Annotated in this window: 57 protein-coding genes and 1 pseudogene (2 of these 58 running past the window's edge); 31 read left to right on the top strand and 27 right to left on the bottom strand. The window is 63.8% G+C overall.

The window, feature by feature from the left end; translation table 11 throughout:
- Positions 1-288, top strand: partial view of an MATE family efflux transporter gene (locus tag ACODS1_RS15700; RefSeq protein ID WP_489086391.1) — the end only. It extends 1,086 nt beyond the left edge of the window; 288 of the gene's 1,374 nt are visible here — the last part of the coding sequence; the start codon falls outside the window, past its left edge; its stop codon occupies positions 286-288.
- 42 nt (positions 289-330) lie between these two features.
- Positions 331-1,389 (top strand): DUF3080 domain-containing protein, encoded by a 1,059-nt coding sequence (locus ACODS1_RS15695; RefSeq protein WP_489086390.1) that lies wholly within the window; start codon positions 331-333, stop codon positions 1,387-1,389.
- A 109-nt stretch (positions 1,390-1,498) separates the two neighbouring features.
- On the opposite strand, the gene tusA is transcribed toward ACODS1_RS15695, so the two are convergent.
- Positions 1,499-1,750: a sulfurtransferase TusA gene (gene tusA / locus ACODS1_RS15690; RefSeq protein WP_003460892.1), complete on the bottom strand. Its 252-nt coding sequence runs from the start codon at positions 1,748-1,750 to the stop codon at positions 1,499-1,501.
- A gap of 211 nt (positions 1,751-1,961) precedes the next feature.
- Positions 1,962-3,017, bottom strand: a complete 1,056-nt coding sequence (rlmM, locus tag ACODS1_RS15685) for a 23S rRNA (cytidine(2498)-2'-O)-methyltransferase RlmM (protein WP_489086389.1) — start codon at positions 3,015-3,017, stop codon at positions 1,962-1,964.
- A gap of 350 nt (positions 3,018-3,367) precedes the next feature.
- Here rlmM and acnA point away from each other — a divergent pair, with 350 nt between their 5' ends.
- The 5 genes from acnA (at position 3,368) to ACODS1_RS15660 (ending at position 9,940) form a co-directional block, all read left to right on the top strand.
- Positions 3,368-6,109: an aconitate hydratase AcnA gene (acnA, locus tag ACODS1_RS15680; protein WP_489086388.1), complete on the top strand. Its 2,742-nt coding sequence runs from the start codon at positions 3,368-3,370 to the stop codon at positions 6,107-6,109.
- Positions 6,110-6,287: 178 nt separating this feature from the next.
- Entirely contained in the window at positions 6,288-7,853 is a 1,566-nt protein-coding gene (locus tag ACODS1_RS15675) for a methyl-accepting chemotaxis protein (RefSeq protein ID WP_489086387.1), read from the top strand.
- Positions 7,854-8,154: 301 nt separating this feature from the next.
- Complete coding sequence (locus tag ACODS1_RS15670) at positions 8,155-8,838, top strand: DUF4145 domain-containing protein (RefSeq protein ID WP_489086386.1); 684 nt, start codon at positions 8,155-8,157, stop codon at positions 8,836-8,838.
- A 127-nt stretch (positions 8,839-8,965) separates the two neighbouring features.
- Complete coding sequence (locus ACODS1_RS15665) at positions 8,966-9,328, top strand: VOC family protein (protein ID WP_489086385.1); 363 nt, start codon at positions 8,966-8,968, stop codon at positions 9,326-9,328.
- Positions 9,329-9,403: 75 nt separating this feature from the next.
- A complete protein-coding gene (locus ACODS1_RS15660) occupies positions 9,404-9,940 on the top strand; it encodes a DinB family protein (protein WP_489086384.1) in 537 nt (178 codons plus the stop codon).
- 4 nt (positions 9,941-9,944) lie between these two features.
- Here the strand turns inward: ACODS1_RS15660 and ACODS1_RS15655 are convergent, their stop codons facing one another.
- The 6 genes from ACODS1_RS15655 to ACODS1_RS15630 form a co-directional block, all read right to left on the bottom strand.
- Positions 9,945-11,141 carry an N-acetylmuramoyl-L-alanine amidase gene (locus ACODS1_RS15655; protein WP_489086383.1) on the bottom strand — a complete coding sequence of 399 codons (1,197 nt, stop codon included), beginning with the start codon at positions 11,139-11,141 and terminating at the stop codon, positions 9,945-9,947.
- A gap of 209 nt (positions 11,142-11,350) precedes the next feature.
- Complete coding sequence (locus tag ACODS1_RS15650; RefSeq protein WP_489086382.1) at positions 11,351-12,058, bottom strand: type 1 glutamine amidotransferase; 708 nt, start codon at positions 12,056-12,058, stop codon at positions 11,351-11,353.
- A gap of 79 nt (positions 12,059-12,137) precedes the next feature.
- On the bottom strand, positions 12,138-12,500 hold the full coding sequence (locus tag ACODS1_RS15645; protein ID WP_322979028.1) for a ribonuclease E inhibitor RraB: 363 nt from the start codon (positions 12,498-12,500) through the stop codon (positions 12,138-12,140).
- 233 nt (positions 12,501-12,733) lie between these two features.
- Positions 12,734-13,495, bottom strand: coding sequence for an SDR family oxidoreductase (locus tag ACODS1_RS15640; protein WP_489086381.1), 762 nt, complete (start codon positions 13,493-13,495; stop codon positions 12,734-12,736).
- Positions 13,492-14,424, bottom strand: coding sequence for an alpha/beta hydrolase (locus ACODS1_RS15635; RefSeq protein ID WP_489086380.1), 933 nt, complete (start codon positions 14,422-14,424; stop codon positions 13,492-13,494). Before ACODS1_RS15635 ends, ACODS1_RS15640 begins: the two co-directional genes overlap by 4 nt.
- Positions 14,408-15,883, bottom strand: coding sequence for a flavin-containing monooxygenase (locus ACODS1_RS15630; RefSeq protein ID WP_489086379.1), 1,476 nt, complete (start codon positions 15,881-15,883; stop codon positions 14,408-14,410). Before ACODS1_RS15630 ends, ACODS1_RS15635 begins: the two co-directional genes overlap by 17 nt.
- Positions 15,884-15,987: 104 nt before the next feature.
- Between ACODS1_RS15630 and ACODS1_RS15625 the strand changes: the two genes are divergently transcribed.
- From ACODS1_RS15625 to ACODS1_RS15615, 3 genes are all read left to right on the top strand, one after another.
- Positions 15,988-17,007: an AraC family transcriptional regulator gene (locus tag ACODS1_RS15625; protein WP_489086378.1), complete on the top strand. Its 1,020-nt coding sequence runs from the start codon at positions 15,988-15,990 to the stop codon at positions 17,005-17,007.
- Between the two features lie 235 nt (positions 17,008-17,242).
- On the top strand, positions 17,243-18,121 hold the full coding sequence (locus ACODS1_RS15620) for a DNA-3-methyladenine glycosylase family protein (RefSeq protein WP_489086377.1): 879 nt from the start codon (positions 17,243-17,245) through the stop codon (positions 18,119-18,121).
- Positions 18,122-18,124: 3 nt separating this feature from the next.
- Positions 18,125-18,622: a methylated-DNA--[protein]-cysteine S-methyltransferase gene (locus ACODS1_RS15615; protein WP_489086376.1), complete on the top strand. Its 498-nt coding sequence runs from the start codon at positions 18,125-18,127 to the stop codon at positions 18,620-18,622.
- A 5-nt stretch (positions 18,623-18,627) separates the two neighbouring features.
- Here the strand turns inward: ACODS1_RS15615 and ACODS1_RS15610 are convergent, their stop codons facing one another.
- From ACODS1_RS15610 to aroC, 5 genes are all read right to left on the bottom strand, one after another.
- Positions 18,628-19,185, bottom strand: coding sequence for a histidine phosphatase family protein (locus ACODS1_RS15610; RefSeq protein ID WP_489086375.1), 558 nt, complete (start codon positions 19,183-19,185; stop codon positions 18,628-18,630).
- Entirely contained in the window at positions 19,182-19,373 is a 192-nt protein-coding gene (locus ACODS1_RS15605; RefSeq protein WP_099523075.1) for a PLDc N-terminal domain-containing protein, read from the bottom strand. Before ACODS1_RS15605 ends, ACODS1_RS15610 begins: the two co-directional genes overlap by 4 nt.
- Positions 19,374-19,434: 61 nt before the next feature.
- Complete coding sequence (locus ACODS1_RS15600) at positions 19,435-19,974, bottom strand: acireductone dioxygenase (RefSeq protein ID WP_489086374.1); 540 nt, start codon at positions 19,972-19,974, stop codon at positions 19,435-19,437.
- Positions 19,975-19,990: 16 nt separating this feature from the next.
- Positions 19,991-21,151: an MFS transporter gene (locus ACODS1_RS15595; RefSeq protein WP_489086373.1), complete on the bottom strand. Its 1,161-nt coding sequence runs from the start codon at positions 21,149-21,151 to the stop codon at positions 19,991-19,993.
- Positions 21,148-22,239 (bottom strand): chorismate synthase, encoded by a 1,092-nt coding sequence (gene aroC / locus ACODS1_RS15590; RefSeq protein WP_489086372.1) that lies wholly within the window; start codon positions 22,237-22,239, stop codon positions 21,148-21,150. The genes ACODS1_RS15595 and aroC overlap by 4 nt, the downstream gene beginning before the upstream one ends.
- A gap of 124 nt (positions 22,240-22,363) precedes the next feature.
- Here aroC and ACODS1_RS15585 point away from each other — a divergent pair, with 124 nt between their 5' ends.
- Both ACODS1_RS15585 and ACODS1_RS15580 read left to right on the top strand, forming a co-directional pair.
- The gene (locus ACODS1_RS15585) at positions 22,364-23,356 is read left to right on the top strand and encodes an alpha/beta hydrolase (protein WP_489086371.1); all 993 of its coding nucleotides are present in this window, start codon (positions 22,364-22,366) and stop codon (positions 23,354-23,356) included.
- A gap of 36 nt (positions 23,357-23,392) precedes the next feature.
- Entirely contained in the window at positions 23,393-24,187 is a 795-nt protein-coding gene (locus tag ACODS1_RS15580) for a hypothetical protein (protein ID WP_489086370.1), read from the top strand.
- Between the two features lie 98 nt (positions 24,188-24,285).
- Here the strand turns inward: ACODS1_RS15580 and prmB are convergent, their stop codons facing one another.
- Positions 24,286-25,206 carry a 50S ribosomal protein L3 N(5)-glutamine methyltransferase gene (gene prmB, locus ACODS1_RS15575; protein WP_322979040.1) on the bottom strand — a complete coding sequence of 307 codons (921 nt, stop codon included), beginning with the start codon at positions 25,204-25,206 and terminating at the stop codon, positions 24,286-24,288.
- Positions 25,207-25,557: 351 nt separating this feature from the next.
- On the opposite strand from prmB, the gene ACODS1_RS15570 reads away from it, so the two are divergent.
- From ACODS1_RS15570 to ACODS1_RS15550, 5 genes are all read left to right on the top strand, one after another.
- Positions 25,558-26,154, top strand: coding sequence for a cysteine hydrolase family protein (locus tag ACODS1_RS15570; RefSeq protein WP_489086369.1), 597 nt, complete (start codon positions 25,558-25,560; stop codon positions 26,152-26,154).
- Positions 26,155-26,238: 84 nt separating this feature from the next.
- Complete coding sequence (locus ACODS1_RS15565) at positions 26,239-26,559, top strand: hypothetical protein (protein WP_489086368.1); 321 nt, start codon at positions 26,239-26,241, stop codon at positions 26,557-26,559.
- 81 nt (positions 26,560-26,640) lie between these two features.
- Positions 26,641-27,201 carry a Smr/MutS family protein gene (locus ACODS1_RS15560; RefSeq protein ID WP_322979043.1) on the top strand — a complete coding sequence of 187 codons (561 nt, stop codon included), beginning with the start codon at positions 26,641-26,643 and terminating at the stop codon, positions 27,199-27,201.
- Positions 27,202-27,264: 63 nt separating this feature from the next.
- Entirely contained in the window at positions 27,265-27,810 is a 546-nt protein-coding gene (folE, locus tag ACODS1_RS15555; protein ID WP_115297457.1) for a GTP cyclohydrolase I FolE, read from the top strand.
- 61 nt (positions 27,811-27,871) lie between these two features.
- On the top strand, positions 27,872-28,240 hold the full coding sequence (locus tag ACODS1_RS15550) for a glutathione S-transferase N-terminal domain-containing protein (protein ID WP_322979044.1): 369 nt from the start codon (positions 27,872-27,874) through the stop codon (positions 28,238-28,240).
- A gap of 6 nt (positions 28,241-28,246) precedes the next feature.
- On the opposite strand, the gene ACODS1_RS15545 is transcribed toward ACODS1_RS15550, so the two are convergent.
- The 4 genes and pseudogenes from ACODS1_RS15545 to ACODS1_RS15530 all read right to left on the bottom strand — a co-directional run bounded on the left by ACODS1_RS15545 (position 28,247) and on the right by ACODS1_RS15530 (position 31,512).
- Positions 28,247-28,837, bottom strand: coding sequence for a tRNA-uridine aminocarboxypropyltransferase (locus tag ACODS1_RS15545; RefSeq protein ID WP_489086367.1), 591 nt, complete (start codon positions 28,835-28,837; stop codon positions 28,247-28,249).
- A gap of 75 nt (positions 28,838-28,912) precedes the next feature.
- Positions 28,913-29,932 (bottom strand): methyl-accepting chemotaxis protein, encoded by a 1,020-nt coding sequence (locus ACODS1_RS15540; RefSeq protein ID WP_489086400.1) that lies wholly within the window; start codon positions 29,930-29,932, stop codon positions 28,913-28,915.
- Between the two features lie 267 nt (positions 29,933-30,199).
- Positions 30,200-30,403, bottom strand: a pseudogene (locus tag ACODS1_RS15535) (PAS domain-containing protein); the annotation flags it as partial.
- A gap of 215 nt (positions 30,404-30,618) precedes the next feature.
- Complete coding sequence (locus ACODS1_RS15530; RefSeq protein WP_322979047.1) at positions 30,619-31,512, bottom strand: LysR family transcriptional regulator; 894 nt, start codon at positions 31,510-31,512, stop codon at positions 30,619-30,621.
- Positions 31,513-31,828: 316 nt separating this feature from the next.
- Here ACODS1_RS15530 and ACODS1_RS15525 point away from each other — a divergent pair, with 316 nt between their 5' ends.
- The 10 genes from ACODS1_RS15525 (at position 31,829) to ACODS1_RS15480 (ending at position 43,584) form a co-directional block, all read left to right on the top strand.
- The gene (locus ACODS1_RS15525; RefSeq protein ID WP_489086366.1) at positions 31,829-32,671 is read left to right on the top strand and encodes a sugar phosphate isomerase/epimerase family protein; all 843 of its coding nucleotides are present in this window, start codon (positions 31,829-31,831) and stop codon (positions 32,669-32,671) included.
- Between the two features lie 9 nt (positions 32,672-32,680).
- Entirely contained in the window at positions 32,681-33,721 is a 1,041-nt protein-coding gene (locus ACODS1_RS15520; protein WP_489086365.1) for an isopenicillin N synthase family dioxygenase, read from the top strand.
- 44 nt (positions 33,722-33,765) lie between these two features.
- Positions 33,766-34,572: an ABC transporter substrate-binding protein gene (locus ACODS1_RS15515; protein WP_489086364.1), complete on the top strand. Its 807-nt coding sequence runs from the start codon at positions 33,766-33,768 to the stop codon at positions 34,570-34,572.
- A gap of 125 nt (positions 34,573-34,697) precedes the next feature.
- Positions 34,698-36,212: an amino acid ABC transporter permease/ATP-binding protein gene (locus ACODS1_RS15510; RefSeq protein ID WP_489086363.1), complete on the top strand. Its 1,515-nt coding sequence runs from the start codon at positions 34,698-34,700 to the stop codon at positions 36,210-36,212.
- Entirely contained in the window at positions 36,209-36,931 is a 723-nt protein-coding gene (locus ACODS1_RS15505) for a class II aldolase/adducin family protein (protein ID WP_489086362.1), read from the top strand. Before ACODS1_RS15510 ends, ACODS1_RS15505 begins: the two co-directional genes overlap by 4 nt.
- Positions 36,932-37,107: 176 nt before the next feature.
- The gene (gene speB / locus ACODS1_RS15500; protein ID WP_489086361.1) at positions 37,108-38,067 is read left to right on the top strand and encodes an agmatinase; all 960 of its coding nucleotides are present in this window, start codon (positions 37,108-37,110) and stop codon (positions 38,065-38,067) included.
- Positions 38,068-38,158: 91 nt separating this feature from the next.
- Positions 38,159-39,541 carry a sodium:solute symporter family protein gene (locus ACODS1_RS15495; protein WP_489086360.1) on the top strand — a complete coding sequence of 461 codons (1,383 nt, stop codon included), beginning with the start codon at positions 38,159-38,161 and terminating at the stop codon, positions 39,539-39,541.
- Positions 39,542-39,637: 96 nt separating this feature from the next.
- Positions 39,638-41,239, top strand: coding sequence for a 5-guanidino-2-oxopentanoate decarboxylase (locus ACODS1_RS15490; protein WP_489086359.1), 1,602 nt, complete (start codon positions 39,638-39,640; stop codon positions 41,237-41,239).
- Between the two features lie 180 nt (positions 41,240-41,419).
- Positions 41,420-42,760 (top strand): purine-cytosine permease family protein, encoded by a 1,341-nt coding sequence (locus tag ACODS1_RS15485; RefSeq protein WP_489086358.1) that lies wholly within the window; start codon positions 41,420-41,422, stop codon positions 42,758-42,760.
- A gap of 92 nt (positions 42,761-42,852) precedes the next feature.
- A complete protein-coding gene (locus ACODS1_RS15480) occupies positions 42,853-43,584 on the top strand; it encodes an MBL fold metallo-hydrolase (RefSeq protein ID WP_489086357.1) in 732 nt (243 codons plus the stop codon).
- Between the two features lie 6 nt (positions 43,585-43,590).
- Here the strand turns inward: ACODS1_RS15480 and ACODS1_RS15475 are convergent, their stop codons facing one another.
- Together ACODS1_RS15475 and aceK are read right to left on the bottom strand one after the other, a co-directional pair.
- Positions 43,591-43,722 carry a PA1414 family protein gene (locus tag ACODS1_RS15475; RefSeq protein ID WP_017362870.1) on the bottom strand — a complete coding sequence of 44 codons (132 nt, stop codon included), beginning with the start codon at positions 43,720-43,722 and terminating at the stop codon, positions 43,591-43,593.
- A 232-nt stretch (positions 43,723-43,954) separates the two neighbouring features.
- Positions 43,955-45,673, bottom strand: coding sequence for a bifunctional isocitrate dehydrogenase kinase/phosphatase (gene aceK, locus ACODS1_RS15470; RefSeq protein ID WP_489086356.1), 1,719 nt, complete (start codon positions 45,671-45,673; stop codon positions 43,955-43,957).
- A gap of 204 nt (positions 45,674-45,877) precedes the next feature.
- On the opposite strand from aceK, the gene ACODS1_RS15465 reads away from it, so the two are divergent.
- Complete coding sequence (locus tag ACODS1_RS15465; protein ID WP_489086355.1) at positions 45,878-46,777, top strand: DMT family transporter; 900 nt, start codon at positions 45,878-45,880, stop codon at positions 46,775-46,777.
- Positions 46,778-46,997: 220 nt separating this feature from the next.
- Here the strand turns inward: ACODS1_RS15465 and cysK are convergent, their stop codons facing one another.
- The gene (gene cysK, locus ACODS1_RS15460; RefSeq protein WP_489086354.1) at positions 46,998-47,969 is read right to left on the bottom strand and encodes a cysteine synthase A; all 972 of its coding nucleotides are present in this window, start codon (positions 47,967-47,969) and stop codon (positions 46,998-47,000) included.
- 207 nt (positions 47,970-48,176) lie between these two features.
- On the opposite strand from cysK, the gene ACODS1_RS15455 reads away from it, so the two are divergent.
- Together ACODS1_RS15455 and ACODS1_RS15450 are read left to right on the top strand one after the other, a co-directional pair.
- Entirely contained in the window at positions 48,177-49,022 is an 846-nt protein-coding gene (locus ACODS1_RS15455; RefSeq protein ID WP_277700451.1) for an AAA family ATPase, read from the top strand.
- Between the two features lie 149 nt (positions 49,023-49,171).
- A complete protein-coding gene (locus ACODS1_RS15450; protein WP_489086353.1) occupies positions 49,172-50,350 on the top strand; it encodes a vWA domain-containing protein in 1,179 nt (392 codons plus the stop codon).
- Between the two features lie 54 nt (positions 50,351-50,404).
- Here the strand turns inward: ACODS1_RS15450 and ACODS1_RS15445 are convergent, their stop codons facing one another.
- From ACODS1_RS15445 to ACODS1_RS15420, 6 genes are all read right to left on the bottom strand, one after another.
- On the bottom strand, positions 50,405-50,788 hold the full coding sequence (locus tag ACODS1_RS15445; protein ID WP_489086352.1) for a hypothetical protein: 384 nt from the start codon (positions 50,786-50,788) through the stop codon (positions 50,405-50,407).
- A gap of 9 nt (positions 50,789-50,797) precedes the next feature.
- Positions 50,798-51,859, bottom strand: coding sequence for a DUF2167 domain-containing protein (locus ACODS1_RS15440; protein WP_489086351.1), 1,062 nt, complete (start codon positions 51,857-51,859; stop codon positions 50,798-50,800).
- Positions 51,860-51,988: 129 nt separating this feature from the next.
- Complete coding sequence (locus tag ACODS1_RS15435; protein ID WP_489086350.1) at positions 51,989-52,513, bottom strand: DUF2937 family protein; 525 nt, start codon at positions 52,511-52,513, stop codon at positions 51,989-51,991.
- Between the two features lie 34 nt (positions 52,514-52,547).
- Positions 52,548-53,321, bottom strand: coding sequence for a class II glutamine amidotransferase (locus ACODS1_RS15430; protein WP_322979064.1), 774 nt, complete (start codon positions 53,319-53,321; stop codon positions 52,548-52,550).
- Positions 53,322-53,324: 3 nt separating this feature from the next.
- Positions 53,325-53,771: an HIT family protein gene (locus tag ACODS1_RS15425; RefSeq protein WP_322979065.1), complete on the bottom strand. Its 447-nt coding sequence runs from the start codon at positions 53,769-53,771 to the stop codon at positions 53,325-53,327.
- 66 nt (positions 53,772-53,837) lie between these two features.
- Positions 53,838-54,314 carry an MFS transporter gene (locus ACODS1_RS15420; RefSeq protein WP_489086349.1) on the bottom strand — a complete coding sequence of 159 codons (477 nt, stop codon included), beginning with the start codon at positions 54,312-54,314 and terminating at the stop codon, positions 53,838-53,840.
- 89 nt (positions 54,315-54,403) lie between these two features.
- Between ACODS1_RS15420 and ACODS1_RS15415 the strand changes: the two genes are divergently transcribed.
- Positions 54,404-55,491: the 5' portion of a S9 family peptidase gene (locus ACODS1_RS15415; RefSeq protein WP_489086348.1), read on the top strand. 943 nt of this gene lie beyond the right edge of the window; 1,088 of the gene's 2,031 nt are visible here — the first part of the coding sequence; its start codon is at positions 54,404-54,406; the stop codon falls past the right edge of the window.

Here is a 55,491-nt window from a genome sequence, read left to right as displayed (position 1 = left end):
ATCGTCTATTCGGCGCTGTTCCAGTTCTCCGACGCCATCCAGGTCACCGCCGCCGGCGCCCTGCGCGGCTATCAGGACACCCGCATCACCATGCTGCTGACCCTGTTCGCCTACTGGGGCATTGGTCTGCCGGTGGGCTATGCGCTGGGGCTGTCCGAGCTGTTCGGCGAGCCCAGTGGTCCGAGCGGTCTGTGGCAAGGCCTGGTGGTCGGCCTGACCTGCGCCGCCGCGATGCTCACCGTGCGCCTGGCGCGCAGCGCGCGCAAACGTATTCGCCGCGCCACCTGAGCGCCACTTGGAGCCGGCAATGACGGCGTCTAGACTGGCGACATGACTCGCCTCTTATTCCTGATCAGCCTTTGCCTGCTGGCTGCCTGCCGCCCTGGTGACGACGGCCTGGCGCTGCAGGACGACTACCTGCAGCGGCTCGACAACGCGTTGGAAACCGATGGTTTCGCCGCGTTCGAGCCAAGCAGCCTGAGCCAGTACCGCCTGCCACCACGCCGCGAACGCCTGATCGACGTCCCCGAGCTGCGCATCAGCCTGCTCGACCTGGTCATCGACGCCCATAGCTGCCCTCGCCTGCAGCAACTGATCAGCCAACGCAACAGCAGCCTTGGCAAGCAACTGGTGCCCAGCCAGCGCCTGGGCTACGAGGGCGATCTGCTGCGTGCCATCGACGACTGCCTGCCCTCGCTGCCGCCCGACACGGCGCTCCGCAACACCTTGCAGCAACTGGCAGGCGACAAGCGTCAGCAATTGCCGGCCGTGTTCTGGAATGCGCTCAACGGCAGCCAGGAGTTCGAGCGCTACCTGCGCTTCGCCGACCAGGCCCTGGCCGTCACGCCAAGCGAAGACAGCGCCGCACTCGACGCCCTGGAGCAACTAGCGCGCATCGGCGACGCGCTGCCCGAGCGCCTGCCACCCTCGGCCAGCGAGCTGGAGCCCTTGTTCTTCGCCCTCTATGCCAGCGAACAGGGCGGCCAACTGATCACCAGCCTGGCCAGCCTGCGCCACAGCCTCGACAGCGGCAGCGACCTGCTGGAGCAACGCCAGGCTCGCCGACCGGTCTGCCCGCAAGGACGGCCAACCCCGCGCGGCCGCATTCTGCAGAACATTTTCGTCAAGTTTTACGCCGGCAGTCTGCAGCCCTACCTGGCGCAGGTCGATCAGCGCGGCCAGCGCTGGCAGGCTGCGTTGCAGCACCTGCAGGCCGTGGACGGCATCCCGCCGACCACGCGCGATTACCTGGAGCGCCTGACGGGCGAGCAGGATTCGTTATGGCAGGATTTCCGTGCCGCCACGGCGCGGCACGTCAAGGCTTGGCAGACGCTGCTCAACAGCTGCGGCCTGGCGCCGGGACAGGCGGGATGGAATAGCGAGAGCTAACAAACCGTAGGGCGGGTACAACCCGCCATCACGACCAACGACATCCGCTATTTGGCGGGTTGCACCCGCCCTACGAAAGCCGACGAAGCGAACAGCCCGCCAAAGCCGCCTAATCTGCCTTCTTGCGAATCCAGTACAGGTAGGTGCCGTCTTCCTCGGCCTGGCCGAGCAACTCGTGACCGAGAAACACGCAGAACTTGGGAATATCGCGACGGGTCGAGGGATCGGTGGCGATCACCTTGAGCAGCCCGCCAGGGGACAGGTCACGCACCTTGTTGTGCAGCATCATCACCGGCTCGGGGCAATTCAGGCCGCTGGCGTCGAGCAGGTCATCGTGATTGAGGGTCAGGGCTTCGGACATAAAGGGCTCCACAGGCAGGCGCGCATTGTCGCGCAAAGGAGCCCTGGCGGTCACCTGATGCGCACAACCTTGGATGGGCAGCGCCACCCAGGCATCTGAGGCAAGCTGCCTGCGCTCCAGCCTGCCAGGACGGCGCGCACGCCAGTACCGGGAGGAACCCGGTGCGAAGCGGGAGCCCGGGCCGGACAACGTCCGCGCCCGGCCAGTTACCTCACTTGCCGAGCCGGCGCAGGTGACAGGTGACTTCCTCGCGGTCGTGATAGAGCTGCTTGCAGCCGATGCTGACCTTCATGCCGCGCTCTGCCAGCCCCGCCTCGACGCGGTCGAGCAGGCGCCGCACCTCGGCGTAGCGCTGCTTCATCGGCAGCTTGAGGTTGACCACCGCCTCACGACACAGCCCTTCACCCAACCAGGCCTCCATCATCGCCGCCGTGCGCGCCGGCTTCTCGACGATGTCGCAGACCATCCAGTGCACCGGATGGCGCGGGCGGAAGGTGAAGCCATCGGCACGCTGGTGCACCACGAAACCCGAATACATCAGGCTTTCTGCCATCGGCCCGTTGTCCACGGCGGTGACGCGGATTTCCCGGTTGACCAACTGCCAGGTCCAGCCGCCGGGCGCGGCGCCCAGGTCGACAGCGGTCATGCCGGCGGCCAGGCGCTGATCCCACTGATCACGCGGGATAAAGTGGTGCCAGGCCTCCTCCAGCTTGAGCGTGGAGCGGCTCGGTGCCTCACGCGGGAACTTCAGGCGCGGAATGCCCATCGGCCACATCGCCAGGTTGTCTGCCTCGGCGATGCCGGCGAACACCTCACGGCCGCTCTTGAAGGTCAGCAGCAGGCGCGGCTTCTTGGCATCGTCCACCAGCTTGCCGGCCTTTAGCAGCGCCTTGCGCAGCGGCGCCTCGAACTTCTTGCAGAAGGTCGACAGCTCCTTGCCGTCGTTGGTGTCGAGCACCTCCAGCCACAGGCTGCCGCACACTGGGTAATCGGCCAGGGCTTCGAGCAAAACGCTGATGCGGTCGCTTTCCGGCAGGCTGACGAAAGCACCACGTGCCCACTGACGGGGGAAGATCAGGCGGTTGAAACGGGTCTGACGCATCAGACGCTCGGCACCATCGTCCTCGCTGCAGACGAACTCGGCACAGGCGCTACCGGGTTTGCTCTTCGGGTAGCCAGGCACCTCCAGTTGCGCAGCGAGGTCGGCGATCTCAGCGCACACCTCGCCCTCGAAACCGGGCCGGCAATGCAGAAACAGGGTATTCATCGAACGGACTCCTTGGGCCGGCCATGATACCCGAGGCGGGAACCTAGAGCCTGCTAACCTGTCCAGTGACTATGTGCCAGCAACCTTTGCCACGACGCTGGAACACCGTGAAATGATAAGGCTGCCTGGCGTTCTTGAGCCAAACAGCCACCGACCACGGCCCGAACCGTGTGGGCCTAACAGGCCGTTGAAAAACGTAGGCTAGGCAGGCAAGACAAGGCAAAAATGGCCGAAAAACGCTCGGAGTCGCGTTCGACTTTACTTGCTGTAAATGAGCATTTTGAGGCCATTTTTAACGCAATATTGCCAACGCAGGTAGTTTTTCAACGGCATGCTAAAGGAGACGTGCAATGCCCTCCCGCAATAGCCTGAACTGCCGCCGCGAGCTGAAGATCGGCGACGCCACCTACCACTATTTCAGCCTGCCGGAAGCCGCGCAGCGCCTCGGCAACATCGACCGCCTGCCCAAATCGCTCAAGGTGCTGCTGGAAAACCTGCTGCGCAACGAAGACGGCCAGACCGTAATGCCGCAAGACCTGCAGGCCATGGTCGACTGGCTGGACAAGCGCGCCTCCGACCGCGAGATCCAGTACCGCCCGGCGCGCGTACTGATGCAGGACTTCACCGGCGTGCCGGCGGTGGTCGACCTGGCCGCCATGCGCGACGCCATGGCCAAGGCCGGTGGTGACCCACAACGCATCAACCCACTGTCGCCGGTGGACCTGGTCATCGACCACTCGGTGATGGTCGACCGCTACGCCTCCTCCAGCGCCTTTGCCGACAACGTCGAGCTGGAAATGCAGCGCAACGGCGAGCGCTACGCCTTCCTCCGTTGGGGCCAACATGCCTTCGACAACTTCAGCGTGGTGCCTCCGGGCACCGGCATCTGCCACCAGGTCAACCTGGAATACCTGGCCCGCACCGTATGGACGAAGGAAGAGGACGGTATCACCCTCGCCTATCCGGACACATTGGTCGGCACCGACTCGCACACCACCATGATCAACGGCCTCGGCGTACTCGGCTGGGGCGTCGGCGGCATCGAGGCGGAAGCGGCGATGCTCGGCCAGCCAGTGTCGATGCTGATTCCCGAGGTGATCGGCTTCAAGCTCAGCGGCAAGCTGAAAGAAGGCATCACCGCCACCGACCTGGTGCTCACCGTCACCCAGATGCTGCGCAAGAAGGGCGTGGTGGGCAAATTCGTCGAATTCTACGGCGACGGTCTCGCCGACCTGCCGCTGGCCGACCGCGCCACCATCGCCAACATGGCCCCGGAATACGGCGCCACCTGCGGCTTCTTCCCGGTCGACGACATCACCCTCGGTTACCTGCGCCTGTCCGGCCGCCCGGACGCCACCGTGCAACTGGTCGAGGCCTACAGCAAGGCCCAGGGCCTGTGGCGCGAACCCGGCGACGAGCCATTGTTCACCGATAGCCTGAGCCTGGACATGGGCAGCGTCGAAGCCAGCCTGGCCGGGCCCAAGCGCCCGCAAGATCGCGTCGCCCTCGGCCAGGTTCATCAGGCCTTCGACGACTTCGTCGGCCTGCAACTCAAGCCTGCGGCCAAGGAAGAAGGCCGCATGCTCAGCGAGGGCGGCGGCGGTACTGCCGTCGGTGGCGACCAGCAGAGCGGCGGTATCGACTACGAAGACGACGGCCACACTCATCGTCTGCAGGACGGCGCCGTGGTAATCGCCGCCATCACTTCCTGCACCAACACCTCCAACCCCAGCGTGATGATGGCTGCCGGCCTGCTGGCCAAGAAGGCGGTGGAAAAAGGCTTGCAACGCCAGCCCTGGGTGAAAAGTTCGCTGGCGCCCGGCTCCAAGGTGGTCACCGAATACTTCGACGCAGCTGGCCTGACGCCCTATCTGGAGAAACTCGGTTTCGACCTGGTGGGCTACGGCTGCACCACCTGCATCGGCAATTCCGGGCCGCTGCGCGCCCCCATCGAAAAGGCCATCGCCAAGGCCGACCTCACCGTCGCCTCGGTGCTCTCCGGCAACCGCAACTTCGAGGGGCGCGTGCATCCGCTGGTGAAAACCAACTGGCTGGCCTCGCCGCCCCTGGTGGTGGCCTATGCCCTGGCCGGCAGCGTGCGTATCGACCTTACCCGCGATGCCCTCGGCACCGGCAAGGACGACCAGCCGGTGTATCTCAAGGACATCTGGCCGACTCAGGCCGAGATCGCCGACGCCATCGCCAAAGTCGACACCGCCATGTTCCGCAAGGAATACGCCGAAGTCTTCGCTGGCGACGAGAAATGGCAGGCCATCGCCGTGCCCAAGGCCGATACCTATGCCTGGCAAGGCGATTCCACCTACATCCAGCATCCGCCGTTCTTCGAGAACATCGCCGGCGATCCGCCGCGCATCACCGATATCCGCGATGCGCGCATCCTCGCCCTGCTCGGCGACTCGGTGACCACCGACCACATCTCGCCAGCCGGCAACATCAAGGCCGACAGCCCCGCCGGGCGTTACCTGAGCGAACACGGCGTGGACAAGGCCGACTTCAACTCCTACGGCTCGCGCCGCGGTAACCATGAAGTGATGATGCGCGGCACCTTCGCCAACATCCGCATCCGCAACGAGATGCTCGGCGGCGAGGAAGGCGGCAACACCCTGCACGTACCCAGCGGCGAGAAGCTGGCGATCTACGACGCAGCCATGCGCTACCAGGCCGAAGGCACGCCGCTGCTGATCATTGCCGGCAAGGAATACGGCACAGGCTCCAGCCGCGACTGGGCGGCCAAGGGCACCAACCTGCTGGGGGTCAAGGCGGTGATCGCCGAGAGCTTCGAGCGCATCCACCGCTCCAACCTGGTGGGCATGGGCGTGCTGCCGCTGCAGTTCAAGCCGGGCACCGACCGCAACAGCCTGAAACTCACCGGCCAGGAAGTGCTGGCCATCGAGGGTTTGGAAGGCGTGGAACTGCGCCCGCATATGCCGCTGACGCTGATCATCACCCGCGAAGACGGCCAGCATGAGGAAGTCGAAGTGCTGTGCCGCATCGACACCCTGAACGAGGTCGAGTACTTCAAGGCCGGCGGCATCCTGCACTACGTGCTACGCCAGATGATCGCCAGTTGATGCTCTACCCTGCCGCCACGCGGCAGGGTCACGCACCGTCGGGCCAGGGAAGGCCGATGTCGTGACAAAAATGTGACGTCATTCAAAAAGCGATTACACTCGCGAAAACGGACTCTGCCCCTCAACTTTACCGTCAGACGGTCGATTTAAAGGGGCATAACAACGACGGACACTTGCCATGCGTAACAACCAACCGGTCACCCAGCGCGAGAAGGCCTTTCCATCGCAACAGCGGCTGATCTCCACCACCGACCTCAAAGGGCAGATCACCTACTGCAACGAGGCCTTCGTCGAGATCAGCGGCTTCTCTCGTGAGGAACTGATTCGCGCGCCACACAATCTGGTTCGTCACCCCGACGTACCGCCGGCCGTGTTCGACCATATGTGGACGACCCTGAAGAAGGGCCGGCCGTGGATGGGCATCGTCAAGAACCGTTGCAAGAACGGTGATCACTACTGGGTCAACGCCTACGTCACGCCCATCACCGAAGGCGACAAGGTGGTCGGCTACGAGTCCGTGCGGGTCAAACCGACCGCCGAGCAAGTGCGCCGCGCCGAAACGCTGTACGCCCGCATCAATGCCGGCAAGTCCGCCATTCCGGCCAGCAACCAGTGGTTGCCCATCGTCCAGGCCTGGATGCCCTTCATCCTAGTCAGCCAGATCGGCTTTCTCATCGGCCACTGGATGGGCAGCAACTGGGGCTTCATCCTCGCCGCCTGCCTCTCCGTGCCGCTCGGCCTGGCCGGCATCGCCTGGCAGACCCGAGGCATCAAACGCCTGTTGCGCATCGCCGAACAGACCACCTCCGACCCGCTGATCGCACAGATGTACACCGACAGCCGCGGCGCCGAAGCGCGCCTGGAAATGGCCATGCTCAGCCAGGATGCGCGGCTGAAAACCTGCCTGACCCGCCTGCAGGACACCGCCGAGCAACTGACCCAGCAAGCCCGCGAAGCCGACAAGCTGGCGCACAACAGCTCCGCCGGCCTCGAACGCCAGCGTAGTGAGACCGAACAGGTCGCCACCGCCGTCAATGAAATGGCCGCCACCACCCTGGAAGTGGCCAGCAACGTCGCCCGTACCGCCATCGCCACCCAGGAGGCCAACCGCCTGACCGGCGAAGGCCGCTCCATTGCCGCCGAGACCCGCGAAGCCATCCAGCGCCTGTCGCAGTCGGTGGGTGACACTGGCGAAACCGTGACCCGCCTGGCCCAGGACAGCAACGAAATCGGCGGCGTGGTCGACGTGATCAAGGGCATCGCCGACCAGACCAACCTGCTCGCCCTCAACGCCGCCATCGAAGCCGCGCGCGCTGGCGAGATGGGCCGCGGCTTCGCCGTGGTGGCCGACGAGGTTCGCTCGCTGGCCCAGCGCACCGCCGAGTCCACCGAACAGATCCACGGCCTGATCGCCAAACTGCAACGCACCGCCGAAGAAGCGGTGATGACCATGGAAATCGGCCGCAAGCAGGCCGACGAAGGCGTCGAACGGGTGCTGCAAGCCGACCAGGCCCTGGCCGGCATCAGCGACGCCGTGGCCAATATCACCGACATGGCCAACCAGATCGCCGCCGCCGCCGAGGAACAGAGCGCCGTGGCCGACGAGATCAACCAGAACATCACCACCATCGCCCAACTGGCCGACCAGACGGCAGGCGAAGCGCAGAACACCGCCAAACTCAGCCAGGCCCTGACCGGCACGGCGCAAGGGCAGTATGCGTTGGTGGAGCGGTTCAACCGCTGAAACGAAAGGCGCAGCGGTTTAACCGATGCGCCTTCCTCTCCCCGCCCTGCTTTTGGAGAAGCGAGCTTGCTCGCGATCTTCTCTACACCCCTTCGAGCCATAACAGTCTACGCGTAATTGCCACTTACCAGCACTTGTCCGAGATGGTGTATAACCTTCCAAACACCTGAGCGCCTCGCTAATTCCCGCGAGCTAGAGAAGTATCTTGAAAAAGGCTAGGAAGGTTATCCATCAAAGCCACACGCAGGGCATGCATCATTTGGTGTCTATTTATAGTTAGGCATTACTGCTAGGACTCCCCATGGGAAACATAGAAAGAACATTCCTACTAGAAAACAACGTTCCTGGAAAATACAAATTTGTCTGCCGAGAATGCAGCAGAGAAACAACGCACATTATCGTTGCCGCTTACAATGAAAGCGGCAGTCAAGACTGTGGCCACGGAAATAGCTACGACTGGAACAAGGCCAACCAAATTATTCAATGCCAAGGTTGCGAGGCAGTATCTTTCAGGGTCGAATCAACAAACTCTGAAGACTATGATTATGACTGCGAAAGCAACACCAAATATGACATTGAGACAATAAAATTCTATCCAGGCCGGTCAGCAGGATTAAAAGCCATTGACAGCTACCTGTTACCACTGAACGTTCAAGACATCTATAAAGAAACAATTCTTGCAATTGAGAATGAACAGAACATCCTTGCCGGCATAGGGATTAGAGCTCTAATTGAAACAATATGTAAAGACCTTGAGGCCACAGGAAAAGATCTTTACAACAAAATAAATTCCCTACAAGAACAAGGCATCGTCACTAAAGAGGGAGTTGAAACACTGCATAAACTTAGAGTACTCGGCAACGACGCAGCTCACGAAGTAAAAAAACACAATCAACAACAATTATCGCTAGCCATCCAAATAATCGAGCACATGCTAGACGGCACATACATAATCCCTCACAAGGTTGCGCACGTTCTCAAATAACGGCTAACAAATGTAGAAAAATGGGGAAGGTGCAGATTTATTTACAGCACAGCGCCACTAGCGAGTAGCCTGGGTAGAACACCACGAACCCCAGGAGTAACTTTCTTTCACTGCCAAGGAACCCGGCATGCCCGCTCACGAAAAGATCAACTACGTCGAATACCCCACCCGCGACCTGCCCGCCACCAAGGCCTTCTTCCAGGCTGTTTTCGGTTGGCGCTTCACGGACTACGGCCCCGATTATGCGGCCTTTGCCGACGAGGGCCTGGATGGTGGGTTCTTCAGTGCCGAGATGTCCGCGCGCAGCGACAACGGCAGCGCGCTGATCGTGTTCTACAGCGCGCAGTTGGAAGACACCCTGGCCAAGGTCGAGGCTGCGGGTGGGGCGATCATCAAACCGATCTTCGCCTTCCCCGGCGGTCGGCGCTTTCACTTCGTCGAGCCGGGCGGCAATGAGTTTGCCGTGTGGTCGGAGCCAGCCGCGAATTAAGCGCGCAGCTGTATCTGTCGATGCATCCGCCGCCGATGCATGCTGTTGCCTTTCATGGCTGAAAAGGAGCAGATCATGCAGCGCAGCGAACATGTGCAGCAGATGGCGGCTTATAACACTTGGATGAACGAGCGGCTGTACGAAGCTGCGCGCAGTCTTCCCGACGCGGAGCTGGCGGCTCAGCGCGGCGCCTTCTTTGGTTCGATCTTGGGTACGCTCAACCATCTGGTCGTCGCCGACCGTATCTGGCTCGGGCGTTATGCCCGGCATCCCGCCTGCACAGAGGTGCTGGCGCCAATCGAACGGATCACGCCCGCTGCGCGTCTGGATCAGCCCATGGCCGACGACATTCGCGCGCTGGGCACGTTGCGCGCGGAGCTGGACGAACTGATCACATGGCTGGCGCAACACCTGACCGAGGCCGATCTGGACAGCACCCTCGCCTACCACAACACCAAGGGCATCGCCGCGCAGAAGAACTTCTTCGCCCTGCTGATGCACCTGTTCAACCACCAGACGCACCATCGCGGGCAAGCCACGACCCTGTTGCAACAGGCGGGTGTGGATGTAGGCGTGACCGATCTGCTGGCGCTGATAGCGGACGCGCCCTGAGTCTTCAGGCCTGCTGCTTGGCCGCCATTGTGGCGATCAGGCTGCCGGGTGGCGGGCGCTTGCGGAAGTAACCGTCTACCCCGGCGAAGATAGCGTCGGCCAGGTTGCGCTGGTGGCGGGCGTCATGCAGGCGCTGGCAGTCGCCGGTATTGGAGATGAAGCCGGTTTCCACCAGGATCGACGGCACCGCAGCGGACTTGAGCACGGCAAAGCCAGCCTGCTCGACCCGCGACTGGTGCACGCCCGCCACCGAGCCCAGCCGCTGCAACACCTGATGGCCCAGATCCAGGCTGGTGGAAATGGTGGCGGTCATGGACATGTCCAGCAGCACGCCGGCCAGCATCGGGTCGCTCTGTTGCATCGCCGCCGGCAAGCCACCGCCGATGAAATCGGCTTCGTTCTCGCGCTGGGCGATCCAGCGCGCCATCGACGAGGTCGCGCCGCGCTCGGACAGGGCGAACACCGAAGCACCGGAGGCGGTACGCCGTGGCGCGGCATCGGCGTGTACCGAGACGAACAAGTCGGCGTTGAGGCGCTGTGCCAGTTCGGCCCGCTTGCGCAGCGGGATGAATACGTCGCTGCTGCGCGTCAGGCGCGCCTTGTAGCCCTTCTGTGCGTTGATTTTCCGAGCCAGCAGGGTGGCGATCTGCAGGGCGACGATCTTCTCCTGCTCACCCTTGGCGCCGAGCGCTCCGGGGTCTTTGCCGCCATGGCCAGGGTCGATCACGATCAACAGGTCGCGATCAGTCGGCCGCCCCGCCGGCTGCGCCTGGCTGGCAACGGCCGGGCGCTGGCTCACCACTGGGGTCGAGGCAGGCAATTGCAGTTGCAGAGTCGAACCGAGATTCTGCAGCGGCGGGATTGCCGCAAGGGCCTTGGCATCGATCAGATCCAGCACGATGCGCAGATCACCGCTCGGTGTCAGCCCGCTGCGCAGCGCAGTGATCGGCGTGCCGGCAAGGGGCAGACCGTCGAGCGCTGCTGCCAGCGTGGCGTTGTGCAGGTCGATCACCAGCCGCGGTGGCGCGTCGAGGCTGAAGCTGTTGGCCTTGACCGGCCCGGAGAGTTCGAGTTGCAGAAGGGTTTTGCCGCCCGCCTGGTGGATGCCGACACGGCGCACGGCCTGGGCGGCCTGAGCGCGGAGCGAGACCGGCAAGGCCAGGCCGGCGAGTAGCAGTTGCAGCAGTTTTCGTCTGTCCATGCAGGTTTCACAGCCTGAATGTGCGGGTGATCAGGGCTGCCCTACTCGGGCCGGGACGGTGACCGAGGAAGCGCCTTCGCAAAAACGCAACTTTATAACATCGTTATCAAAAACGATACGTTCAAGCTGAACGTCTGCTAAACGAGCTTAAGCCTTTGAAAAGAAACACTATTCACCAGAACGCTAGATACCAACGCAAGCAGTCGGCCTCAGAGCCCGGCCAAACTCAACCAATGCGCATAGAAGCCTTCGGCCACCTTATTCAGCGCCCTCACCTTCTGCGCCAGCTGCGCGCGCATTTGTTCGAGGCTCTGCTGGCTGGGCTGACTCGGGTCGAGCAGGTGCGACCAGTCCGTCAGCCATTGTTCGATCAGGGCTTCGGTCATCTCCGGATGGCCCTGCAAGGCCAGTACCCTGTCACCCCAGGCAAAGGCCTGGTTGGCGCACCAGCGGCTGGAGAGCAACGGTTGCGCGCCCTCGGGTATGGCGAAGGTATCGCCGTGCCACTGAAAGATTTCTACCTGCTCCGGCAGATGCGCGAGCCATGGGCTGGCCGCTGCAGCAGGCAGACGCTGCAGGGGCTGCCAGCCGGATTCGGTGTAAGGCATGCGCGAGACCGACGCACCCAAGGCGCGGGCCAACAACTGACCGCCCAGGCAATGACCGATGACAGGCACATCGCGGGCGATCAACTGACGCAGCGCCTCGATTTCATCGGCAATCCACGGCAGCGGGTCGTTGACGCTCATCGGCCCGCCCATCACCGCGACAGCCTTGGGCCGTTGAAGGTCATAGCCCTGCAACTCGCCGAGGTCGACGCGCAGCACGTCATGCGCGATGCCACGGCGACGCAGCACCTCGGCCAAGTGCGCCGGCGGGCAGTAATCGATATGAGTGAGGATGAGAACGTCAGACATGCCGCGCAGTGTGCGCGACGCTAGAGGGTAAGTCGAGCGCGCGAATCGGCCTGGCAAAGGCCGATCCGCACAACTATCGCTATCTTGCTGGTTGCTGTAGATCCGACTTGCTGGGCCGAATCTCCTGAGTGACACCCCAACCGTCGAGCATGCCCCCCAGCGGGGCGACGATGGACTCCAGGTTCTGCTCGAACGCGCCGATACCGGCCTGGGTGGCATACATCACTTTGCTGATCTGCAGGTGCCAGATCCCGTCCTCACGGGGCGTGACCTGAGCGTTGAGCGATTCGCCGCGAAACTGTCCGGCTACCATCCGTGCCCGCTCCTCATCGGGGAAGATGGCGTAGAACTCGATGGGGTGAAACTGGGCGAAATCGAAACCGCCCTCCTTCATCCGGCGCAGCACCGAGGTGCTGGCATCTTCATGCAAGGCTGTGCTCATGAAACGACTCCTCTCAGGCGATGGATGGATGTTCCCATTGCAACCGCTCATACCGAGCGGTGGCGCGGCTGCCAGAGGCGCCGCCCCGAGGATCAAGCTGAACTTGAAGTGTGTTCCGAAGCGCAACGACGACCGCCCGGCGAAAAATCCGGACGGTCACTTACAGGCTAGACGCTATCTGCGAAGTTCGTCCACTCACCGTGCAAGAAGTCGGCGAGCCAAGACAGACGGCATCAGGGTCGGCTCAGCCAAGCCATCAGTGCACGGGTAATAACCGCAGGTGTGATCTGCCCGAGGGCATGAAGCAGGCCGAACTGCACACCGACGGTACGGTGTACGCGATGGTTCTGTACCTGCTGCCAGGCAGCCTCGGCAATGTGCTCGGCCTGCAGGCGCACGCCCATGCGCCGAATGATTGGTGGACGCACGGCCTGGCTGGCGACCATCGGCGTATCGACGAACGGCGGCATGAGATCGCCGACGCGAATGCCGTGAGCGCGCCACTCCAGCTCCAGCGCCTCGGTAAGCCCGCGCACGGCGAACTTGCTGGCCGAGTAGCTGGCCATCAACGGTACGCCGTACAGCCCCGAGGCCGAACCCATGTTGATGACCTGTGCGCCCTGCGCGGCCTTCAGGTAGGGAAAAGCCGCATAAGTCAGATTGAGCAGGCCCAGCACGTTGATCTGCAGCAGGCGCTGGTGTTCTGCCAGGTCGATGCTCTCGAACGCGCCGGTACGCAGGATGCCGGCACCGTTGAACAGTACGCGCAGCCGCCCGTCATGCAACTGGCAGAACGAGGCTAGCGCCTGGCCGACCGCCTGGGCATCAGTGACGTCCAGCACCCGACACCAGACGCCACCCAGCTCGTCGGCCAGGCGGCCCAGCGCGGCGCCATCCACGTCCAGCAGACCGACCTGCCAGCCACGGGCATGGAACAACCGAGCCGTCGCCGCACCGATACCGGAGGCCGCTCCGGTGATGAGAATGTTGTTCATGGCCAACCCCGCTCGTGGAGAAAGTCGACAGCCCGGCCAATGGCCTGATCAGCCGCCTGCAGCAGCCCGACATGGGCCTGGAAGACGTGCCATAACTGCGGATAGCGCTCCAGACGCACCTCGACGCCGGCAGCATGAGCGCTGGCGGCGAGGCGCAGGCTGTCGTTGCGCAGCACCTCGTCCTCGCCCACCTGCAGCAGGGTCGGCGGCAAATCACGCAGATCGGCATAGAGCGGCGATAGCGCCGGATCGCCAGGCCTGATGCCCTTTGGTACGTAGAGATCGACGGCCTGCTCGAGCCAACGCGGATGGATCAGCGGATCACCCGCGTCCGGCTGGTGCAGTTGCTCGCAGGCAAGATCGGTAAAGGGCGAGAAGCACAGCAGTGCGGCCGGTGCCGGCAGGCCAAGTTCGCGGGCTCGCAGACACGCGATCAGGCACAGGTTGCCACCGGCCGAGTCTCCGGCGAAGGCGATCTGCTGCGCGGCGTAACCGGCCTCGAGCAGCGCGCGATAGGCTGCCACGGCATCATCGCGCGCTGCCGGGAAGGGATGCTCCGGCGCCAGGCGGTAGTCCAGCGCGCAGACCGCGAAACCGCCGCGGCTGGCCAGATGCGCGCAAATGGCGCGATGAGTGTTCGCCCCGCCGACCATGAAGGCACCGCCATGCAGGTACAGCAGCACCCGGCCGCTGTCGACCGGCGGGCGATGCCACTCGCAGGGCCGTCCAGCCAAGGCTTCGGCCGTGCGCTGCACCTTGGCCGGCAGCAGCGTGGCGAACGTGAGCAGGCGCAAGACCAGGCGCTGCCCGGCCACCGGCATGGGCGGCCGTACCAGGCCACGAAACAGCAGACGCAGCAGACCGCGCAGCACCAGGCGCAGCACCTTCTGGCCCGGGATGGGCGCGACGAACTCAGCGAACGCAGTCATAGTCGGTCAACTCCGGCATGCGCGTCTGCTGACGGTAGGTGAAGGTGTATCCCGGCCAGTTGTTGGTGTGCTTTCCGGCTGCCGTCTGGTACCAGCTGTGGCAGCCCTGTGCCCAGATGGTGCGCTGCGTTTCGGCCTGCAGATGCTGGTTGTAGCGCCGCTGCGCTGCCGGCTTGAGGTCGAGGTAGCGCAGCCCCTGCCCGCGTAGCGCCCGCAGGCAGCCCAGCACATAGGCGAACTGGCTCTCCAGCATGTACAGAATCGAGTTGTGACCGAGGTTGGTGTTCGGCCCGTAAAGCAGGAACAGATTGGGGAAACCGCTGACGCTAATGCCCTTGTAGGCCTCTGCGCCGTCCTGCCAGGCCTGGTTCAGTTCCAGGCCATCGAGGCCACGAATACGCATCGGCGCGAGGAAATCGCTGGCGGTGAAGCCGGTGCCGTAGATCAGCACATCACACGGATGCTCACGACCGTCGGCGGTCACCAGGGCGTTCTCGCGCACCTCGCGAATCGCCGTATCGACGATCTCGACGTTGCCCTGTGCCAGCGCCGGAAAATAATCATTGCTGATCAGGATGCGCTTGCAGCCCATGGGGTAATCCGGCTGCAAGCGGGCACGCTTGGCGGCATCGGGCATCTGCCGCTGCAGGTGGTCGGTAAAGCGCCCACGCATCAGGCGCAACAGCCAGGGCCACTGTACGAAGGCCACCGCACGCGCTTCATGATGCAGATACTGCAGCAGGCGCACGCCGCGCTGCAGCCAGGGCAGACGGCGCATCAGGGCGATTTCCCAGGCGTGATAGGCGCGATCCGGCTTGGCCAGCACATAGGCCGCCGAACGCTGGAACAGGCTCAGGCTGGCCACCTTGGGCTGGATCTGCGGCACGAACTGGATCGCCGAAGCGCCGGTGCCAATCACCGCCACGCGTTTGCCGGTCAGGTCGAGGTCATGGCGCCAGCGTGCCGAGTGAAAGGCCTCGCCACGGAAATGCTCCAGGCCGGGCAGTTTCGGGTAGGCCGGCCGATTGAGCTGGCCGCAGGCACTGACCAGCGCCTGCGCCTCGATCACCTCGCCGTCCGCCAGCTCGACACGCCATAGGGCGCGCTCAGCATCGAACTCGGCACCGAGCACTTCGCTGTTCAGGCGGATATGCTGACGCAGCCGGTGCTTCTCCACGCATTGCAGGATATAGCCATGGATTTCCGCCTGCGGCGCGAACTTGCGCGACCAGTCGTACTTGGGCTCGAAGGAAAAGGAATAGAGATGTGAAGGCACGTCGCAGGCGGCGCCCGGATAGCTGTTGTCGCGCCAGGTGCCGCCGACTTCGCCGGCCTTTTCCAGCACCAGGAAGTCTTCCTCACCGGCCTTGCGCAACTGCATGGCCAGGCCCAGACCGGCAAAACCGCTGCCGATGATCAACACGCGCCAGGGCGCGTTCGTACGGGGGTTGTTGTTCATTGTGGTCTCCCCGACCCGTTTATGGCGATGAGCAGATGCTACTTGCGCCCCCACACTCAGGTTATGGCATAGTCGGCCAGGATATTGTGATTTTCGGACAACCTATGTCAGCCCCCTGGCCCGCACGCCGCAGCATCATCAGCATCCAGTTGCTCACTCAGTTGGGGCTCGACCTTGGCCTGAGCCTGGACAGGTGCCTGCAGGAAACAGGGCTCAGTCCCCTGCAGTTGGCCAGCCTGCATGGGGAGATCGAAGCACATCGCGAACTGCAGTTGATCGCCAACCTGATCGAGGCGCTACCTGCGGTCAGCGACCTGGGCCTGCAGGCGGGTCGGCGCTACCACCTGACCACTTATGGCGCCTGGGGTTACGCGATTCTCAGCAGTGCCACGGTGCGCCAGGCCGCCGAGCTGGGCTTGCGCTATCACGGCCTGACCTATGCCTTCACCCGCATCAGCCTGAGCGTGGATGATGCCGTGGCCAGCCTGAGTTTCGACGACAGCGCCCTGCCCCCGGCGCTGCATGATTTCATCGTGCAGCGCGACATGCTCGGCGCCCTGGTGGTCGTGCGTGAATTGCTCGGCAGCTCGCTGCAATTGCTGACCGTGGAACTGCGCCAAACGGCGCCGGCTGATATGGCACCGTTCATTGCCGCCTTCGGTCAGGCGCCGCGCTTCGGTGCACCTTGCAATCGCATGGGCTTCGCCGCCGAGCTGCTGGACGCCCCACTGCCACGGGCCAACCCACAACTGGTCAGCGCCTGCGAGCAGCAGTGCCAGGCCTTGCTGGCGCGCCATCAATGGCATCAGGGCCTGGCCGGGCGGGTGCGCCAGTTGCTGTTGCAGTCGCCGGGGCAGATCGCCGATATGGAACAGGTCGCGCAGCGTCTGCACCTGAGCAGCCGTACCCTGAGGCGCCGCCTGATCGAAGAAGGCACCAGCTTCCGCGCGCTACAGGATGAAGTACGCCAGGCCCTGGCCGAAGAGCTGCTGGCAGGCGGCGGCCTGAGCCTGGAGGAAATTGCCGAGCGTCTGGGTTATGGCGAGCTGTCGAACTTCATCCACGCCTTCAAGCGCTGGAAGGGCATGACGCCGGGACGTTATCAACGGGGGGCGATGGTGTAACCGATGGTTCTGGTGGACTGTTCGCTGGCGCTCCTGAGTCCACCCTACGGATGGTTTGCATTCCGATCCACCCTACGAGCTGGAAAGGCATGACGCCGGGGAGTTAGATGTAGGGCGTACCGGGACGCCGGCCGCTCGGAAGCAGTACGCCATCATGGAGTGGTCGCGGGCCTGCCGAGATTTGAAAGTCATCTTCACGCTGACAAGCCGCAAGCACCGCGCTAGGGTGCCAGCCATGAACATCATCACGCTGCTTCTGCCCTACCAACCGCCCTGGCACTGGCAACAGTTCCATAGCCATTTCGCCCTGCGCGCGATTCCCGGATTGGAGTCGCTGAACGCGGGCAGCTACAGCCGGGGTTTCAGCATCGACGGCACACCCGGCTGGTTCCGAGTTGCACCGCTGCCAGGACAGAACGCGCTGGAGTTGCGCTGTCGCCTGGCCTCGCCCGCGCATCTCGATCAACTCGAACGACGCGTGCGGCGCATGTTCGATCTCGACAGCGATCCCGAAACCATTGCCTTGCACCTGAGCGCTGACGAGCTGCTCGCGCCACTGCTGCTGCGCAATCCCGGCCTGCGCCTGCCGGTGGCGTTCGATCCGTTCGAGCAGGCGGTTCGCGCCATCGTCGGTCAGCAGGTCACGGTAAAGGCGGCGGTCACCATCGTCGGGCGCCTGGTGCAACGTGCCGGTACGCCAATCGAGACGCCGGAGACACTAGGCATCAGCCATCTGTTCCCCTCGCCGCAAGCGCTTGCAGAAGCCGATCTGACCGGCATCGGCATGCCCGGCAAGCGTGTGCAGTGCCTGCAGCACTTCGCCGCGCGCATCGCCGATGGCAGCCTGAAGCTTGATCTGGAAGAAGGCAGCCTGGCGCTGATCGAGCGATTGTGTGCCCTACCCGGCATTGGCCCGTGGACAGCGGAGTACATCGCCCTGCGCGCGTTCGGTGAGGCCGACGCCTTTCCCGCAAGCGACCTAGGTCTACTCAAGGCGCCAGTGTGGGGAACGGAAGGTATCGACGTGCGGCGCCTCAAGGCTCACGCCGAGGCCTGGCGTCCGTGGCGCGCTTATGCGGCGGCGCATCTTTGGCACAACTATTCGGGAGGCTGATCCATGCATTACCGCTACCACGACAGCCCGGTCGGCCCGCTATTCCTGGCGGCCGATGAGAGCGGCCTGCAACTGCTGCTGATGGAGCTGGACAGCCGGCCCTGGCACATCGAGGAGGACTGGCAGCCCGCCGGCCGTGAGCTGGACGCTGTATGCAGCCAACTGGACGAATACTTTGCCGGCAAGCGTCGCCAGTTCGAAGTGCGCCTGGCGCCCAAGGGCACGGCATTCCAGCAGGCGGTCTGGCAGGCACTGCAGGCCATTCCCTATGGACGCACCTGCAGCTATTCCGAGCTGGCCAGCGTCATCGGCAGACCGCAGGCCGTGCGTGCGGTGGGAACCGCCAATGGCGCCAACCCGATCTCCATCATCGTGCCCTGCCACCGCGTGATCGGCCGTGACGGCAGCCTCATAGGTTACGCCGGCGGCCTGCCACGCAAGCAGCAATTACTGGAACTGGAAGGCGTGTTGCAGCCGGCGCAGGCGCAACTGGCTTTGTAGCCCTCTCAGGGCGCAGGTATACGTGCCAGTGGCTGAACCCGAGGGCGCAGCGGTAAAGGCAAAATCAGACCCTCGCCCGAAGCGGGAAAGATGCCGGTCAGGGCAGTGATATTGACCTGATGGGAAACCAGCACCAACGGCGCACCCGCAGGCAGCTCATTGATCTGGCGAATCAGCTCGGCGGTCTGCTCGCTACCTTCCTCTGGCTGACCAAAGAACGAATCCAATGCCGGGAATGGCTGTACCGGGCCGCGCTGCATGTTGCTGGCCGTATCCTGCGCGCGGCACCAACGACTGCTGAGAAGGCGTGGCCGCCCGATCCCCTGACTCGCGAGCAACTGGCCCCAACGCCGGGCCTCGGCACGCCCTTGATCGTTCAGGTTGCGCTGGGTTTCGCATTGTCCCAGGCGAAAGTTCGCCGGATCGCCCGTACCTGGCGCCGTGGCATGGCGCATCAGCAACAGCGCCCGGCCCTCGCGCAGCGCCTGCCAGGCGTCGGCGTTGTCTGCTGCCACACTGAACAGCGGCAGCAGCACGAGGGCCAACAGCCATAGGCGCTTCATATCCTGACGTTGCCGCGCGGCCCCATCAGCGCCCAGATGATCAGGCCGACCACAGGCAGCAGCACGATCAGCAGAATCCATAGAATCTTGATGCCGGTCTCGGCGCTGCTCTTGATCACGTTGAGGATGGCCCAGATATCCAGGGCAAGGATGACCAGGCCAATCAGGCCATTGAACATGGAACCCATGACGACACTCCTGTCTGAGAAGTTGCCTTCATAGGATAGTCAGCGACCGGCGCCGGTTCCCTCAATCACCGAGGCGGGCAAAACGGCTGGCGATATCGTCATCGGTGCGCACAGGCGCTTGCTCGCTCGCGCTCAGGCGCACCACCAGCGCATGCGGCTCCTCGCCCAGGTCGAACCAGTGGCGCGTGCCGGCCGGCAGATTCAGCAGATCGCCGCGCTCACCACGCAGGACATAGACGTAGTCATCCAGGCGCACACTGAGCTGGGCGAAACCACCGATGAACAGCCAGGCACTGGCGCTCGCCTGTGCCTGCTCGTCGAGATGGCGCGCGCGCAGCTCCAGCTTCTGCGGATGATTGCGCTGCAGGTTGAACAACTCCTGCTGCACATGGCCTTCCTTGCTCATCAGCGCCTGCAGCCACAGGCCATAAGCCGCATCGAACTCGGCCTGTTCGCAGCCGGGGCGCAATTCGGCCGGCAACTCCACCTGGCGATAGTCGATGCCCACCGCCGCCAGGGTGCTGGCGATATCGTCGGCGTGGTTCAGGACCTTGTTCGGCAGTTCCGGAGCGGTGTGCAGATGGACGGCGAGGCTGCTCATGACGGATTCACTCGATTCAGGGCCGCTCAGGCGGCAAGCGGGTGGCAATGATGAAGGCGGCCAGCAAGGCTACCAGACTGGCGATGGCAAACGTCCAGGCCGGGCCCAGGCTCTTCCAGCTGTAGCCGGCATACAGCGCGCCGAAGGCTCCGCCGATCCCGGCCAGGCTGACATACAGTGCCTGGGCCTGGCCCTGCTGGCGGTCGGCGAAACTGCGCTGCACGAAGTGAATGCAGGCGGCATGGAAGGCGCCAAAGGTAGCGGCGTGCATGCACTGCGCCAGCAGCAGCACCGGCAAGTACTGAGGCAGATTGCCCAGCAGCAACCAGCGCACGGCGGTGATCAGGAAGCTGGCCAGCAATACCGCACGCAGCGAATAGCGCTGCAGCAGCCGCGCCATGATCAGAAACAGCAGAATCTCCGCGACCACACCCAGCGCCCAGAACAGACCGATGGCGCCGCGACTGTAACCGACGCCCTCCAAGTGCAGGGTCAGGAAGGTGTAGTACGGGCCATTGCTCAACTGCATCAGCCCGACGCTGAGGTAGAACGCGAGGATGCCGGGGCGGCGCAACTGGCGCAGAAAACCCGCCGACTCTGGCGTGCTCGGGCGCAGCAACGGTTGCGCATTGGGCACCCAGAAACTGCTGACGACGATACCGGCCATGATCACCAGCAACGCTGCCGGGTAGGCATCCAGGCTCAGCCATTCGAACAGCAGGCCGAGGCCGACCACGGCAACGATGAAACCGATGCTGCCCCACAGGCGGATCTGGCTGTAGCGCGCCGCCTGCTCGCGCAGGTGAGCCAGGGTGATGACCTCGAACTGCGGCAGCACCGCATGCCAGAAGAAGGCGTGGGTGGCCATGATCAGCGCCAGCCAGGCGTAGCTCTGGCTGAAGAAGATGCCGGCGAAGCAGACCAGGGTACACAGCGCGCCGAAGCGCACGATCAGCAGGCGCTGACCGGTGTGATCACCCAGCCAGCCCCACAGGTTCGGTGCCAGGCAACGCATCAGCATGGGAATGGCGATCAGCTCGCCGATCCGCGCCGGGGAGAATCCCAGGTGATCGAAGTACAGCGCCAGGAACGGCGCCGTACCCCCGAGCAGGGCGAAGTAGAAGAAGTAGAAGCCGGACAGCCGCCAGTACGGCAGGGCCGCGCCCGCCCGGATCACAGTTGCGGCAGCACCGGCGTGGCGACGCGCACATCGGCGTTCTGCCCACGGTGGCGCAGCAGGTGATCCATCAGCACGATGGCCATCATCGCCTCTGCAATCGGCGTGGCGCGGATGCCGACGCACGGGTCGTGACGGCCCTTGGTGATCACGTCCACCGGGTTGCCATCGACATCGATGGAGCGCCCCGGCGTGGTGATGCTGGAGGTCGGTTTCAGTGCCAGATGAGCAACGATCGGCTGGCCACTGGAAATGCCACCGAGGATGCCGCCGGCGTTGTTGGAGAGGAAACCTTCCGGGGTCAGCTCGTCGCGGTGCTCGGTGCCGCGCTGGGCGACGCAGGCAAAGCCGGCGCCGATCTCCACGCCCTTGACCGCGTTGATGCTCATCAGCGCATGGGCCAATTCGGCGTCGAGGCGGTCGAAGATCGGCTCGCCGAGCCCCGGCATCACCCCTTCGGCAACCACGGTGATCTTCGCGCCGACCGAATCCTGGTCACGACGCAGTTGATCCATGTAGGCCTCGAGTTCCGGTACCTTGTCCGGGTCGGGGCTGAAGAAGGCGTTCTGCTCAACGCTGTCCCAGGTCTTGAACGGAATCTCGATGGGGCCAAGCTGGCTCATGTAGCCACGGATGACGATGCCCTGGCTGGCCAGGTACTTCTTGGCGATGGCACCGGCCGCCACGCGCATGGCGGTTTCGCGCGCCGAGCTGCGGCCGCCACCACGGTAGTCGCGCAGGCCGTACTTGTGGTGATAGGTGTAATCGGCATGGGCCGGGCGGAACAGATCCTTGATCGCCGAGTAGTCCTTGGACTTCTGGTCGGTGTTGCGGATCAGCAGGCCGATGGAGCAGCCAGTGGTCTTGCCCTCGAAGACACCGGAGAGGATTTCCACCTCGTCGGCTTCCTGGCGCTGCGTGGTATGGCGGCTGGTGCCCGGCTTGCGACGGTCGAGGTCGCGCTGCAGGTCGTCCAGGGAAATCTCGACACCGGGCGGGCAACCGTCGACGATGGCGACCAGCGCCGGGCCATGGCTTTCGCCAGCGGTGGTGACGGTGAACAGCTTGCCGTAGGTATTGCCGGACATGGGAAGGCGCTCCGCGAGATTCAGCATCGGCCTGCCACTGCGCAGGCCCGATTCACAAGGTGGGCGAGTATACCTGCCACCTACTTGCAGTTCACCCCGAACCTTGTCCAGCCGAACGCGTCCAATGCCAACCTGCCACTACCCTGCCCTCATCATGCTGCGAGCCCTGCTCTTGTCCCTCACCCTGATCACCGGCCTGGCCCAGGCCAGCACCACCCGGCAACTACCCATCAGCCTCGATACCGACCAGGGCACCCTGTACGGCAGCCTGCTGGTGCCAGAGAGCGACAAGCAGGTGCCGGTGGCGCTGCTGATCGCCGGCTCCGGCCCCACCGACCGCGACGGCAACAACCCCGAAGGCGGCCATAACGATGCACTGAAGAAGCTGGCCCAGGTGCTGGCGCGCAACGGCATCGCCAGCCTGCGCTACGACAAGCGCGGCGTGGCCGCCAGCCGTGCCGCGACGCCGGATGAGAAAGACCTCAGCGTCGAGCGCTACGTGGCTGATGCAGAAGGTTGGGCCAGGTTGCTCAGGGACGATCCACGCTTCGACCGCCTGATTCTCATCGGCCATAGCGAAGGCGCGCTGATCGCCAGCCTGGCCGCCCCTGGCAGCCAGGCCGATGCGCTGGTGTCGATAGCCGGCCCCGCCTACCCAATCGGTCAGGTGCTGGACATGCAATTGGCCATGCGCCTGCCGCCGCCTCTGTTGGCCGAAAGCCGGCACATCCTCGCCAACCTGATTCGCGGCAAGCTGCAGCCGCAAGTACCGCAAGAGCTGCAAGCGATCTACCGGCCCAGCGTGCAGCCCTACCTGATCAGCCTGCTGCGCCAGGATCCGGCGGAGAATTTCGCCGCACTGCAGATGCCCGCGCTGATCATGCAGGGCACCCATGACGCGCAGGTCAGCCCGGACAACGCCGAGCTGCTCAAGCAAGCCAAACCCGATGCCGAGCTGGCGCTGATCCCCGGCATGAACCATGTCATGCGCATCACACCGGCTGCCTGGAACGAACAGGTAGCGTCCTACAACGATCCAAAGCTACCCTTGGCCCGTGCGCTGGGCGAACGGATAGTTGCCTTCATTCGCTCCAGTGCCGAGGAAAACGGTCGATAACTGATTTGACCACTCCAAGACGCGCACAGGACGCCCATGAGCGAGAACCCAGCCCCGGAGGCCCAAGCCACCGAAGCCGCCACAGCAGACGAAACGCCCGTCGCGCATCCCTGGGCTGATCTGCCTGCCGAGCAGTTCAGTCTGCTGCGCCTGGCGCCACTGCCGATCGACCGTGAAACCGGGCCTAGGCCGCTGCGTTTCGTCCAACTGGGGCGCGTGGAGCGTCATGCCAAGGATCTGAGCATGCTGCGTCTGACCCTTCAGGTACCGGGTCAGCGCCTGCATCGGCAGCAGAATCTGCTGGAAGTCTGGGCCGACCATCAGCGCAAGGAAGTCCGCTTCGGCCCGGACAAGGGACTGAGCGTGGAGCCGGTCAATCGCGGCCTGGGGCGTTTCCTCATGGCTCAGGGCATCGCCTGGGCACGCAAGCAGTTCGCCCATTACAGCGTGGAGGGTGGCGCACTGCCGACCAAAGACAACTTCAACGAAGCGGCTCGCGCCCGCCGCGATCACGCCGTCAAGGCGCAGGGCTTCACCATCGAATACAGCGATCCGCTGCAACTCAAGCCCTTCTACAGCGCGCCACGGGTCAGCTCGTTGCATGGTGACTGGCATGCCGAGAAGGTGCAGATCGTCGAGTTGCTGGATGCCGCCGCGATGCTGCAGCAGGCCGACCAGAACCTGCAGGAGCAAGACGCTGCGCTGCGCAAGCTGCAGGATCGGGTCGACCGCCTCAAGCGCGAGGACAGCGGCCTGCGCTTCACCATCACCTGCCTGGTGGCCTTCAGCCTGTTTCAGGCGGGGTTGCTGATCTGGATTGCCACGCGCTGATCCATCGCGGAGCGGCGGACTGTTCGCTTCGCTCCTGAGTCCGCCCTACGCCCGCACCCGCAATGTAGGAGCGGCTTCAGCCGCGAAAAACCATCCGCTCAGCCCTTCACTCGCGAACGGAACAGCTCCTGATGCTCGCGGCACTGCTTGGCCGCCAGCAGGAACACACCGTGCCCGCCACGCTGGAAGTCCAGCCAGGTGAAGTCCACTTCCGGATACAGCGCTTCGACATGCACCTGGCTGTTGCCCACTTCGACGATCAGCACGCCACGCTCGGTCAGGTGATCGGCCGCTTCGGCCAACATGCGTCGCACCAGATCCAGGCCGTCAGCACCGCAGGCCAGGCCCATCTCCGGCTCGTGCTGGTATTCGGCGGGCATGTCGGCGAAATCCTCGGCATCGACATAAGGCGGGTTGGACACGATCAGATCGAAACGCTGCCCCGGCAACTCGGCGAAACCATCGCCCTGCACGCAGTAGACGCGCTCCTCCAAGCCGTGGCGCTCGATATTCTGATTGGCCACTTCCAGCGCGTCGAACGACAGATCGCCCAGTACCACTTCCGCCTCGGGAAACTCGTAGGCGCAGGCGATGCCGATGCAACCGGAGCCGGTACACAGGTCGAGAATGCGAGCCGGTTCGGTCGGCAGCCAGGGCGCGAAATGACGGTCGATCAGTTCGGCAATCGGCGAACGCGGCACCAGCACGCGCTCGTCGACGATAAAGGGCAAGCCACAGAACCAGGCTTCGCCCAGCAGATAAGCGGTGGGCACTCGCTCCTCGATCCGACGTTTGAGCAACGCCTGCAGGTGGGCATGCTCGTCGTCTTCCAGGCGGCAGTCGAGGTAGGCATCGGCGATTTCCCAGGGCAGGTGCAGCGCGCCGAGCACCAATTGACGGGCCTCGTCCCACGCGTTGTCGGTGCCGTGACCGAAGAACAGTTGCTCGGCCTGAAAGCGGCTGACAGCCCAGCGGATGTAGTCGCGCAGGGTGCGTAAACGGGTGGTGAGAGCAGTCACAGGCGGCCTCCGGGTGAAAAAGACCAGCAGTGTAGCCCAAGCCAGGTCGGGCGCACACAGGCCAACGGCGCCGACCGGCCTCAACGAAGCCCGCTACTCCTGCTCGTCTTCGCGGCGCAGCTCACGCCATACCGCGATGGCGACGGCCAGGGAGAACAGCAACCAGAAATACGGCGATATCTGCGAGATCAGTGACATGAGCAACTCCTTTTGCGTGTGACCTTCCATTTTCCCGGCGGGTTCCGACCACCAGAAGTCTCTACACCAGCAAGTATTGCCGCGCAAGAGGTTCACAGAGCGCGTCAGCAAGCGGACAATGGCACTTCATCACCATCAGCCAGGAGCCCAGAGATGTCTCTTCCGCAAACCATGTTCCAGCTCACCGGTCGCGGCCATGCTCCGGCCTCCCTGGCGAATGCGACCCTGCTGATCATCGATGCTCAGGAAGAATATCGCAGCGGCGTGCTCGCCCTGCCCGGCCTGGATCCGGCGCTGGCCGAGATCGCCAGCCTGCTGGCTGCAGCCCGCGCCGCGGGTACCGACATCGTGCACGTCAAACATCTCGGCATTCCCGGAGGCCTGCTCGACCCGAGCGGCCCGCGTGGCCGCCAGTTGCCGGAAACCGCACCACTGCCAGGCGAGACCGTGGTGGAAAAACGCCTACCCAACGCCTTCGCCGGTACCGAGCTGCATGATCGTCTGCAGGCGCTCGGCCATCTGGATCTGATCGTCTGCGGCTTCATGACCCATTCCAGCGTCAGCACCACCGTGCGCGCCGCCAAGGACTATGGCTATCGTTGCACCCTGGTCGAGGCGGCCTGCGCCACTCGCGACCTGCCTGCACCGAACGGCAGCGTGATCGCCGCCGACGAGGTGCATCGCATCGAGATGATCGCCCTGGGCGACAACTTCGCCACCCTGGTGCCGAACGCCAAAGCATTGAGCTGAACCGAACGGCTGCCCCCACAAACGGCGAGGAACCGGGGGGCACGCTCGCAGGTCTACCGCCGACAGCCCGCTGAGAGAACCGCCATGAAACTCTCCGACGATTTCGACGCCCGCAGGCTAAGGCCCCGCCAGCCTGGGAGCTGGCGTCTGCGTATCGGTGCCATGTTCGGTGCGCTGTTCGCCGCCTTCGGCATCCTTTTGGCCATGGCCGGCATCGCCTCGCTGGCCGGGCGCGGGCCGACCCTGGGTGCACTCAACGACTCGACAGGCGAGGCCATCGTGATGTTGGCGTTCGGCCTGCTGCTGCTCTGGGCCGGTATCGCCTTCTGGCGTCGCTGCCGACGCCGCCTGCGCCGGCCCGGTGGCCTGGGTCTGTCGCCGCGTCTGTTGAAAAAGCGCAACTGAAACAGCGCCAAGACCGCCCCAGCGGGTGACTGCAAGCAGCGGCAGCCCCTAGAATGCCTGCCTGTTTCGCGGAGCACTCCCATGCAAGACGACGATTTCTCCCTCTTCCAGGCCGAACTGCGCGGCGTCAAACCGATCAAGTACGACCGCGCCGACACCGGCAAGCCCAAGGCTGATCGCAAGCAACTGGGCGCCCTGCGCCAGGCAGCGACCATCAGCCAGGGCGAGATCAAGGTCGATGGCCTGTCCGACCAGTTCGTCATCGACGTCGGCGCCGAGGATGCCCTGTACTGGGCCGCCAACGGCATGCAGGAAGGCCAGATGCGCAAGCTCAAGCTTGGCCAGATTCCCTTCGACGGCAGCCTCGACCTGCATGGCATGAGCGTGGAAAAGGCGCGCGATACGCTGTGGGAGTTCATCGCCGAAGCGACCAAGCTGGAGGTGCGCTGCGTCCGCGTGACCCATGGCAAGGCCGCGCGTATGGACGGCCGCAAGCCGATGATCAAGAGCCACGTCAACACCTGGCTGCGCCAGCACCCCTCGGTGCTCGGTTTCACCTCCTGCCAGGCCAAGCACGGCGGCACCGGCGCGGTTTACGTGATCCTCAAGCGCACGATGATGGACGGCCGCGACGAATACTGACGCCCTTGCCAGGCACGCAACCGCCCCCTACCCTGCGCCCCATATCACTCAACAGGAATCTCCATGTCCCTGGAACAACACTACACCGCCATCCTCGGCCAGCTCGGCGAGGACGTCTCCCGCGAGGGCCTGCTCGACACGCCCAAGCGTGCCGCCAAGGCCATGCAGTACCTCTGCCGCGGCTACCAGCAGACGTTGGAGGAAGTCACCAACGGCGCGCTGTTCAGCTCCGACAACAGTGAGATGGTGCTGGTCAAGAACATCGAGCTGTATTCGCTGTGCGAGCATCACCTGCTGCCGTTCATCGGCAAGGCGCATGTCGCCTACATTCCCAACGGCAAGGTGCTGGGCCTGTCCAAGGTGGCGCGCATCGTCGACATGTATGCCCGCCGCCTGCAGATTCAGGAAAACCTCAGCCGGCAGATCGCCGAAGCGGTCGAGCAGGTCACCGGTGCCCTGGGTGTGGCGGTGGTCATCGAGGCGCAGCACATGTGCATGATGATGCGCGGCGTGGAGAAGCAGAACTCCTCCATGGTCACCTCGGTGATGCTTGGCGAATTCCGCAGCAACCCGGCGACCCGCGGCGAATTTCTCAACCTGGTTCGCTGAACCACCCCGATAGACGGCCGCTCGCAGCGCGAACGGCCGTCTGCATTTCAGGAGTCCGAACATGTTGCTCAAGGCACTTCGCAATGGCCTCGGCCAGTTGGTGATCTTCGCCGACTGGATCAGTCGCCCCCGCAAACTCAAGCGCACTGCCGAAGCCCAGGCCGAGGTCGAGCGCGCTACTGCCAACCTGGCGCTGTATCAGTTCCGTGCCTGCCCGTTCTGCGTCAAGGTGCGTCGCAGCCTGCATCGCCTCAACCTGCCGGTCGAGCTGCGCGACGCCAAGAACGATGCTGGCCATCGCCAGGCGCTCGAACAACATGGCGGCCGGATCAAGGTGCCGTGCCTGCGCATCGAGGAAAACGGCCAGAGCACCTGGCTGTATGAATCCAAGGCGATCATCGCCTATCTGGATCAACGCTTCGCTGGCTGAAGCCTCTCAGCCATGGTTGCGGCGGTAGGTCTGTTCGCCCATCGCCGCAATCTGCCCCTCGATCAGGGCGTCGAACGGCCTTAGCAAAGCCTGGAAGCAGCTCGGCGTTTCGAGCGTCTCCAGTGCGCTGACGATGGCCTCGATGGTCGACAACGCCCCCGCTTCCGGCGCCTTACGCAGGCGATAGCGCGACACCGGCGCATCGCTCAGGCTGACGCGCGGCAAGGCTGCCAGCAGCGGGTTGAGATACAGCAGCTTGCGCGCCTTGCGCCAGGTGCCGTCCGGCACCACCAGCAGCAACGGCAATTCCCCGGCCTGGCGGGGCTGCAGCGGTATGGCGGCTTCGCCAGGAAACAACAGGCAGGCCTGATACCCCGGACGCGTGAGCCATTGCGGCAGTTGGTCGAACACTTCACCTACCTGCAACTCAGCATTGCGCAAGCCCAGCGCGGCCAGGCGCGCCGTATTCAGGGCATGAGCGGTCTCGCTCGGATGCTGCAGGATCAGCAACCGAGTCTGGCTATCGAGATCGGGAATCAGCGCGCAAAGGCAACGGCTTAGCGGGCGCTGGCAGCGGGAACAGGTCGGGCGTGGCATGCCGCGCAGTGTGCCACGAACCCCGGCGTCCCGCGTAGCCCGGATGCAGTGCGCGCACTGCATCCGCCAGGGCCTTCAGCGGTTGAAGCGCTCGGCCAGGCTGTGCAGGTAATCGGCCATTTCCTCCAGTTCACGGCTGATGGAGGCGCCCTGGTGCGCCTGAGCGGCGCTGTTCTCGGAGAGCTGAGCGATACGGGTGATCTGCTGGTTGATGTCCTCGGCCACGTGGCTCTGCTCCTCGGACGCCGCCGCCATCTGCTGACTCATCGAGGAAATACGCGTGACGGCGGCACTGATGCCTTCCAGCGCATTCTTCACCGCCTCCACGCTTTCCACGCTGCCCTTGGAAATCTCCTCCCCTCGCCCGGCGGTCACGACCGCCCGCTCGGCACCGGATCGCAAGGCCGAAATGATCTGGTGGATCTGCTCGGTGGACTCACGGGTGCGTGAGGCCAGCGACCGCACTTCGTCGGCAACCACGGCAAAACCTCGCCCCTGCTCGCCAGCGCGCGCGGCTTCGATCGCCGCGTTCAGCGCGAGCAGATTGGTCTGCTCGGCGATCGAGGTGATCACATCGGCGACGCTGCCGATCGACTGAGTCGAGTTGGCCAGTTCGTTCACCGCATGGCCAATGTCATTGACCGCCTTGGCCATCTGCCGCATGGAATCCAGGCTGCCCACGGCCAGGTCACGCCCTTCCCGGGCCAGACGATCCGCTTCGTCAGCAGCATGCGAGGTGTTCTGCACGTTGTGCGTGACCTCCTGGATGGTCGCGGCCATTTCATTGATGGCGGTGGCCGACTGATCCGTCTCGGCACGCTGCTGGTCGAGCAGATCAGCACCGGCACTGGATACCGAAGCCGCCTCCGCGGCTCGCCGTTTGACGTTTTCGCCGGCATCTTCCAGGCGGGTAAGCGCCGTCTGCAGACGCGCCTCTTCACTGAACATGGCCAGGTCGAGCAATGCCTGAGCGCCGCGGTTGTCACTGTAGGTCAGGGCCACCAGATCACTGGTAAAGGCCTTGGGGTGATCATCGAGGGTACGCATGATCAGTGCCCGCGTACGCTGCAACTGGTAGATGCCAAGCGCGACCATCAGTGCAAAGGTAAAACCGATCAGCATCGCGCCACTCATGAAGGTTTCAGCGATCAGAATGATTGCAGCCGCCAAGATCAACGGCCAGGAGCGCACCAGACTGTAGGTCCAACGCTCAACTGCAGGTACTGCCGGCTTGCCCTCGCGCAGGCGTGCATAGAGCTTCTCCGCTCTACGCTTCTGCGCCTCTGTCGGTAGCGAGCGCACCGACTCGTAACCGACCATGCGCCCGCCCTCGTAAACGGGGGTGACATAGGCGCTGACCCAGTAGAAGTCGCCATTCTTGGCGCGGTTCTTGACGATGCCCATCCAGGGCTTGCCCTGCTTGATGGTGTCCCACATATGGCCGAATACCCCGGGCGGCATGTCCGGGTGGCGTACCAGGTTGTGCGGTTGGCCAATTAGTTCTTCGCGCGTAAATCCGCTGATCTCGACGAATGCATCATTGCAGTAGGTGATCCTGCTATCCATATCAGTCGTGGAGATAAGGCGTTCATCTGCTGGGAAGGTACGTTCCCGCTGGGTCACGGGGAGGTTCTGGCGCATGGAGGCGTCTCACGGAGGTGAAGGGTACTGCACTGCAGTAAGTAGTAGCACAGCGCCAGAGACGCGCTAATCGGCGATTAGTCGTAGCGGGTGCGACCGTCTTATCAGGCTTTCGACCAAGCGGGCCGGGGCTTTAGCCCTCAACTCGCATTGAGTTGCGTCTTGAGCAGATCGCGGAAGGTCTGAATCAAGGGCTCGCGTGAACGACCTCGACGCAGAATCAACGAAAAAGGCGCCTGATAACCGAAAGTGGCGGGCGACAACACGCGCAAGCGCCCCTGATCCGCCCAGTGCTGGGCGTAATGCTCCGGCAGGTAGCCGATATAGGCGCCGGAGAGCACCAGAATCAGTTGCGCCTCCATCGACTCCACCGTCGCCGCACTGTGCTTGAAGCCATGACGAGCCAGCTCGGCCTGGCTCCAGTAGCCGCGGCCGACCATACGCTGCTGAGTGATCAGCTCGATGGGGATGCGCCGCTGGTCGAATAGTGGGTGGCGCTCGCTGCAGTACAGCCAATGCTGCTCGCGATACAGCGGCTGGTAGACCAGGCCGTTCATACGTGTGGAGAAGGCGCCGATGGCCAGATCCAGACGGTTATCCAGAACCGCCAATTGCAATTCGTAGGGGCTCATCACCGACAGGTGCAGGTGTACGCCTGGGTGTTCCTGGCTGTAGGCGCCGATCACCTCGGCCAGCGGCAGGGCCGGATCGCTGACGGTGGAGTCCAGCACGCCGAGGTTGAGGGTGCCGCGCAGCTCGCCCTTGAGCGCCGCCGAATAGCGCTCGAACCCTTCCAGCTCACCGAGCAGGCGCAGGGTTTCCTGATGGAACAGCTCACCCTTGCTGGTCAGACTGAAGCCGCCACGGCCACGATGACAAAGCACGATGCCGAGCTGGCTTTCAAGCTGGCTCATATAGGTGCTGATGGCCGAGGTCGACAGGTTCAGTTCCTGCTGCGCAGCAGCGAAACCCTGGTGACGCACCACGGCAACGAAGATTTTCAGCAGTTTCAGATCGGGCAAGGCAAAGGACATGAGGCACACAGCGGATGAACGGAACGCCAGTGTAGCGTCATGCAAGCACCGCAGATATCCAGGGAACGCGGTGCTCGGGCTCTTGTAGGAGCGGATTTATCCGCGATCGTTGCGGCTGAAGCCGCTCCTACGCCCCAGCCAGGATAGTTCAGTAATCACTGAACTAAGTATTTGCTCAATGCGATTTAACCGGTTCGCAGGCTGAGCCAACAATGCAGCCATAACCAGGCGCCGGCTCGAACCGGACGCCACTGGGTGACACACCACGCCCCATTGCCAATCTGCCGCTGACCTTCGCCCTCTCCAGGAGACGGCCATGCGACTGGAAATTTTCCGCACCCTCTGGGGTTATCGCGGCAGTTGGCAGCAAGCGCTCGACGAAGCGCTCGGTGCCGGCTTCGACGGACTCGAAGCGCGCATTCCCGAGACCGCTGCGCAGCGCGCCATCAATGCCCGTCTGCTGCGCGAGCAGAACGTCCCCTATATAGCCACCCTGTTCACCTCCACCCCGGTGCTGCCGCGTCAGAGCGACAGCCCGCAGGTGCACCTCGAAGACCTGCGCATGAAGCTCGACTGGGCCGCCGAACTCGGCCCACGGCTGGTCAACGTGCTGCCCGGCAACGATCGCTGGTCGCTGAGCGAGCAGGTCGATTTCTTCGCCCGTGCCGTCGAACTGGCAGATGCCAGTGGCTTGAAGGTGTGCTTCGAGATTCACCGTGGCCGCTCGCTGTACAGCCCCTGGGTCACTCTCGACGTGATCCGCCAGGTGCCCGAACTGCGCTTCACCAGCGACATCAGCCACTGGCTGGTGACCTGCGAGCGCCTGCTCGACGATCCCGCCGACGACCTTTCCGCCTTTATCGAGCGAGTCGACCACATCCAGGCTCGCGTGGGCTACGACCAGGGCCCGCAGGTGCCACACCCCGGCGCCCCGGAATACGCCGAGGTACTGGCCTTCCACCAGCGCCACTGGGAAAGCATCTGGAGCAGCCAGGAAAAACGCGGCCTGCAGACCACCACCCTGACCCCCGAGTTCGGCCCCGACGGCTACCTGCACCACCTGCCCTTCACCGACATGCCGGTGGCCGACCTGTGGCAGCTCAACCAGTGGATGGCGCGCTGCGAGCGCCAGCACTTCCACCGTTTCACCAGTCGCTGAGGAGCCGTGATGAACACCAACGCCAAGCATTTCACCGAAATCCCCGTGGTCGACATCGCCGGCCTATTCAGCAGCGACCCGGCCGCGCGCCTGGCCGTGGCCGAGAACCTGGGCCGCGCCGCCCGTGAGGTGGGCTTTCTCTACATCAGCGGCCATGGCATCGAGCAGACGCTGATCGATGGCCTGCACCGCGCCGCCGAGGACTACTTCGCCCAGCCACTGGACACCAAGATGCGCCATTACATCGGCGCCTCGGCCAGCCACAAGGGCTTCGTGCCCGAGGGCGAGGAGCGTTACGGCACTGGCAAGCCGGATCACAAGGAAGCCTTCGACATCGGCTTCGAAGTCCCCGCCGACAATCCGCTGGTACTGGCTGGCACGCCGCTGTTGGGGCCAAACGACTGGCCCACCCTGCCCAATTTCAAGGAAGCGGTGCAGGCCTACTACGCGCGCATCTTCCAGCTTGGCCGCACGCTGTTTCGCGGCTTCGCCCTGGCCCTCGGCGTGCCGGAAAACACCTTCGACGAGATGGCCAACTTCCCGCCGTCGAAGCTGCGCCTGATCCACTACCCCTTTGATGGCGACGCCCAGGACGCCCCCGGCATCGGCGCCCATACCGATTACGAGTGTTTCACCATCCTGCTCGCCGACCGCCCGGGACTGGAGGTGATGAATGACCTTGGCCAGTGGATCGACGCACCGCCGCGCGAAGGCACCTTCGTCGTCAACATCGGCGACATGCTCGAGGTGATGAGCGCCGGCACCTTCGTCGCCACCTCGCACCGCGTGCGCAAGGTCAGCCAGGAGCGCTACTCCTTCCCCTTCTTCTATGCCTGCGACTACCACACGCAAATCCGCCCGCTGCCGCAGTTCGAGGCCACCGGCCAGAGCTACGAAACCATCAGCATCGGCGAGCACATGTGGAGCCAAGCGCTACAGACCTACCAATACCTCAAGAAGCGCGTCGAAGACGGCCAGTTGCAGCTGCCCGAACGTGCCCGCGCACCGTCCAGCTTCGGTCACCTGAAGCACCAGCCGAGCGCGCTGTGACTTTCCACGCTGCCAACACAAAAATTGATCCGGAGATAAACACAATGGCAAACCGTACCCCGCTACGCACCACCGCCCTGGCCCTGACCTGCACCCTCGCTGGCTTGTTCAGCACCGCCCACGCCGCCGAAACGCCCAAGACCCTCTCCAGCGGCGAGCTGAAGGTGGGCATGGAAATCACCTACCCACCGTTCGAATACTACGAAGGCGACCAAGTGAAAGGCTTCGACCCGGAAGTGTCAGCCGCCCTGGCCAAGCGTCTGGGCATGGAGGCGAGCTTCAGCGACATCACCTTCCCCAACCTGATCCTCGGCCTCGACGCCGGTCGCTTCGACACCATCATCTCCGGCATGTACATCCTCCCCGAGCGCCTGGAGAAAGCCGACGCCATCCCCTACGCCAAGACCGGTGCGGCGATCATGGTGCGCAGCGACGCCGAGAAGAAGCCGGCTACCCCAGAAGAGCTGTGCGGCCTGACCGTCGGCCTGCAACAGGGTACCTCGTGGATTCCGGCACTGCAGAAGGTTTCCGACGGCTACTGCAAGGAAAAAGGCGCCGGCGCCATCACCATCAACCAGTACCCGACCACCTCGGAAACCTCCCAGGCGCTGCTCTCCGGCCATATCCAGGCGCACCTGGAGATCGACGCTGCCTCGCTGCTGATCGTCGAAAAATCCCGGGGCCGCATTGCCATCAGTTCCAAGGGCTCGATCTACCCGCAGGTGCTGGGCATCTACGTGAAGAAGGGCAACAAGCAGTTGCTCGACGCCCTGAAAGCCGCTCTGGACGAGTTCAAGGCCAGCGGCGAGTACAGCGAACTGCTGAAGAAATACAACCTGGAAGAAGCCTGAAACCAACCCGTGGATGAGCCTTATGGCTCGCCCACGGACGCTGCATGGCATGACCGCTTCACCCCGCTGGCCGGTGCTCGCTCAGGCCAGCGGCCTTTTTTCGGCTTGAGTCGCAGGTGCCCCATATGCCGTTCGAATGGAGCTATTTCTTCTCCCTGTTTTCCATGCCGGCCTTCTGGGCCGCGTGCTGGACGGTGGTAAAACTCAGTAGCCTGGCCTGGCTGCTCGGCCTGGTGCTGGGCTTCGGCCTGGCCAGCGCCAAGCAGGCCAGCAGCCGTTGGCTCAGCGCGCCCGCCGCGATCTACGTGTGGTTCTTCCGCAGCGTGCCGCTGTTGGTACTGCTGATCTTCGTCTACAACCTGCCGCAGCTCATCCCGGCCAGCGGCAAGGTGTTGTCCAACCCCTTCTATGCCGGCCTGTTCGCCCTGGTGCTGACCGAAGCGGCGTACATGGCGGAGATTCACCGTGGCGGCCTGCTTTCGGTGGCCAAGGGCCAGCGCGAGGCGGCCCGTGCCCTCGGCATCGGCCGGCTCGGCGCGCAGCGGTTGATCGTGGTGCCGCAGGCCTTCCGCATCGCCCTGCCGACCCTGACCAACGAGTACGTGACCATCGTCAAGCTGACCTCGCTGGTCTCGGTGATTTCTCTTAGCGAGCTGCTGCTGGTCGGTCAGCGCCTTTACGCGCAGAACTTCCTGGTGCTGGAAACCCTCGGCGCGGTGGCGGTGTACTACGTGCTGATCGTCAGCCTGTTCGGCTGGGGCTTGCAGTACCTGGAGCGCCATCTCGACCTTAGCCGGCGTAAACCGAGTACCCTGGGTGAAGCCCAGATGGCCGAACTGCGCAGCAGCCTGCCGCAGGTAACGGCCGGTAGCGCGCAGATTCGCCAGCCCGGAGCCCCGGCGGCGTTGTACCTGAGCAACATCCACAAGCACTACGGCGACCACCATGTGCTCAAGGGCATCGACCTCAGCGTGCAGCCTGGCGAGGTGATCTCCATCATCGGCCCGTCCGGCTCCGGCAAGACCTCGCTGATCCGCACCGTCAATGGCTTGGAAAGCATCGATGAAGGCGAGATCGTGCTGTTCGGCGAAGCCTTCATCCAGGCCGGCGACCGCCCCGAGAACCGTCGCCAGCGCGAAGGCGTGCGGCGCATCGGCATGGTGTTCCAGAGTTTCAACCTGTTCCCGCACCGCACCATCCTCGACAACGTGCTGCTCGCGCCGCGCTACCACGGCCTGGGCGATACCGCCGAACTGCGCCGGCAGGCCCTGGCGCTGCTGGACAAGGTCGGCCTGCTGGCCCACGCCAACAAGTACCCACACCAGCTTTCCGGCGGCCAGCAGCAGCGCGTGGCCATCGCCCGCGCTCTGGCGATGAAGCCGGACATCATGCTGTTCGACGAGCCCACCTCGGCGCTCGACCCGGAACTGGTCGGCGACGTGCTCGCGGTGATCCGCGACCTGGCCCGCGAAGGCATGACCATGATGATCGTCACCCACGAGATGGACTTCGCCCTGTCGATTTCCGACCGCGTGCTGTTCATGGAAAACGGCCATGTCCAGCTCGACGCCTCGCCCGAGGCTATCCGCACCGGCAACCACGAACGCGTACGCCGCTTCATCGGCCTGGAGAACGCATGAACGACATCGCCACCCTGCGTCGCGACCTGGCCGCAGCCTACCGCCTGGCTGCCCTGTTCGGCTGGGACGACACCCTCTACACGCACTTTTCCGTACGCTTGCCGGGTGACGGCGAGCCGCGCTTTCTGATCAATCCGTTCGGCCTGTTCTTCGAGGAGATTCGCGCCAGCGACCTGATCGTGGTGGACATGCACGGCAAGGTGGTCGAGGGCAACGCCGACTACAACGTAGCCGGTTTCACCATCCACAGCGCCGTGCACATGGCCCGCGACGACGCACACTGCGTGATCCACACCCATACCCTGGCCGGCATGGCGGTGGCCGCTCAGGATCATGGCCTGCTGCAGCTCAACCAGATCAGCACCGAATTCCACGGGCGCCTGGGCTACCACGCCTACGAAGGCGTAGCGCTGGATCTGGACGAACGCGCGCGCATCCAGGCCTCGCTGGGCGACAACATCGCCCTGCTGCTACGCCACCACGGCCTGCTCAGCGTCGGCGCCAGCGTCGCCGATGCCTTCTACGTCATGCATTACCTGAACCGCGCCTGCGAGATCCAGCTCGCCGCCACCGGCGGTGGCCAGCCCTGCAGCGAGATACCCGCGCACCTGGCGCAGCACGCCTGCGAGCAGTTGCAGGGCGCCGAATGGCAGCGCCAGCTGATCTGGCAGGCCTGGTTGCGCAAGCTCGATCGTCTCGATTCCAGCTATCGCTTGTAGGGCGGGTGCAACCCGCCGCATAGGGATGGCGGGTTGCACCCGCCCTACAGCCGCCCAGAAAGGGGCACGCCATAAGTTCAAAAAATCCTGAACTAAGTTTTTGCCACCACTGATTCTTCCCGATACCTGACTGGCCGAGAATCCGGCCACAACCAGAACGAGCCTGAGGCCTACCCATGGACAAGACCTTCCACCAGCCCCTGGGCGGCAATGAAATGCCCCGCTTCGGCGGCATCGCCACCATGATGCGCCTGCCCCATATCCAGAGCCCCGAGGAAAAACGCCAGCTCGACGTCGCCTTCGTCGGCGTGCCACTGGACATCGGCACCTCGCTGCGCTCCGGCACCCGCTTCGGCCCGCGCGAGATCCGCGCCCAGTCGGTGATGATCCGCCCCTACAACATGGCCACCGGCGCCGCTCCCTTCGACTCGCTGAACGTCGCCGATATCGGCGACGTGGCGATCAACACCTTCAACCTGCTCGACGCCGTACGCATCATCGAAGAGGCCTACGACGAGATCGTCGAATTCGGCATCAAGCCGCTGACCCTGGGCGGCGACCACACCATCACCCTGCCGATCCTGCGCGCCCTGCACAAGAAGTACGGCAAGATCGGCCTGGTGCACGTCGATGCCCACGCCGACGTCAACGATCACATGTTCGGCGAGAAGATCGCCCACGGCACCACCTTCCGCCGCGCCCAGGAAGAAGGCCTGCTCGACAGCGAGCGCGTGGTGCAGATCGGCCTGCGCGCCCAGGGCTATACCGCCGAGGACTTCAACTGGAGTCGCAAGCAGGGCTTCCGCGTGGTGCAGGCCGAAGAGTGCTGGCACCAGTCGCTGGCGCCGCTGATGGCCGAGGTGCGCGAGAAGGTCGGCGGCGGTCCGGTGTACCTGTCCTTCGACATCGACGGCATCGACCCGGCCTGGGCGCCCGGCACCGGCACCCCGGAGATCGGCGGCCTGACCACCATCCAGGCGATGGAGATCATCCGCGGCTGCCAGGGCCTGGATCTGATCGGTGGCGACCTGGTCGAGGTCTCCCCGCCCTACGACACCACCGGCAACACCTCGCTGCTGGGCGCCAACCTGCTGTACGAAATGCTCTGCGTGCTGCCCGGGGTTCAACGCCGCTAAGGCGCCTCCCTTTCAACCCGGCGCCTCGCCTGAGCGCCGGGTAGATCCTTGCTGCTCAGGCCACAACAACTACAAGAACTGGAGAGCCAACATGGCTTTAGATCTATTCGTCGTTCTGCTCTACGTCGCTGCCATGCTCGCACTCGGCTGGTACGGCATGCGCCGCGCGAAAACCCGTGAAGATTATCTGGTCGCCGGCCGCAACCTGGGCCCCGGCTTCTACCTCGGCACCATGGCCGCCACCGTGCTCGGCGGCGCCTCTACCATCGGCACGGTACGCCTCGGCTATGTGTACGGCATTTCCGGTTTCTGGCTGTGCGCCGCGCTGGGCCTGGGCATCGTCGGCATCAGCCTGCTGTTGGCCAAACCGCTGCTGAAACTGAAGATCTACACCGTCACCCAGGTGCTGGAGCGCCGCTACAACCCGACCGCGCGCCACGCCAGCGCCGTGATCATGCTGGTCTACGCGCTGATGATCGCCGCCACCTCGACCATCGCCATCGGCACCGTGATGCAGGTGCTGTTCGGCATGCCGTTCTGGGTCGCCATCCTGGTCGGCGGCGGCATCGTGGTCGCCTACTCCACCATCGGCGGTATGTGGTCGCTGACGCTCACCGATATCGTCCAGTTCCTGATCATGACCGTCGGCCTGGTCTTCATCCTCATGCCACTGTCGATCAGCGATGCCGGCGGCTGGGATACGCTGGTCGCCACCCTACCAGCCAGCTACTTCTCCTTCACCAGCATCGGCTGGGACACCATCGTCACCTACTTCCTGATCTACTTCCTCGGCATCTTCATCGGCCAGGACATCTGGCAACGCGTGTTCACCGCTCGTAGCGAACGTGTCGCCCGCATCGCAGGCACCACCGCCGGCCTGTACTGCGTGCTTTATGGCCTGGCCGCCGCGCTGATCGGCATGGCCGCCAAGGTGCTGCTGCCTGAGCTGGACAACGTCAACAACGCCTTCGCCAGCATCGTCCAGCACAGCCTGCCAGACGGTGTCCGTGGCCTGGTCATTGCCGCCGCCCTGGCCGCCCTGATGTCCACCGCCAGCGCCGGCCTGCTGGCGGCTTCGACTACCGCCGCGCAGGATCTGTGGCCGCTGTTCGGTGGCCGGGACGAGGACGGCGACGTGCACAAGAACCGTGTGTTTACCCTGCTGCTCGGCGTCGTCGTATTGGCCATCGCTCTGGTCGTCAGTGACGTGATCAGCGCCCTGACCCTGGCCTACAACCTGCTGGTTGGCGGCATGCTGGTGCCCCTGCTGGGCGCGATCTACTTCAAGCGTGCAAGCACCTTCGCCGCCATCCTCAGCATGCTGTGCGGCAGCCTGACTGCGGCGCTGTTCATGTTCCTCGACGGCCTGGATGCCAATACGCCGATCTACTACAGCCTGGCGATCGGCACCGCGACCTTCTTCGTCGCCAGCCTGCTGTCGCCACGTAGCGCGGCAGCCAGCCATGCGCTCTGAAACGCCTCATGCAATGCCCGCCCTCGGGCGGGATTCGGCGAAGGTGATGCACTCACCTTCGCCCCTTTATCTGTCCCGTGCGGAAGGAAGCAGCCCATGACCACCTGCGGCGAATTTCTCGTCAGACAACTCGAAGCCTGGGGTGTCGACACCGTGTTCGGCATTCCCGGCGTGCATACCGTGGAGCTCTACCGTGGCCTGCCGACCAGCGGCATCCGCCATGTCACCCCACGCCACGAACAGGGCGCCGGCTTTATGGCCGACGGCTACGCGCGCGTCTCGGGCAAGCCGGGTGTGTGCTTCATCATCACCGGGCCGGGGATGACCAATATCCTCACCGCCATGGGCCAGGCCTACGCCGACTCGATCCCGATACTGGTGATCTCCAGCGTCAACGAGCGGTCGCGCCTGGGCCTGGGCAAGGGCTACCTGCACGAGTTGCCCAACCAGCGGGCGATAACGGCAGGCGTCACTGCATTCAGCCATACCCTGATGAGCGTCGAGGAACTGCCTGGCGTGCTGGCCCGTGCCTTCGCCGTATTCGAGGGTGAACGGCCGCGCCCGGTGCATATCGAGCTGCCGCTGGACATCATCACCGCCGACGCTACGCACATGCCTCTGGCGTCGCGACCGACGCTGCGCCGTCCGGCACCGAATCGCACGCTGATTCGCGAAGCCGCCGGGCTGCTCAAGCAAGCCGAACGTCCTCTGCTGCTGCTCGGCGGTGGCTGCGTCGCGGCAGAAGCCGAAGCCCGCGCCCTGGCCGCCGCATTGGACGCCCCCACCGCGCTGACCATCAACGCCAAGGGCCTACTACCGCCGGGCCATCCGCTGCTGCTGGGCAGCAACCAGTCGCTGCGCCCGGTACGCGACCTGGCGCTGGAGGCCGATGTAGTGCTGGCCATCGGCACCGAGCTGGGCGAGACCGACTACGACGTGGTGTTCGACGGCGACTTCCGCCTGCCTGGCCGCTTGATCCGCATCGACATCGACGGCCAGCAACTGCAGCGCAACTTCACTCCACACCTGGCGATTCAGGGCGATGCGCGCCTGGCCATGCGCATGCTGCTGGCCGAGTTCGATCCCCGTCAGCCAGGCGAACACAGTCCCGGTGCCCAGCGTACCGCCGCCGTGCAGGAGCGTCTGGCCGAAGATTTCAGTGGTTGGGCGCACTACCGGCAGTTGTTCGATTGCATCCTCGATGCCCTGCCCGATACCCGCTTCGTCGGCGATTCGACGCAGACCGTGTACAGCGGCAATCATCTGGTCGAGCTGGACGGCGCGCGGCGCTGGTTCAACGCCTCCACCGGTTACGGCACCCTCGGCTACGGCCTGCCAGCAGCCATCGGCGCCAGGCTGGCCGAGCCGGCGCGACCGGTGATCAGCCTGATGGGCGATGGCGGCATCCAGTTCACCATCGCCGAACTGGCCAGCGCCGTGGAAGCGCGGGTCGGCATCATCGTGCTGCTGTGGAACAACGCCGGTTATGGCGAGATCAAGCGCTACATGCAGCGCCGCGATATCACCCCGATTGCCGTCGACATCTACACCCCGGATCTGCTGGCCATCGCCCGTGGTTTTGGCTGCGCCGCCGAGCGTGCGCGCGACCACGCGCATCTGGCCGAGCTGCTGCGTAGCGCGCCTGAAGACCGCCCCTTGATCATCGAAGTGCAGGAGGCCGCGCCCTTTCATCCCTGATTACATTGATCGCGGCTAAAGCCCCTCCCACAGGGGAGCCTCGCTTTCCGTGGGAGGGGCTTTGGCCGCAACATCCCGCCCCCGGACTGCATCCGGGCTACGGGCATAACCACAAGACTCAGCTGCATCACTGACTGCCGTACCAACAACATCAATAAGCAAGCATCGGAGAGTCGTTCCATGTTCAAGAATCTCAGCCAGCATTTCGGCCAGGACGGCCTTGCCCCTACCGACCAGGCGCATCGCAGTCTCGGCCTGGGCGGCACCATCGCCCTGTGGCTGGGCGCCAACGTGGTGGTCACCACCATCCTCACCGGCATGCTGCTGGTGCCGGATCTGAAATTCACCCAGGCCATGCTCATCGTGCTGATCGGCTCGGGCATCGGCATCCTGCCGCTGGTGTTGGTCGGTCTGATGGGGCAGCGTTCCGGCCTCACCACCATGGTGCTGGCACGCGGCAGCTACGGCTCGCGCGGCGCCAAGCTGCCCTCGCTGGTCAACCTGCTGACACTGCTGGCCTGGAGCTGGATCCAGGCGCTGCTGGCCGGCATGAGCCTGAACTACGCGGTGGAGCACCTGACCGGCTACTCCAACCTGCCGCTGTTCACCATCCTCTGCGAAACCCTGGTTCTGCTGATCGCCCTGCGCGGCCACCTGGGCATCGAGCGGGTCGAGCGCTGGGCCGCCATCGGCATGCTCCTGCTGGCCGGTGCGGTGTTCTACGTGATGGGGCAGAAATTCGAGTTCGCCAATCTGTTGGCCATGCCGACCGAGCCGCGTAACGAGATCACCCCCGGTGTCGCCTTCGATATCGTCATCGCCACCGCCTTCTCCTGGATTCCGCTGGCCGCCGACTACAACCGCAACTGTCGCAGCCAGGGCGTGGCGGCGGTCGGCACCTGGGTCGGCTATGTCGCCGCCACCCTGCTGGCCATGGGCCTGGGCGCCACGGTATCGGGCTTCTCGGTGCTCACCGGCATGGAGCAGACCTACGACCCGGCGGTGCTGCTGGCCGGTTTCGGTTTCGGTCTGCCAGCGGCCATCGTGGTGTTCCTCTCGGTGATGACCACCAACGTCATGTGCGTCTACAGCGCCTCGCTGTCGTACCTCAACATCAGCCCGAAAACACCGTTCTGGAAGCCAGCACTGGCCATCGGCGTGCTGTCGATCCTTGGCTCGCAGATCCCCGGCATCCTCGACAACTTCCAGAGCTTCCTGCTGGTGATCGGCAGCGTGTTCATCCCGGCCTTCGCCGTGCTGATCGCCGACTACTTCCTGATCCACAAGGGCCAGTACGCCGTGGACGAACTGCTCAGCGAGGATGGCGGCCGCTACCGTTACCTGAACGGTTTCAACCCGGCGGCCTTCGTTGCCTATGGCCTGGGCGCGGTGCTGGCCTACTACTGGGGCTGGGTTTCGCCGCTGGCCTGGGGTGCTTCGCTGCCGGTGTTCCTGCTCACCGCCGCCAGCTACGCCGTGCTGCGTCGCTGGGTGCTGGTGCCGCGAGCACAGCTGGCGTAGCGTGATGACAATCGTAGCGGGTTGCACCCGCCCTACCCGCCATACGAATCTGTAGGGGCGGGTGCAACCCGCCAATGAGGCAAGTCCCCGTCATGAAAATCGTCAGTCGCGACCGCTGGTTCGAGGTGGAACACCGCCACGACGGCATCTGCCTGATCCACGAGCCATACGTGCGCCCCTTCTACCGCTGCAACATGTGGCATGTGCAGGGGCGCGAACATGACGTGCTGATCGACTCCGGCTCCGGCCTGGTCAGCCTGCGCGAGCAACTGCCCTGGCTGACCGAAAAGCCGCTGCTGGCGGTGGCCAGCCACTGCCACTTCGACCATATCGCCGGGCATCACGAATTCGATGAGCGCCTGGTGCATCCGGCCGAGGCCGACATTCTGGCCGCGCCGGATGGCGCCAATACCCTGGCGACGGACTTCGTCGGCGACGACATGTTCGAGGCGCACCCGGATTGCCCGCTGTGCTACGCCGAATACAGCGTCCGAGCGGCACCGGCCACGCGCCTGATTGAAGATGGCGACGTGCTGGATCTGGGTAATCGGGTGTTGCAGGTGCTGCACACACCCGGCCACTCACCGGGTGGCATCAGCCTGTGGGAAGCGAGTACGCAGACGCTGTTTTCCGGCGACATCCTCTACGACGGCCCGCTGATCGAGGACGCCTACCATTCGAATCTGGAGGATTACGCGCACAGCCTGACGCGCCTGCGCGAACTGCCGGTACGCACCGTACACGGCGGGCATTTCGCGAGTTTTTCGGGGCAGCGAATGCGCGAGCTGATAGACGCCTGGTTCGACGCCCATCGGCTCGCCTGAAAAGCTTCAGCGGCGCTGACGCGCTTCGCGCCGCAGGCGCTCCTGCTCGGCCTCGCTGATACGAATGGGCTGGGGCTGCGGGACGAGGCCAAGGGCCTGTAGCAGGGCTTGCAGTTGTTCTTGCAGCTTGGCGAGCATGGATACTACCTCCTGCCAAGTAAAGGGAAGAGCCCGCTGGGCTCACCTAACAGACCGTTGGAAAACTACCTGCGTTGGCAATACTGCGTTAAAAACACCCTCAAAATGCTCATTTACAACACGTAAACTGCGCTTTTTCGGCCGTTTTTGCCTTGTCTTGCCTGCCTCGCCGACGTTTTCAACGGTCTGTTAACAGATTAGGTCTGCCAAGGCGGATTTCAACCAGGCCCGGTCAAATTACCGGGCTCTTGCGTCGATACGGGAAGACGTCGATCACCTTGCCTGCACGAATCGCTTCCTGCAATTGCTTCCAGTAATTGGCGTCATAGAGATTGCCATGCAGCTTGCTGAATAGCTGACGCTGCTTGATATCGGCAAACAGGAACGGCGGAAACTCCTCGGGGAACACGTCCATCGGCCCCACCGAGTACCAGGGCTCCGAACTCATCTCATCCTCGGGGAAACGCGGTGGCGGAATGCGGCGGAAATTCACCTCGGTGAGAAAACAGATCTCGTCGTAGTCGTAGAACACCACACGGCCATGGCGGGTAACGCCGAAGTTCTTCAGCAGCATGTCACCGGGGAAGATATTGGCCGCCGCCAGTTGCTTGATGGCCAGGCCGTAATCGTCCAGCGCCTCGCGCACCTGTGGCTCGTTGGCGCTTTCCAGATAGAGATTGAGCGGGGTCATGCGCCGCTCTGTCCAGCAGTGGCGGATCAGCACGGTATCGCCCTCCACCACCACGGTCGAAGGCGCCACCTCCAGCAGCTCGGCCAGGCATTCCGGCTCGAACTTGGCCTTAGGGAAACGGAAATCGGCGAACTCCTGGGTATCGGCCATGCGCCCTACCCGGTCGACACTTTTCACCAGGCGGTACTTCTCGATCACCGTGTTGCGGTCCACCGTCTTGGCATGGGCGAAACGGTCCTTGATGATCTTGAATACGGTGTTGAAGCCCGGCAGGGTGAACACGCTCATGACCATGCCGCGCACACCCGGCGCCATGATGAAACGGTCGTCGGTGCTGGCCAGGTGGCCGATCAGCGCGCGGTAGAACTCCGATTTGCCGTGCTTGTAGAAACCGATCGAGGTGTACAGCTCGGCGACGTGCTTACCCGGCAGGATGCGCTTGAGAAAGCCGACGAACTCTGCGGGAACAGCCACGTCGACCATGAAATAGCTGCGGGTGAAGGAGAAGATGATCGACACCTGTGCCTCGTCGGTGATCGCCGCATCGGCCTGGATGCCATGGCCTTCCAGATGCAGCAGGGGAATCGCCAGCGGCCACTGTTCATCGCGGGTATAGATGCGCCCGATCAGGTAGGCGCCCTTGTTGCGATAGAGCACCGAAGAGAACAGCTCGATGCACAGCTCGGGATCCTTGCACACCCAATCCGGCAGGCTGGCGCGCAGCTGTTCTTCCAGACGTTGCAGATCGCGCGGCAGGTCTTGGTAGGGCACGTCGAAACGATAGTCGTCGAAGATCGCCTGCAAGGTCGCGCCCAACTCACCCATGGGCCGGTAGCTGCGGGTCTGGGCGCCACCCGGACGGCCGCGCAACGATGGCCGAGTGGTATGGATGAACATGCAGCCGTCGCTGATCAGGTCATGACTGAACAGGCTGCAGAAGATCGAGTTGAACCAGGTCTCCGCCAGCTCATCGTCGAAACGCAGGTCGATCAGCGTGATGTAGGCACTTTTCACCAACGGCCACTGGCCCACCTCCAGCAATCCGGCTTCGAAGCCCTGCTGCAGCCGATCACGGGTCTGCGCCACCTTCTCTTCGTACAGATTGATGCGCGCCGCCGACGCTTGCTGCGCAGCCTGCCACTGCGCGTGCTCGAAACGGGCACGGGCGCCATCGGTGATCAGCCGAAACTGCTCGCGGTAGTCATCGAAACCCTCGAGGATCAGCTGAGCGATCTCGCCAGCCGGCCAGTGCTGTCCCATTACCCACGCCTCGTCCGCAGTGATCAGCCGAGCTTAGCCGACAACATGGGGCTCGATGCAATCGGCAATCGCCCGTCGCGGCTGAAGCCCCTCCCACACGCTCCTGCGACAACGCACTGTGCAGGCATTCAAAAGCGCAATGTGGATTGCCAGCGCCTCGCCCAGCGGCAACACTCTCGCCCCCACCCTGCCGGATACTTCGCCTTGCGTACCGCCGACCTCTTCCGCCTGTTGCTGCTCGCCGCCATCTGGGGCGCCAGCTTCCTCTTCATGCGCGTTGCCGCGCCGGTACTGGGCAGCATGCCGACCGCCTTCTTTCGTGCCAGTTTCGGCACGCTGGGCTTGCTCGCCGTACTCCTGCTGCTGAGAACGGGCTGGGATTTTCGCGGCAAATTTCGCATCTGCCTGGTACTCGGAGTGATCAACGCCGGCCTGCCCTCGGCCATGTACTGCCTGGCGGCGCTGATCCTACCAGCCGGTTATTCGGCGATCTTCAACGCCACCACGCCGCTGATGGGCGTGCTGATCGGTGCGTTGTTCTTCCATGAGGGCATTACCCCGAGCAAAGCCACAGGGGTGTTCATCGGCCTTTTAGGGGTGGCGGTGCTGACCCGCACCGGCCCGGTGGCCTTCGACATGCAACTGTTGCTGGGCGCTGGCGCGTGCCTGGTGGCTACCACCTGCTATGGCTTCGCCGGTTTCCTGACCCGGCGCTGGATCGGCCAGCAAGGCGGCCTGGATAACCGCCTGACCGCCTTCGCCAGCCTGCTTGGCGCCAGCCTGTTCCTGCTGCCACTGCTGGCCGGCAGCCTGGTTCTGCAGCCACCGGTAAGCTGGGGCGGTATCGAGGTGTGGCTGTCGCTGGCCGGTCTCGGCCTGCTCTGCACGGCCTTCGCCTACGTGCTGTATTTCCGCCTGCTGGCCGATATCGGCCCGATCAAGGCCAGCACCACCACATTTCTGATTCCGCCATTCGGCGTGCTGTGGGGCGCGTTGCTGCTGGGCGAGCCACTGAGCTGGGACTACCTGCCCGGCTGCGTGCTGATCGCCCTGGCCCTGTGGCTGGTGGTGCGCCCGAGCGTGGCAAAAACGTCGCCCGGATGAAATCCGGGAAACAAGCGATGAAAACCCAGAGGCCTTGCGGAACCACGAACCTGTAGGAGCGGCGCCCCGCCGCGAATCTGGGCAGCGCGAACTCGAATAGCGTCGCCCCGAGGCGGGGCTCCTACGAAAAGCGGCCATTCAGAACGGGTGGATCGCGCTTTATCGCTCCACCCAAGCGGTGGATGTGAAAAGCGACATCCACCCTACGCCTGCACCTACCTTACTGCTGCAGCTCCTGCTCGGTGAACATGTCGCTGAACAACATGCTCGACAGGTAACGCTCACCGGAGTCCGGCAGGATCACCACGATGGTCTTGCCCTGCATTTCCGGCCTCTCCGCCAGGCGCACGGCCGCCATCATCGCCGCGCCACAGGAAATGCCGCAGAGAATGCCCTCTTCGCGCATCAGGCGCAGGGCCATGGCCTTGGCGTCGTCATCATTGATCTGCTCGACCCGGTCGACCATGGCCAGGTCGAGGTTCTTCGGCACGAAACCCGCGCCAATACCCTGAATCTTGTGCGGCGCCGGTTTGACCTCGTCACCGGCCAGGGTCTGGCTGATCACCGGCGAGCCCACCGGCTCCACCGCCACCGACAGAATCGGCTTGCCCTGGGTCTGCTTGATATAGCGCGAAACACCGGTGATGGTGCCGCCGGTGCCGACGCCAGAGACCAGCACGTCGATGGCGCCATCGGTATCACGCCAGATTTCCGGCCCGGTGGTCTTCTCGTGGATGGCCGGGTTGGCCGGGTTCTCGAACTGCTGCGGCAGGAAGTAGCCGGGATTGGCAGCGACCAGCTCGTTGGCCTTCTCGATGGCGCCCTTCATGCCCTTGGCCGGCTCGGTCAGTACCAGCTCGGCCCCCAGGGCCTTGAGCACCTTGCGTCGCTCCAGGCTCATCGACGCCGGCATGGTCAGAATCAGCTTGTAACCACGCGCGGCAGCGACGAAGGCCAGGCCGATGCCGGTGTTGCCCGAGGTCGGCTCGACGATGGTCATGCCCGGCTTGAGCACGCCGCGATCCTCGGCATCCCAGATCATGCTGGCGCCGATGCGGCACTTCACCGAATACGCCGGGTTGCGGCCTTCGATCTTGGCCAGGATGGTCACGCCTTTCGGGCCCAGGCGGTTGATCATCACCAGCGGCGTGTTGCCGATGGCCTGGGCGTTGTCTGCGAAGATACGACTCATGATGGAAGTCCTTGCGGGCAGGAAAAGCTCCAAGCCTATGCCGCGGCCTGGCGCGCGTCCAGCCAGCAGACCGAAAGCAGGGTGACTCGCCATTCAGTGACTGAATACTGCGTCTGCGTTCACAGCCACCAAAGCAGCGCGTTATAGTCGCGTTCTGAATTTCTGCTGCGGGCCGGCCCCGCGCGTTACCGTTCCGAGGATTTTCCGATGAAGTTCGAAGGCACCCAGTCCTACGTCGCCACCGACGACCTCAAGCTCGCGGTCAACGCCGCCATCACCCTGCAGCGCCCGTTGCTGGTCAAGGGTGAGCCGGGTACCGGCAAGACCATGCTCGCAGAGCAACTGGCCGAGGCCTTCGGCGCCCGCCTGATCACCTGGCACATCAAGTCCACCACCAAGGCGCACCAGGGCCTCTACGAGTACGATGCGGTCAGCCGCCTGCGCGATTCGCAACTCGATTCCGACAAGGTTCACGACGTTCGCAACTACATCAAGAAAGGCAAGTTGTGGGAGGCGTTCGAGTCCGACGAACGCGTGATCCTCTTGATCGACGAGATCGACAAGGCCGACATCGAGTTCCCCAACGACCTGTTGCAGGAACTCGACAAGATGGAGTTCTACGTTTACGAGACCGACGAGACGATCAAGGCCAAGCAGCGCCCGATCATCATCATCACCTCGAACAACGAGAAGGAGCTGCCGGACGCCTTCCTGCGCCGCTGCTTCTTCCACTACATCGCCTTCCCCGATCGTGACACGCTGAAGAAGATCGTCGACGTGCACTACCCCAACATCAGCGGCGAGCTGGTGGCTGAGGCGCTGGACGTGTTCTTCGACGTGCGCAAGGTGCCGGGCCTGAAGAAAAAGCCCTCGACCAGCGAGCTGGTGGACTGGCTCAAGCTGCTGATGGCCGACAACATCGGCGAAGCCGTGCTGCGTGAACGCGATCCGACCAAGGCCATCCCGCCGCTGGCTGGTGCGCTGGTGAAGAACGAGCAGGACGTACAGCTACTTGAGCGCCTGGCCTTCATGACCCGCCGAGCCAGCCGTTAAGAGGCTTGTCTCCCCTCTCCCGCTTACGGGAGAGGGGCCGGGGGAGAGGGTAGCCGCTGCGTCGATATGGCCTGAAAGGCTCCTCTCCCTAACCCTCTCCCATAAATGGGAGAGGGAACCGTTCGTGCATCAACGGGAGACCTGCAGCCATGCTGCTCAACCTATTCAACGAAATGCGCGCGGCCAAGGTGCCGGTGTCGGTGCGCGAGTTGCTCGACCTGATCAACGCGCTCAAGCACAACGTCGTGTTCGCCGACATGGACGAGTTCTACTACCTGGCGCGCGCGATTCTGGTCAAGGACGAACGTCACTTCGACAAGTTCGACCGGGCCTTCGGCGCCTACTTCAATGGCCTGCAGAACCTCAACCAACACATCGAGGCGATGATTCCCGAGGAGTGGCTGCGCAAGGAGTTCGAGCGCCTGCTGACCGACGAGGAAAAGGCGCAGATCCAAAGCCTCGGCGGCCTGGACAAGCTGATCGAGGAGTTCAAGAAGCGCCTCGAAGAACAGAAGGAAAAACACGCCGGCGGCAACAAGTGGATTGGCACCGGCGGCACCAGCCCGTTCGGCTCCGGCGGCTATAACCCGGAAGGCATTCGCGTCGGCGATGCCGGCAAGCGCCAGGGCAAGGCCGTCAAGGTGTGGGATCAGCGCGAGTACAAGAACCTCGACGACCAGGTCGAGCTGGGCACGCGCAACATCAAGGTGGCGCTGCGCCGCCTGCGCAAGTTCGCCCGTCAGGGTGCCGCCGAAGAGCTGGATCTGGACGGCACCATCGACCACACCGCGAAAGACGGCGGCCTGCTCAACATCCAGATGCGCCCGGAGCGCCGCAATACGGTCAAGCTGCTGTTGCTGCTGGATATCGGCGGCTCAATGGACGCCCACGTAAAGGTCTGCGAGGAGCTGTTCTCGGCCTGCAAGACCGAGTTCAAGCACCTGGAGTATTTCTACTTCCACAATTTCATCTACGAGAGCGTGTGGAAGAACAACCTGCGCCGCACCAGCGAGCGCACCTCGACGATGGATCTGCTGCACAAGTATGGCGCCGACTACAAGGTGGTGTTCGTCGGCGACGCGGCCATGGCGCCCTACGAGATCACCCAGGCCGGCGGTAGCGTCGAGCACTGGAACGAGGAAGCCGGCTACGTCTGGATGAAGCGCTTCACCGAGAAGTTCAAGAAGATCATCTGGATCAACCCCTACCCCAAGGACACCTGGAACTACACCGCCTCCACCGGCCTGGTGCGCGAGCTGATCGAAGATCGCATGTACCCGTTGACCCTGCAGGGCCTGGAAGACGGCATGAAGTACCTGTCCAAGTAAGCCCACCTAAAACGAAAACGCCGCGAACCCTATCAAGGATTTGCGGCGTTTTTGCTATTCGGAGGCAGGCGTCTGATTTGCGTATTCCTGAGCCAACCGATCAAGGGTTCTCTCGGCGTAGTCGAAGCAGTGATCCAGCTCCTCACGCACCTTCTTGTAGTCGACGGCGAACCTGAGCGACGTATCGCTCAGGCATTTCTCGACCAATGCACTGCTGATCGGCAGACCGACTGCGGGCATATCGGGGATACGCTCACGCACGAAGTCTGCACTGGTAGCCAAGCGGTTGGCATCCATGGCGAAGGCCCAGTCACGTAGGGTCGCCTCATGCAGCGTGCCGCCCTGATCCCAGCCTGCAGCAAACCGATCCTCCTGGCCACAACCGGCAGTCAGCAGCGCCGCGAAAGCTACGACGCAGCTGCGAAGAATGTTTTCCAAGCGCCTGACTCAGCGCTTGTCGGCGTCATCCGGCTTGTTCAGATCCATCACCGTCTGCGCAGGTGCCTGTACCGGTTCTTCCGGCTTGCTCTCGGCAGCCGCTGCCACGGGCGCGACCGGAGCACTGACTTGTTCGCTCACGTCTTCCTTCTTGCGCAGGCCCAGGCGCTTGCCCAGCCAGCCGAACAGCAGCACCGGCACGATCCAGAACTTCTTCAACAGCACCAGCAGCATGGCCAGCAGGCCGGTCTTGGCGGCGACCTTGCCGGCTACCAGCGCGCCCAGGCCGTATGCAGCCACGGTGTCCAGATCGGGGTTGAACTCGGCATAGCGCTGGCCCGGGTTGAATTCGGTCGCAGCCAGTACCGCCGGCACATTGGCTTCGATTTCGGCCAACTGATCCATGTTGGCGACGAAATTCAGCACCAGCACGCCCTTACGGCCCAGCACGCGGATGTTGTAATTGAGGGTGTTGGTGTCGCTGTCGCCGAACTTCAGCTCCTTGGCCCAGTGCAGCTTCTTGCCTTCGGCGTCGTAACGCGGCTCGGCAGCCCAGCCAACCAGTTGCACTGTCTCGTAGCCGTTTTCCTCACGCCAGGCGTTGGACTCGCGCATGTCGGCCTGCATGTCTTCGAGCATGTCGCCGTAGTCGATATCCGCGGCATCCTCGTCGGATACGTAGCCGCTGTCTTCATACTCGACGGTCACGCCCCAGGATTCATCGGCCAACGGCGAAATGCCAGCCGGCAGGATCATGCCCAGCGGCGGTACGTCATCCGGCGGGTTGCCCCAACCGTCGACCAGCAGGCGCTGGGCGTTCTCGCCATCGAGGAACACCAGTGAATCAGGCAGATTGAGGGTCGCCAGGTCATTGCCCAGCACGATGCGACCATGCTGGAAATTCAGGCTGGCGACGAAGGCCTCGGGGTCGAAGCTCTGGACGTCTTCGTCAGCCTGCACACTTTCTTCGACGACGCTGTCTTCTGCCGGTGCATCGTCAGCGTGGGCAAAAGACAGAAATGGTAGGAAGGCGGCCAATGCGGCGGCCAGGATCGAATCCTTGATCGACATGGAGACTCCATAACGGCGGGTGGTTAAATGTAACGAGGCATTACATTACCACGGCTCGATCTGCCGACAGGCGAACCAGCGCAACTTTTTGCCACCTGCCGTGCATGGCGGTTGGGCGATTTTCTGCGCTCAGCGCCAGTGCCGCTGCTGCGTGCGACGTGTACGCCCGGCACCCAACATCCAGCCAATCGCCAACCCCAGCAGCTCGACGAGCCAAGCCAGCAACAGCGCACTGATCACGCCCCAGGTGATGGCGTCGGGGGTCAGCAGTACCTGATAGCGATAGGCGTCGAGGGTTTCCTTGAACAGTTCGCCATCAGCGCCCGTGGCCAGGTGCCAGGCCTGGGCATACCAGGGGCCCTGCATGGCCTGCCACTCCTGGTCGAGCAAGGCCGCACGCTGCACCAGGTTGCCGACGCTGCGGGCGTCGCTCTGCATCACCGGATCGTTGCTGACGCGATAGTGCGCCACCAGGGCATCCAGATCGCCCTTGAAGAAACGCTGCGCCGTGTCACGGAAGCCCTGCAGGCTCTGCTGCGACTCCAGCCGGTGCGCCTCGACACGCTTGGCGTAGTCGTCGATGAAACCCGGCACCTGAACGCCGGCCAGCAGGCCTACCGCGAACAGCACCAACCGCAGGTAACTTCTGAACATCCTTCCCTCCCGAGGAATTTCCGCGCGCTGTCGATCAGGCCTTACCGCTGGCGATGCACTCGCCACGACGCCAGAGCCGCCACTCGCCCGGCTGATACAGCGACCATTGCTCGTTATCCGTTAAAGGCTCGGTGGCAACCACGGTGACCACGTCGTTGGGCGTGGTTTCCGCCTGGAAATCCACTTTCAGATCAGCATCCTTCAGTTGCGCTGGCCCAAAGGGCGCACGCCGGGTGATGTGTGCCAGCTTGCTCGAGCAGAAGCTGAACAGCCAGTCGCCATCGCTGAGCAGGCAGTTGAACACGCCAAGTTGACGATAACTGGCGCAGGCGGCCACCAACACCGGCAGCAGCACCTCGACGCCAACCGGCTCGGGGAAGGCGCGACGCACGCGGTTGAGCAGATCGCAGAACGCCGCCTCGCTATCGGTATCACCCACCGGGCGATAGAAGCTCTGCGCCCCGACCAGCCCGGCCAACTGGCCGTTGTGCGCGAAGCACCAGTGGCGCCCCCAGAGTTCACGGCTGAAGGGATGGGTGTTGACCAGGCAGACCTGGCCGACATTGGCCTGGCGGATGTGGCCGATCACCACCTCGCTCTTGATCGGATAGCGCTGCACCAACTGCGCCACCTCCGATTCACTGCTCGCACGCGGATCCTGGAACAGGCGCAGGCCGCGCCCCTCATAGAAACCGATGCCCCAGCCATCACGGTGCGGCCCGGTGCGGCCACCTCGCTGCATCAGGCCGGTGAAGCTGAAGACGATATCGGTGGGGACATTGGCGCTCATGCCGAGCAGTTCGCACATTATTCAGCTCTCCTCAGCCAAGGCCCGGCGCAGGCATTGGGCTTCATTCGACAGGCGCGCCTCGAGACGCTTGCGTCCACCCGGCAGGAAACGCACCAGCAGACGCCAGATCAGCGCCGGCAGGTCGCCTGGGCGACGCGGAATCAGATGCAGATGTACATGGGGAACGTGCTGGTTGGCGTCCGGGCCGTCGTTGATCAGCAGATTGATCCCCGCGCGGCCATACCCTGCACGTCGCAGCGCCGCCGCAACCCGTTCGGACAACGCCAGCAGCCGGTCACGCACCGCTGGCGGCAGGTCACGCAAAAAAGGCGCATGCACACGGCTGACGATCAACACATGGGCCGGGCGCATCGGGAAGATATCCAACAGCACCATGAAGTCGTCGTCCTCGTACAGACGATGGGCCGGCAATTCCTGCTCGGCGATAGCACAGAACACACACGCCATGGTGACCTCCTGTCCACGAGGTCACCATGCTGAACGCCTGCCTGAACAGGCGCAAGGGGCGCAGTGCTAGATACGCGGCTCCAGACGACCGCCGCGCTCACGGGCATAGCCTCGCGGCAGCGGTTCATCCTCGTCATCTTCCATGCGTTCACGCAGGGTTCGCGGATCTTCGTGACCGGTCTCGCCACGCTCGTCCCGGCGCCCTTTCCACCAATGTTCGATGGGCCAGCGGATGGCGACGAAAACCAGGTATACGGCAAAAGCGATCAGGGCATAGAGAGTGAGATCAGCGACAGCCCGCCAGGCGTTATTGCCGACCTTGAGCAACACATCCATGGCGGTTATGGCGATGGCCGGGGCGAACAGCTCGCGCGCCGGATCGACGATGGTTGGGCTGAATAGCAGGACGGCCACCAATACGCGCAACGGCTCGCGGGCATAGCGCCACATCCAGCGGGTCATGCGCATCCATACCAGCAGGCAACCCAGGGCTGCGAAGCCATAGGCGGCCCAGGCCAGGAGGTAGTCGTTTTCGTTCATCATAAGCAGGGCCGGCGTGGCAGGTCTGGCAAAGGGGCGCTTATGATAACGGCTTTTGCCCGATGCGGCGCCCCTTCGTTCTGGAGCTCACCATGCCCTCTGCCCCCCTCGCCCGCCAGCAAGCCGGCAACGATCCCTACCGCTGGCTGGAGAACCGTGACAGCGACGAGGTGCTTGCCTATCTGCAGGCAGAAAATGCCTACCTCGAGGCTGTTCTCGCCCCACAGCAGGGGTTGCGTGAGGCCCTATTCGAAGAGATCAAGGGACGCATCCGCGAAACCGACCTGTCGTTGCCCACCCCCTGGGGCGACTACCTCTACTACCAGCGCACCACGGCCGGCGACGAATATCCTCGGCATTATCGCTGCCGCCGCCCGACGGACGGCTCGCTGACGCCCGACGCCGCCAGCGAAACCCTGCTGCTCGACCCCAACGCCCTGGCAGACGGCGGCTTTCTCTCGGTGGGTGCCTTCAGCGTCAGTCCCGACCAGCAGCGCCTGGCCTACAGCCTGGACACCAGCGGCGACGAGATTTATCGCCTGTTCGTCAAGGAACTGGCCAGCGACGAAATCAGCGAACTGCCCTTCGACGACTGCGACGGCAGCATGACCTGGGCGAACGACAGCCAGACCCTGTTCTTTACCGAGCTGGACGATACTCATCGCCCCTACAAGCTGTATCGCCACCGCCTCGGCACACTCGGCGCCGAAGCGGTGTTCGAGGAGGCCGACGGGCGCTTCTTCCTGCACTGCTACCGCTCCAGCTCCGAGCGCCAGTTGATCCTGCAACTGGGCAGCAAGACCACCAGCGAAGTCTGGGTGCTGGACGCTGCAACACCCGAAGCCGCCTTTACCTGCCTGGCGCCGCGCGAGGAAGGCCACGAGTACGACGCCGACCACGGCATGCTCGACGGTCAGTGGTGCTGGCTGATCCGCAGCAACCAGAGCGGCATCAACTTCGCCCTTTACAGTGCCGACGAGACCTCTCCGCAGCGCCCACACTGGCGCGAGATACGCGCTCACGACCCTCAGGTGATGCTCGAAGGCGCCACACTCAACCAGCGCGCCATCGTCCTCGCCCTGCGTGAGGGCGGCCTGCCGATACTCGAAGTGCTGCCGCAAGGCGCCACCGCCTACCGCGTGCAACTGCCGGACGCCGCTTACAGCCTGTACGTGCAGGA

This window comes from Pseudomonas sp. FG29, assembly GCF_057809355.1.
This window is presented reverse-complemented; position numbering and strand designations above follow the sequence as displayed.

Bases quoted from the DNA above. Each gene is read 5' to 3' on its own strand.
- ACODS1_RS15425 (WP_322979065.1), bottom strand. From the start codon at position 53,771: ATGGCGTGTGTGTTCTGTGCTATCGCCGAGCAGGAATTGCCGGCCCAT.
- ACODS1_RS15495 (WP_489086360.1), top strand. From the start codon at position 38,159: ATGGCTTTAGATCTATTCGTCGTTCTGCTCTACGTCGCTGCCATGCTC.
- ACODS1_RS15540 (WP_489086400.1), bottom strand. From the start codon at position 29,932: ATGGTCGCGCTTGGCATCTACCAGTTGCAGCGTACGCGGGCACTGATC.
- aroC (WP_489086372.1), bottom strand. From the start codon at position 22,239: ATGTCCGGCAATACCTACGGCAAGCTGTTCACCGTCACCACCGCTGGC.
- rlmM (WP_489086389.1), bottom strand. From the start codon at position 3,017: ATGAATACCCTGTTTCTGCATTGCCGGCCCGGTTTCGAGGGCGAGGTG.
- ACODS1_RS15545 (WP_489086367.1), bottom strand. From the start codon at position 28,837: ATGCCACGCCCGACCTGTTCCCGCTGCCAGCGCCCGCTAAGCCGTTGC.
- ACODS1_RS15510 (WP_489086363.1), top strand. From the start codon at position 34,698: ATGCCGTTCGAATGGAGCTATTTCTTCTCCCTGTTTTCCATGCCGGCC.
- ACODS1_RS15650 (WP_489086382.1), bottom strand. From the start codon at position 12,058: ATGTCTGACGTTCTCATCCTCACTCATATCGATTACTGCCCGCCGGCG.
- ACODS1_RS15560 (WP_322979043.1), top strand. From the start codon at position 26,641: ATGCAAGACGACGATTTCTCCCTCTTCCAGGCCGAACTGCGCGGCGTC.
- ACODS1_RS15610 (WP_489086375.1), bottom strand. From the start codon at position 19,185: ATGAAGCGCCTATGGCTGTTGGCCCTCGTGCTGCTGCCGCTGTTCAGT.
- ACODS1_RS15450 (WP_489086353.1), top strand. From the start codon at position 49,172: ATGCTGCTCAACCTATTCAACGAAATGCGCGCGGCCAAGGTGCCGGTG.
- ACODS1_RS15695 (WP_489086390.1), top strand. From the start codon at position 331: ATGACTCGCCTCTTATTCCTGATCAGCCTTTGCCTGCTGGCTGCCTGC.
- ACODS1_RS15430 (WP_322979064.1), bottom strand. From the start codon at position 53,321: ATGTGCGAACTGCTCGGCATGAGCGCCAATGTCCCCACCGATATCGTC.
- acnA (WP_489086388.1), top strand. From the start codon at position 3,368: ATGCCCTCCCGCAATAGCCTGAACTGCCGCCGCGAGCTGAAGATCGGC.
- ACODS1_RS15600 (WP_489086374.1), bottom strand. From the start codon at position 19,974: ATGAGCAGCCTCGCCGTCCATCTGCACACCGCTCCGGAACTGCCGAAC.
- ACODS1_RS15485 (WP_489086358.1), top strand. From the start codon at position 41,420: ATGTTCAAGAATCTCAGCCAGCATTTCGGCCAGGACGGCCTTGCCCCT.
- ACODS1_RS15660 (WP_489086384.1), top strand. From the start codon at position 9,404: ATGCAGCGCAGCGAACATGTGCAGCAGATGGCGGCTTATAACACTTGG.
- ACODS1_RS15530 (WP_322979047.1), bottom strand. From the start codon at position 31,512: ATGTCCTTTGCCTTGCCCGATCTGAAACTGCTGAAAATCTTCGTTGCC.
- ACODS1_RS15615 (WP_489086376.1), top strand. From the start codon at position 18,125: ATGCATTACCGCTACCACGACAGCCCGGTCGGCCCGCTATTCCTGGCG.
- ACODS1_RS15455 (WP_277700451.1), top strand. From the start codon at position 48,177: ATGAAGTTCGAAGGCACCCAGTCCTACGTCGCCACCGACGACCTCAAG.
- ACODS1_RS15655 (WP_489086383.1), bottom strand. From the start codon at position 11,141: ATGGACAGACGAAAACTGCTGCAACTGCTACTCGCCGGCCTGGCCTTG.
- ACODS1_RS15585 (WP_489086371.1), top strand. From the start codon at position 22,364: ATGCCAACCTGCCACTACCCTGCCCTCATCATGCTGCGAGCCCTGCTC.
- ACODS1_RS15480 (WP_489086357.1), top strand. From the start codon at position 42,853: ATGAAAATCGTCAGTCGCGACCGCTGGTTCGAGGTGGAACACCGCCAC.
- ACODS1_RS15550 (WP_322979044.1), top strand. From the start codon at position 27,872: ATGTTGCTCAAGGCACTTCGCAATGGCCTCGGCCAGTTGGTGATCTTC.
- folE (WP_115297457.1), top strand. From the start codon at position 27,265: ATGTCCCTGGAACAACACTACACCGCCATCCTCGGCCAGCTCGGCGAG.
- ACODS1_RS15605 (WP_099523075.1), bottom strand. From the start codon at position 19,373: ATGGGTTCCATGTTCAATGGCCTGATTGGCCTGGTCATCCTTGCCCTG.
- ACODS1_RS15565 (WP_489086368.1), top strand. From the start codon at position 26,239: ATGAAACTCTCCGACGATTTCGACGCCCGCAGGCTAAGGCCCCGCCAG.
- ACODS1_RS15665 (WP_489086385.1), top strand. From the start codon at position 8,966: ATGCCCGCTCACGAAAAGATCAACTACGTCGAATACCCCACCCGCGAC.
- cysK (WP_489086354.1), bottom strand. From the start codon at position 47,969: ATGAGTCGTATCTTCGCAGACAACGCCCAGGCCATCGGCAACACGCCG.
- tusA (WP_003460892.1), bottom strand. From the start codon at position 1,750: ATGTCCGAAGCCCTGACCCTCAATCACGATGACCTGCTCGACGCCAGC.
- speB (WP_489086361.1), top strand. From the start codon at position 37,108: ATGGACAAGACCTTCCACCAGCCCCTGGGCGGCAATGAAATGCCCCGC.
- ACODS1_RS15635 (WP_489086380.1), bottom strand. From the start codon at position 14,424: ATGACTGCGTTCGCTGAGTTCGTCGCGCCCATCCCGGGCCAGAAGGTG.
- ACODS1_RS15630 (WP_489086379.1), bottom strand. From the start codon at position 15,883: ATGAACAACAACCCCCGTACGAACGCGCCCTGGCGCGTGTTGATCATC.
- ACODS1_RS15505 (WP_489086362.1), top strand. From the start codon at position 36,209: ATGAACGACATCGCCACCCTGCGTCGCGACCTGGCCGCAGCCTACCGC.
- ACODS1_RS15515 (WP_489086364.1), top strand. From the start codon at position 33,766: ATGGCAAACCGTACCCCGCTACGCACCACCGCCCTGGCCCTGACCTGC.
- aceK (WP_489086356.1), bottom strand. From the start codon at position 45,673: ATGGGACAGCACTGGCCGGCTGGCGAGATCGCTCAGCTGATCCTCGAG.
- ACODS1_RS15435 (WP_489086350.1), bottom strand. From the start codon at position 52,513: ATGTTCAGAAGTTACCTGCGGTTGGTGCTGTTCGCGGTAGGCCTGCTG.
- ACODS1_RS15640 (WP_489086381.1), bottom strand. From the start codon at position 13,495: ATGAACAACATTCTCATCACCGGAGCGGCCTCCGGTATCGGTGCGGCG.
- ACODS1_RS15620 (WP_489086377.1), top strand. From the start codon at position 17,243: ATGAACATCATCACGCTGCTTCTGCCCTACCAACCGCCCTGGCACTGG.
- ACODS1_RS15520 (WP_489086365.1), top strand. From the start codon at position 32,681: ATGAACACCAACGCCAAGCATTTCACCGAAATCCCCGTGGTCGACATC.
- ACODS1_RS15525 (WP_489086366.1), top strand. From the start codon at position 31,829: ATGCGACTGGAAATTTTCCGCACCCTCTGGGGTTATCGCGGCAGTTGG.
- ACODS1_RS15420 (WP_489086349.1), bottom strand. From the start codon at position 54,314: ATGATGAACGAAAACGACTACCTCCTGGCCTGGGCCGCCTATGGCTTC.
- ACODS1_RS15625 (WP_489086378.1), top strand. From the start codon at position 15,988: ATGTCAGCCCCCTGGCCCGCACGCCGCAGCATCATCAGCATCCAGTTG.
- ACODS1_RS15670 (WP_489086386.1), top strand. From the start codon at position 8,155: ATGGGAAACATAGAAAGAACATTCCTACTAGAAAACAACGTTCCTGGA.
- ACODS1_RS15580 (WP_489086370.1), top strand. From the start codon at position 23,393: ATGAGCGAGAACCCAGCCCCGGAGGCCCAAGCCACCGAAGCCGCCACA.
- ACODS1_RS15645 (WP_322979028.1), bottom strand. From the start codon at position 12,500: ATGAGCACAGCCTTGCATGAAGATGCCAGCACCTCGGTGCTGCGCCGG.
- ACODS1_RS15490 (WP_489086359.1), top strand. From the start codon at position 39,638: ATGACCACCTGCGGCGAATTTCTCGTCAGACAACTCGAAGCCTGGGGT.
- ACODS1_RS15570 (WP_489086369.1), top strand. From the start codon at position 25,558: ATGTCTCTTCCGCAAACCATGTTCCAGCTCACCGGTCGCGGCCATGCT.
- ACODS1_RS15475 (WP_017362870.1), bottom strand. From the start codon at position 43,722: ATGCTCGCCAAGCTGCAAGAACAACTGCAAGCCCTGCTACAGGCCCTT.
- ACODS1_RS15675 (WP_489086387.1), top strand. From the start codon at position 6,288: ATGCGTAACAACCAACCGGTCACCCAGCGCGAGAAGGCCTTTCCATCG.
- ACODS1_RS15440 (WP_489086351.1), bottom strand. From the start codon at position 51,859: ATGTCGATCAAGGATTCGATCCTGGCCGCCGCATTGGCCGCCTTCCTA.